This is a genomic window from Streptomyces sp. NPDC042002 (assembly GCF_055588305.1).
In genome coordinates, this window is record NZ_JBVJCT010000030.1 from 54,560 (window position 1) to 102,887 (window position 48,328).

General features: G+C 71.4%; 40 protein-coding genes, 1 pseudogene and 1 riboswitch. Of the genes and pseudogenes, 25 read left to right on the top strand and 16 right to left on the bottom strand.

The annotated features are described in order from the left end of the window. Window positions 1-122 precede the first annotated feature (122 nt). The 3 genes and pseudogenes from ACZ6KY_RS31745 to ACZ6KY_RS31755 form a co-directional block, all read left to right on the top strand. Window positions 123-233 (top strand): annotated as a pseudogene (locus ACZ6KY_RS31745) (cell wall assembly protein Knr4); the annotation flags it as partial. A 7-nt stretch (window positions 234-240) separates the two neighbouring features. After that, entirely contained in the window at window positions 241-3,237 is a 2,997-nt protein-coding gene (locus ACZ6KY_RS31750) for an SUKH-4 family immunity protein (protein ID WP_469313708.1), read from the top strand. 394 nt (window positions 3,238-3,631) lie between these two features. Next, on the top strand, window positions 3,632-4,519 hold the full coding sequence (locus ACZ6KY_RS31755) for a cellulose-binding protein (protein WP_469313709.1): 888 nt from the start codon (window positions 3,632-3,634) through the stop codon (window positions 4,517-4,519). A gap of 93 nt (window positions 4,520-4,612) precedes the next feature. On the opposite strand, the gene ACZ6KY_RS31760 is transcribed toward ACZ6KY_RS31755, so the two are convergent. Continuing rightward, window positions 4,613-6,247, bottom strand: coding sequence for a sodium/solute symporter (locus ACZ6KY_RS31760; protein ID WP_469313710.1), 1,635 nt, complete (start codon window positions 6,245-6,247; stop codon window positions 4,613-4,615). Continuing rightward, complete coding sequence (locus ACZ6KY_RS31765; protein ID WP_469313746.1) at window positions 6,244-6,708, bottom strand: DUF485 domain-containing protein; 465 nt, start codon at window positions 6,706-6,708, stop codon at window positions 6,244-6,246. Before ACZ6KY_RS31765 ends, ACZ6KY_RS31760 begins: the two co-directional genes overlap by 4 nt. Window positions 6,709-7,604: 896 nt before the next feature. Here ACZ6KY_RS31765 and ACZ6KY_RS31770 point away from each other — a divergent pair. From ACZ6KY_RS31770 to mfd, 3 genes are all read left to right on the top strand, one after another. Beyond that, window positions 7,605-8,393 (top strand): ABC transporter ATP-binding protein, encoded by a 789-nt coding sequence (locus tag ACZ6KY_RS31770; RefSeq protein WP_328555109.1) that lies wholly within the window; start codon window positions 7,605-7,607, stop codon window positions 8,391-8,393. After that, window positions 8,390-10,954 carry an ABC transporter permease gene (locus tag ACZ6KY_RS31775; protein ID WP_469313711.1) on the top strand — a complete coding sequence of 855 codons (2,565 nt, stop codon included), beginning with the start codon at window positions 8,390-8,392 and terminating at the stop codon, window positions 10,952-10,954. The genes ACZ6KY_RS31770 and ACZ6KY_RS31775 overlap by 4 nt, the downstream gene beginning before the upstream one ends. Before the next feature lie 281 nt (window positions 10,955-11,235). Then, window positions 11,236-14,787 carry a transcription-repair coupling factor gene (gene mfd / locus ACZ6KY_RS31780; RefSeq protein ID WP_469313712.1) on the top strand — a complete coding sequence of 1,184 codons (3,552 nt, stop codon included), beginning with the start codon at window positions 11,236-11,238 and terminating at the stop codon, window positions 14,785-14,787. Between the two features lie 64 nt (window positions 14,788-14,851). On the opposite strand, the gene ACZ6KY_RS31785 is transcribed toward mfd, so the two are convergent. After that, on the bottom strand, window positions 14,852-15,445 hold the full coding sequence (locus tag ACZ6KY_RS31785) for a TetR/AcrR family transcriptional regulator (RefSeq protein ID WP_469313713.1): 594 nt from the start codon (window positions 15,443-15,445) through the stop codon (window positions 14,852-14,854). 209 nt (window positions 15,446-15,654) lie between these two features. Between ACZ6KY_RS31785 and ACZ6KY_RS31790 the strand changes: the two genes are divergently transcribed. Then, the gene (locus ACZ6KY_RS31790) at window positions 15,655-16,596 is read left to right on the top strand and encodes an SCO6745 family protein (RefSeq protein WP_469313714.1); all 942 of its coding nucleotides are present in this window, start codon (window positions 15,655-15,657) and stop codon (window positions 16,594-16,596) included. Between the two features lie 150 nt (window positions 16,597-16,746). Here the strand turns inward: ACZ6KY_RS31790 and ACZ6KY_RS31795 are convergent, their stop codons facing one another. After that, the gene (locus ACZ6KY_RS31795) at window positions 16,747-16,938 is read right to left on the bottom strand and encodes an antitoxin (protein WP_469313715.1); all 192 of its coding nucleotides are present in this window, start codon (window positions 16,936-16,938) and stop codon (window positions 16,747-16,749) included. Window positions 16,939-17,100: 162 nt separating this feature from the next. Between ACZ6KY_RS31795 and ACZ6KY_RS31800 the strand changes: the two genes are divergently transcribed. Further along, window positions 17,101-17,832, top strand: a complete 732-nt coding sequence (locus tag ACZ6KY_RS31800) for an HNH endonuclease family protein (protein ID WP_469313716.1) — start codon at window positions 17,101-17,103, stop codon at window positions 17,830-17,832. A 124-nt stretch (window positions 17,833-17,956) separates the two neighbouring features. On the opposite strand, the gene ACZ6KY_RS31805 is transcribed toward ACZ6KY_RS31800, so the two are convergent. The 3 genes from ACZ6KY_RS31805 to ACZ6KY_RS31815 form a co-directional block, all read right to left on the bottom strand. Beyond that, on the bottom strand, window positions 17,957-19,285 hold the full coding sequence (locus ACZ6KY_RS31805) for a COG1361 family protein (protein WP_469313717.1): 1,329 nt from the start codon (window positions 19,283-19,285) through the stop codon (window positions 17,957-17,959). A gap of 206 nt (window positions 19,286-19,491) precedes the next feature. Beyond that, entirely contained in the window at window positions 19,492-20,322 is an 831-nt protein-coding gene (locus ACZ6KY_RS31810; protein ID WP_469313747.1) for an SCO6745 family protein, read from the bottom strand. Window positions 20,323-20,404: 82 nt separating this feature from the next. Further along, window positions 20,405-20,938, bottom strand: coding sequence for a YbhB/YbcL family Raf kinase inhibitor-like protein (locus ACZ6KY_RS31815; RefSeq protein WP_469313718.1), 534 nt, complete (start codon window positions 20,936-20,938; stop codon window positions 20,405-20,407). Window positions 20,939-21,089: 151 nt separating this feature from the next. Between ACZ6KY_RS31815 and ACZ6KY_RS31820 the strand changes: the two genes are divergently transcribed. Continuing rightward, window positions 21,090-21,782: a GntR family transcriptional regulator gene (locus ACZ6KY_RS31820; RefSeq protein ID WP_469313719.1), complete on the top strand. Its 693-nt coding sequence runs from the start codon at window positions 21,090-21,092 to the stop codon at window positions 21,780-21,782. 266 nt (window positions 21,783-22,048) lie between these two features. Here the strand turns inward: ACZ6KY_RS31820 and ACZ6KY_RS31825 are convergent, their stop codons facing one another. From ACZ6KY_RS31825 to ACZ6KY_RS31840, 4 genes are all read right to left on the bottom strand, one after another. Then, entirely contained in the window at window positions 22,049-22,858 is an 810-nt protein-coding gene (locus ACZ6KY_RS31825) for a hypothetical protein (RefSeq protein ID WP_469313720.1), read from the bottom strand. A gap of 102 nt (window positions 22,859-22,960) precedes the next feature. Continuing rightward, the gene (locus tag ACZ6KY_RS31830) at window positions 22,961-23,905 is read right to left on the bottom strand and encodes a hypothetical protein (protein ID WP_469313721.1); all 945 of its coding nucleotides are present in this window, start codon (window positions 23,903-23,905) and stop codon (window positions 22,961-22,963) included. A 66-nt stretch (window positions 23,906-23,971) separates the two neighbouring features. Further along, window positions 23,972-24,163, bottom strand: coding sequence for a DUF397 domain-containing protein (locus ACZ6KY_RS31835; RefSeq protein ID WP_469313722.1), 192 nt, complete (start codon window positions 24,161-24,163; stop codon window positions 23,972-23,974). A gap of 3 nt (window positions 24,164-24,166) precedes the next feature. Then, window positions 24,167-25,018, bottom strand: a complete 852-nt coding sequence (locus ACZ6KY_RS31840) for a helix-turn-helix domain-containing protein (protein ID WP_469313723.1) — start codon at window positions 25,016-25,018, stop codon at window positions 24,167-24,169. Between the two features lie 268 nt (window positions 25,019-25,286). Between ACZ6KY_RS31840 and ACZ6KY_RS31845 the strand changes: the two genes are divergently transcribed. Continuing rightward, window positions 25,287-25,772: an ATP-binding protein gene (locus tag ACZ6KY_RS31845; protein WP_469313724.1), complete on the top strand. Its 486-nt coding sequence runs from the start codon at window positions 25,287-25,289 to the stop codon at window positions 25,770-25,772. Here the strand turns inward: ACZ6KY_RS31845 and ACZ6KY_RS31850 are convergent. From ACZ6KY_RS31850 to ACZ6KY_RS31865, 4 genes are all read right to left on the bottom strand, one after another. Beyond that, window positions 25,762-26,205 carry a hypothetical protein gene (locus ACZ6KY_RS31850; protein WP_469313725.1) on the bottom strand — a complete coding sequence of 148 codons (444 nt, stop codon included), beginning with the start codon at window positions 26,203-26,205 and terminating at the stop codon, window positions 25,762-25,764. The two genes, ACZ6KY_RS31845 and ACZ6KY_RS31850, sit on opposite strands and share 11 nt — an antisense overlap. A gap of 80 nt (window positions 26,206-26,285) precedes the next feature. Further along, window positions 26,286-26,648 (bottom strand): hypothetical protein, encoded by a 363-nt coding sequence (locus ACZ6KY_RS31855; protein WP_469313726.1) that lies wholly within the window; start codon window positions 26,646-26,648, stop codon window positions 26,286-26,288. A gap of 85 nt (window positions 26,649-26,733) precedes the next feature. Further along, window positions 26,734-27,453 carry a hypothetical protein gene (locus ACZ6KY_RS31860; protein WP_469313727.1) on the bottom strand — a complete coding sequence of 240 codons (720 nt, stop codon included), beginning with the start codon at window positions 27,451-27,453 and terminating at the stop codon, window positions 26,734-26,736. A gap of 198 nt (window positions 27,454-27,651) precedes the next feature. Next, window positions 27,652-27,855: a hypothetical protein gene (locus tag ACZ6KY_RS31865; protein ID WP_469313728.1), complete on the bottom strand. Its 204-nt coding sequence runs from the start codon at window positions 27,853-27,855 to the stop codon at window positions 27,652-27,654. Between the two features lie 199 nt (window positions 27,856-28,054). On the opposite strand from ACZ6KY_RS31865, the gene ACZ6KY_RS31870 reads away from it, so the two are divergent. From ACZ6KY_RS31870 to ACZ6KY_RS31895, 6 genes are all read left to right on the top strand, one after another. Beyond that, a complete protein-coding gene (locus ACZ6KY_RS31870; RefSeq protein WP_469313729.1) occupies window positions 28,055-30,238 on the top strand; it encodes an N-6 DNA methylase in 2,184 nt (727 codons plus the stop codon). Between the two features lie 172 nt (window positions 30,239-30,410). After that, window positions 30,411-31,064: a hypothetical protein gene (locus ACZ6KY_RS31875; protein WP_469313730.1), complete on the top strand. Its 654-nt coding sequence runs from the start codon at window positions 30,411-30,413 to the stop codon at window positions 31,062-31,064. A 62-nt stretch (window positions 31,065-31,126) separates the two neighbouring features. Beyond that, complete coding sequence (locus ACZ6KY_RS31880; protein WP_469313748.1) at window positions 31,127-32,584, top strand: protein kinase domain-containing protein; 1,458 nt, start codon at window positions 31,127-31,129, stop codon at window positions 32,582-32,584. Between the two features lie 175 nt (window positions 32,585-32,759). After that, window positions 32,760-33,587 carry a glycoside hydrolase domain-containing protein gene (locus ACZ6KY_RS31885; protein ID WP_469313731.1) on the top strand — a complete coding sequence of 276 codons (828 nt, stop codon included), beginning with the start codon at window positions 32,760-32,762 and terminating at the stop codon, window positions 33,585-33,587. A 201-nt stretch (window positions 33,588-33,788) separates the two neighbouring features. Then, on the top strand, window positions 33,789-34,451 hold the full coding sequence (locus ACZ6KY_RS31890; protein WP_469313732.1) for a SurA N-terminal domain-containing protein: 663 nt from the start codon (window positions 33,789-33,791) through the stop codon (window positions 34,449-34,451). 74 nt (window positions 34,452-34,525) lie between these two features. After that, a complete protein-coding gene (locus ACZ6KY_RS31895) occupies window positions 34,526-35,569 on the top strand; it encodes a nucleoside triphosphate pyrophosphohydrolase (RefSeq protein ID WP_469313733.1) in 1,044 nt (347 codons plus the stop codon). Window positions 35,570-35,581: 12 nt separating this feature from the next. On the opposite strand, the gene ACZ6KY_RS31900 is transcribed toward ACZ6KY_RS31895, so the two are convergent. After that, complete coding sequence (locus ACZ6KY_RS31900; protein WP_469313734.1) at window positions 35,582-36,793, bottom strand: globin domain-containing protein; 1,212 nt, start codon at window positions 36,791-36,793, stop codon at window positions 35,582-35,584. A 295-nt stretch (window positions 36,794-37,088) separates the two neighbouring features. Between ACZ6KY_RS31900 and ACZ6KY_RS31905 the strand changes: the two genes are divergently transcribed. From ACZ6KY_RS31905 to ACZ6KY_RS31945, 9 genes are all read left to right on the top strand, one after another. Further along, window positions 37,089-38,360, top strand: a complete 1,272-nt coding sequence (locus tag ACZ6KY_RS31905) for a cytochrome P450 family protein (protein WP_469313735.1) — start codon at window positions 37,089-37,091, stop codon at window positions 38,358-38,360. Window positions 38,361-38,610: 250 nt separating this feature from the next. Next, window positions 38,611-39,567: a transglycosylase family protein gene (locus ACZ6KY_RS31910; RefSeq protein WP_469313736.1), complete on the top strand. Its 957-nt coding sequence runs from the start codon at window positions 38,611-38,613 to the stop codon at window positions 39,565-39,567. A 183-nt stretch (window positions 39,568-39,750) separates the two neighbouring features. Further along, window positions 39,751-39,944: riboswitch (cyclic di-AMP (ydaO/yuaA leader) on the top strand. A 4-nt stretch (window positions 39,945-39,948) separates the two neighbouring features. Further along, entirely contained in the window at window positions 39,949-40,659 is a 711-nt protein-coding gene (locus tag ACZ6KY_RS31915; RefSeq protein ID WP_469313737.1) for a transglycosylase family protein, read from the top strand. Between the two features lie 367 nt (window positions 40,660-41,026). Continuing rightward, window positions 41,027-42,313: a phosphopyruvate hydratase gene (gene eno, locus ACZ6KY_RS31920; RefSeq protein ID WP_261703999.1), complete on the top strand. Its 1,287-nt coding sequence runs from the start codon at window positions 41,027-41,029 to the stop codon at window positions 42,311-42,313. A 118-nt stretch (window positions 42,314-42,431) separates the two neighbouring features. Next, a complete protein-coding gene (locus ACZ6KY_RS31925) occupies window positions 42,432-42,908 on the top strand; it encodes an FtsB family cell division protein (RefSeq protein WP_469313738.1) in 477 nt (158 codons plus the stop codon). 39 nt (window positions 42,909-42,947) lie between these two features. Then, window positions 42,948-43,601: a DUF501 domain-containing protein gene (locus ACZ6KY_RS31930; protein WP_469313739.1), complete on the top strand. Its 654-nt coding sequence runs from the start codon at window positions 42,948-42,950 to the stop codon at window positions 43,599-43,601. Beyond that, entirely contained in the window at window positions 43,598-44,569 is a 972-nt protein-coding gene (locus ACZ6KY_RS31935; protein ID WP_469313740.1) for a Ppx/GppA phosphatase family protein, read from the top strand. Before ACZ6KY_RS31930 ends, ACZ6KY_RS31935 begins: the two co-directional genes overlap by 4 nt. A 587-nt stretch (window positions 44,570-45,156) precedes the next feature. Next, a complete protein-coding gene (locus ACZ6KY_RS31940) occupies window positions 45,157-46,551 on the top strand; it encodes an NAD(P)/FAD-dependent oxidoreductase (protein ID WP_469313741.1) in 1,395 nt (464 codons plus the stop codon). 268 nt (window positions 46,552-46,819) lie between these two features. After that, a complete protein-coding gene (locus ACZ6KY_RS31945; protein WP_469313742.1) occupies window positions 46,820-48,109 on the top strand; it encodes a class I SAM-dependent methyltransferase in 1,290 nt (429 codons plus the stop codon). The last annotated feature ends 219 nt before the right edge of the window (window positions 48,110-48,328 follow it).

Here is a 48,328-nt window from a genome sequence, read left to right on the forward strand (position 1 = left end):
AGGATAGCACCTCTTTTTCCACCCCGCCCCCCCTACCCGACTTCAAACCCCCCCCGCCCCCCCCCCCTCCTCTCCCCCTCCCCCCCCCCCCCCCCCCCTCCCCCCCCCCCCCCCCCCCCCCCCCGCCGGAGCTGGAGACGGTGGCGAACCTGATGGTGGACGGCGGTTTCGCGTACGCCGTGCCCGTCTCCTCGGTGTCTTCGGCTGCTTCGGTGTCTTCGGTGGGGGAGTGAGGTTGCGATGGTGACCTTCGCGCAGGCGCAGGAGCGCGCGGAAGAGTGGATCAACGGGGACGTGCCCGGGTACCAGCACCGCGAGGTGCGGGTACGCGAGTTCGAACTCGGTTTTGTCGTATGGGCGGAGGACCGCGCCGAGGGCCCGCGCTCCGACGGGGGCGCGCAGCGGCTCGTCATCGCGCGGGACAGCGGAGAGGCCACATTGTGGCCCGCGCTGCCGGTGGGTGAGGTCATTCGCCGGTACGAGGAGGAGTACGGGGTACCGGACGCGTCCCCCGAACCGGCGCCGGCGCCCGCGGCCCGGGTCGACCTGAACCAGACGTCGTTCCTGCTGAGTCCCCCGGAGTGGCTGCAGGAGGCCGCGGACAGGATGGGGATTCCGGACCGCCGCGCGGGGTCGGGACCGTCCGCCTCCGACGGGGCGGGGTCGCGTCCGGCCGCCGCCTCTTCGGCGGGTGCCTCCACGAACGGAGCTGTCGCGGGCGGGAGTTCGCTTCCGGGTGTGCCCGGAAACTCCGGGGAGCACGGAATGCCGTCCACGCCGGGAGCGCACGCCGCTTCCTCGGCTGCGGCGGCGTACTCCGGGACTCCCGCGCCGGGCCTGCCGTCGGTTCCCGGTGGGGCCACGCCGTGGCCGGCCGCCGCGACCGACGACGAGGTCCCCGGTCCGTACGACGCAAGGTCGGACGTCCCCGCCGACGCGACCCCGTGGGCGGGGACGGACACGAACGCCGATCCCGGGGACGACCGCTCCGTACCGCTGCCGGCGACCGTGTTCGCGCCGCCGCTGACCGATGTCGACGACTCGCGCACCCCGCCGCCCGCCGCGGCGCACGCCCAGACCGCGATGATGTCCGGGGGCAGCCGACTCCCGCGTACGACGATGTCTCCCGCGGCCGGTGACCCGAACTCCCCCGCGCCGTACGGTTCTTCAACCGGGCACGGCCTGCCCGGCGGCCCGCCGCCCGGTGCGTCTTCGTACGGGTATCCGCAGGGGCCCGGCGCGCAGGGTCCGCCGCCCGGTGCCTCCGCCTACGGCTATCCGCAGGGTCCGGGCACGGGTCCTGGCACGCCGCCGCCCGGCGCGCCCGTTCCGGGTGGCCCGCAGGGGACGCCTCCGCCGGATGCGCCCGCGTACGGCTTCCCCCAGGGTCCGGGCACACCGCCGCCCGGCGCCCCGCCCGTTCCGGGCACCCTCGGCACACCGCCGCCGCCCGCCGCGCCGTCGCGACCGCTGCCTCCGAACGCCGGTGACATAGCCGACGCCGCGACCAGCAAGGCGCAGGCGCCGCCCCGTGGGGCGCGCGCCGGCGGGGCGAGCGCTCCGCATCCGCCGGGCGCCCCCGGGATGCCGGGTGCGCGGCCGGACGGTCCGCCTTCGCCGTCCGGACCGGGCGCCCCGGGTACGCCCGCGGGCGGGTACGTGCCGACGCAGCTTGTTTCGCAGCTCGGGCCGGACGGGCCCGAGGGGGCTCCGGGGGCGCCTGGTGCGCCCCAGCCTCCCGGTGCCATGCCTCCCGGTGCCATGCCTCCGGGCGGTGGAGTCCACCATGCCGCCACGATGCTGGCGGGGCCCGCGGTGGGCGGGCCCGGCGCTCCGCAGCCGCCGGGTGCCCCGGGCGCGCCGTGGCAGCAGCCCGGTCCCGGTGTGCCGAACCCGCCGGGCGCCACGCCTCCGGGGGAAGCGCACCACGCCGCGACGATGTTCGCCGGGCCCCCGGTGGGCGGGCCGGGCGCTCCGCAGCCGCCCGGTGCTCCCGGTGTGTTCAGCGCTCCTGGTGCGCCCCAGCCTCCCGGGGGCACGCCTCCCGGCGGGGTGCACCACGCGGCGACCATGTTCGCCGGGCCTCCCGCCGGAGGCCCGGGTGCGCCGCCGCCTCCGCAGGCCCCCGGTATACCGCCGGGCGCCCCTCAGCCGCTGCCCGGACAGCAGCCGATGCCAGGGCAGCCGCTGCCCGGACAGCCCATGCCCGGCCAGCCCATGCCGGGGCAGCGGCCTCCCGCGTACGGCTATCCGCAGACGGGGCAGCCGACCGTCGGGCCCGGCTATCAGGCCGTGCTGCGGTATCGGGCGCAGGACGGATCGGAGCAGCAGCTGATCCGGCGGTCGGCGCCGGGCACCCCGCATCCGGAGTGGCAGATCCTGCACGAGCTGCGCGCGATGAACGTGCCGCCGCAGCAAGTGCTGGAGTTGCACACGGAGTTGGAGTCCTGTGAGCTGCCGGGCGCGTACTGCGCGCGGATGATCAGGGAGACCTTCCCGCAGGCGCGGATCACGAGCATCGCGCCGTACGGCACGGATCACGCGAGCCGTCAGCAGGGAATGCATCAACTCCTCGCGCATCAGGGCGAGTTGCATCAGGTCGCGGACGGTCCGGCGCGTCCGGCGCCGGTACGGGCGCCGATCCCGCCGGTGCAGCCCGCGCCGCCGATCCCGCCGGAGGCGATCGGGCAGGAGCTGGCGGCCGCGTTCGGGCCGGGGATGTTCCGGTTCGACCAGGCGGCCGTGTCGCGGCAGGGCGTGCCCGACATCGTGGCGCACACCCTGGTCGTGGCCGGGCTGCCGGTCGACATGGGACCGTTCTTCTGGGCACAGGCCCAGCCGGGCCGTCCGGTGCCGACGCTCGCCGAACTGGCGCAGGAGCGCGGGGTGGCGGCGTCTCAGGACGCGGGCTCGTACCTCGTCATGGGCAGCGACTTCGGCAAGGCGATCTGTGTCCAGTACGGCACGGCGAACATCGTCGCCGTGCCGGTCGAGGCCGGTCCCGGGGGCGCTCCGGTGCCGCCGCAGTTCGTGAACACCGGTCTGCCCGAGTTCGCGCGCTGTCTCGCGCTGCTCGGCCGGATGTGGCGGCTGCGGTTCGGCCTCAACCAGGAGCAGGCGGGCCGCTGGACCGTCGACTTCCAGGCGCAGCTCGCCTCGCTCGACCCGGCGGCACTCGCCTCCCCGGAGAGCTGGTGGTCGGTCCTGCTGGAGGAGATGTGGGACGGCCTGCTCTAGCGGCGGCCCGGTAGGGGAACGGCGGGACGACCAGGACGACGGCAGGACGGATGAGGCGCTCGACCCGTGCGACGGGTCGGGCGCCTCGTTCGTTCGTACGGGTGGCACGCCGGCCCCGACGGGCGGTGCGTAGGTCCCGTACACCGGTGGAGGGCGTCGGCGAGAGGAGCCGTACGAGGGTGGAACGGGAGGAGCCGTACGAAGGTGGAACCTCGCCTCTCCGGGCGTTCCGCCGGTGTCGTGTCTCGGGTCGCTGACCTCAAATGACACGGGTATGGCGCGACTCCGGCCGAATGGATGGGCGGAGTGTCGCGTTATGAACACTTCCGTGCGATCCATCAAGATGTGCGCGAAATCGTCTTTTCGTGTGTGTCGGGCGGAGAGGGGTCCAAGGATGAGCAGCACATCGGTGTCGCAGCACGGCTTCGTGGCCGTACGGGGACGTGGCTACCGGCCCGAACAGGTCGACGCGTACGCCGCGGCGCTCTCCCGGGGCCGCGACGCCGCGTGGGAGCGGGCCGCCCGGCTCACCGTGCTGGCGAGGGACATGGAGGCCGAGGCGGAGCGGCTGCGGGAGGCCGTGACGCGGCTCGCCCCGCAGACGTACGACGAGCTCGGCGAGCGGGCGCGGCGGATCTTCCAGCTCGGCGAGGAGGAGGCCGAGGCCCTTCGGGAAGAGGCGCGGCGCGAGGCCAGGTCGGAGGCCGAGGAGGCCGAGGCCGCGGGGCGCGAGGTACGGGAGGCCGCGCAGGCGTACGCCGACGGGGTGGGCGACGAGGCGGAGGAGTGGGCCCTGCAGCGGCTCCTCGACGCGCGCGCCGAGGCCGACGAGGTACGGATCTCCGCGCGGCGGGAGGTCAAGGAGAACCGGGGCGAGGCGCTGACCGCGCTGCGCGAGGTGCGGCGGCGGACGGAGGCCCTGGTCACCGAGCGGGACGCGGAGCACACCGCGCGGTGGGCGGAGGCCGAGCGGGCCGACGCCGAGCGCGAGGCCGCGTCGGAGGCGCGGCATCTCGAACGCGCGGCGCGCGCCGAGGAGTCGCTCGCCCGGGCCGCGAGGGACCTCGCCGAGGCGAAGGAGTCGGACCGGCACCGGCAGGAGGACGCGGCGGCGCGGGCCGCCGGGGTGCTCGCCGAAGCGCGGGTCGTGGAGGAACGGGTCGCCCGGGAGACCGAGCGGGTGCTGCGCGAGCACGGGGAGCGGTGGGATCACGTACGGGCCCACATGGACCACGTACGGAGCAGCCTCACGTCGCTCACGGGGCGGGCCCCGGCGGAGTAGCCCCGCTCCGCGGGGTCTCTTCGCCGCTCCGCGGCGGATTTCCCGGTCACCCGCCCGTCTCGCTCAGTCAAGAGGGCACCCCCTCACACCCCCTCACCGCCCCCTCCGTATCGCCCCCGCCAGAATCCACATCTCCACCGCCTCGTACTGCCTCCGCTGCACCTCCGCCTCGCGGCGCCCCGAGATCACCGTCCCGATCCACCCGTAGGCGAACCCCAGCGGGATCGACACGATGCCGGTCGTGGTGAACGGGAACCAGTTGAAGTCGGCGTCCGGGAACGCGGCGGTGGGGGAGCCGGAGACGAGGTTCGTGCCCGGCATCAGGGCGAGGACCGTGAGGGTGCCGCCGATGAGGGTGGCGAGGAGGCCGGTCCGGGTGTAGCGGCGCCAGAAGAGGCTGTAGACCAGCGCGGGCGCGATCGCGGAGGCGCCGATGCAGAAGGACAGGGTGACCAGCGGCTGCAGGCTGCGGTGCTGGGCGAGGGTGGCGAGCAGGATGGCCGGTGCCCCCACCGCCAGCGCCGAGATGCGGGCGAGCAGCATCTCGCGGCGCGGGGAGAGTTCGTCGTCGTGGCGACGGCCCCGGAAGAGCCGGCTGTGCGCGAACACGTCGTGGGCGAGGGAGTTGGCGCAGGCCAGGATCATCCCGGCGACGGACGCGAGCAGCGTCAGGAAGATCGCTGTCGTCACGGTGGTGAACAGGAGGGTCTCGGCGGTGGAGACGGAGGTGCCGAAGACGGCCCTGGAGCCCAGCAGATAGGCCGTGTTGCCCTGTGGGTCGGCCGTCGCGATCGCGTCGCGGCCGATCATGGCCGTGGCGCCGAAGCCGATGACGCTGACGATCAGCACGAACAGGGCCACGCAGGGCACCGCCCAGGACAGCGACCTGCGCACCTGACGGGCGCTGTCCGCGGTGTACATGCGCATGGTGATGTGGGGGAGGCAGGCGCCGCCGAGGACGACCGTCAGCTCCGAGGTGATCATGTCCAGGCGCGGGCTGGCGCCGCCGGTGAACTGGAGACCGGAGCGCAGGAAGGCGTCGCCCACGCCGCTGTTCCCGGCGGCGGTGGCCAGCAGCGTGCCGGGGTTCCAGTCGAAGCGCCGCAGGACGAGTACGGCGACCACCGCGCCCGAGCCGAGCAGCATCACGATCTTCAGGATCTGGATGAGGGCGGTGCCCTTCATGCCGCCGATCGCCGCGTAACTGATCATCAGCGCGCCGAGGCCGATGACACAGTCGGTCTTGAGGGAGTCGCCGGAGAAGCCGAGGATGAACGCCAGCAGGTCGCCCGCGCCCGCCAGTTGGACCAGCATCAGCGGCAGCAGCGCCACGATGGTCACCGCGCAGGCCGTGTTGCGGACGGCGCGGCCGGGCGTCCGGCGCGCGAGCGCGTCGCCCATGGTGAACCGGCCCGCGTTGCGCAGCGGTTCGGCCAGCAGGAACATCAGCAGCATCAGGGAGAGGGCGGTGCTCAGGGCGAGGACGACCCCGTCGTAGCCGGCCAGCGCGATGACGCCGCCGGTGCCGAGCACGCTCGCCGCGGAGATGTAGTCCCCGGCGATGGCAAGGCCGTTGCGCATCGGCGAGAGGGATCCGTAGCCGGTGTAGAACTCGTCCAGGTCGTCGCGGTCCGGGCCGGTCATCACGCACAGCAGCAGGGTGATCGTGGCGACGGCCGTGAACGCCACGAGCGACATGGCCTGCGCGGAACTGGTGAACCCCGTCATCGTGCCGTCTCCCGTTTCGCGTCCAGTTCGGTCTGCTTGCGGAGCCGGTCCGCGATCGGGTCGACGCGCCGGCGCGCGGAGTGCTCGTACAGCCAGATGGCGAGGCAGGTGACGGGGACCTGGAGCAGGCCGAGCAGCAGGCCGGTCGACAGTCCGCCGGACACGGTGCTCGTCATCAGCGACGGCGCGAAGGCCGACAGGACGAGGAAGAGGGTGAAGTAGCCGAGCGCGGTGAGGGTCGCGACGCGCCGCTGCCAACGGTAGGCGCCCCGCAGGAGTCTGATGTCGCTGTGCTGTCCGAGGGGTTGGTGACGCGGCATCCGCCGTCGCGGGGGCTCGGGGGGCCGGGGCTGTGGTTGCCAGGGGTAGGTGAGCCGGGCGGGAGCGGGGGCCTCGCCGGGCGGCGGGTGACCGGCGTGCCGGGCGGGCTCAGGATGCTCGGGTTGCTCGTCGTACGGCAGGTACGCCGGGTACGGCTGGTACGGCTGCTGGTACGGGGGGTTCCGCGGAGGCTGGGGCGCCGGGTACTGCCGTTGGTGCGGGCGCTGCTGACGTGGCTTTGGGTGCTCGGGGGACGAGAACGCGTCTGGCATCCCGGTTCTCCTTGCGTGGCTCGGGTCCGGTGCGGGACCGCAGGGAGCTGGGGGGGGTGGGCAGCGCACGCTACTCGTAGGTAGCAGGAGCGCGCGACCGTTTCACCGAACTGGGTGGTCGGTATGCGCTTGCTTCGGTGACCTGGGGTGTTACCCGCGTTCACCTGTGGAGTTTCCCTGGAGCTGTCCTGGAGGTCCCTTGGGGTTCACGTGTGGGAAGCGGGTGCTCTTGAGTGACTGATGGGGACGGGTTCTGGTGCCGTGGTCGGTGGTGGGGCGGGCCTTCGTACGCGGGTCCTCGGCGCGCCAGGGGATTCCTTCCCCCTGCATCTATCCGCCGGGCCCTGCTTCCCGCTTGAGCCTGACGCCGGGGGAGGGTGGAGGCTGTGCGGGCCCGGGGGTGGAACCGACCCCGAGGAGTTGTCCACCGAGGGGTGGAGGACCCCTAGGGGGATCTCCGCACCAGGGCTCGGGGAGGGGTCGTCCCGTCGGAGGACGAGACGGGGCGGGGGGCGTCCTTAACCTTGTCCTACGCCGTCGGGGGCGCGCTCCGGTCGTGCGGACCGCACACCCGCGGGGGTGGGGTTTTCCCCAGCAGAAGACGGGGCCGTGCACCAGCGCGTCCGACCCCCTCGCGGCACCAGACTTACGGACGTGGCCGACGTACCGCGTCCGAACGGCGCGGACCTCCGCGGCCGTCGCACCCGCTCAGCGACTTTCGAGGACCAGCGGTTTCCCCCGTTGGCCGACTTAGGAGACATACCGTGACATCGGCTGTAAGCATTCCCAGGCACGAGGGCACTGGAGGGCGTACGGCCGTCGCCGCGCGGGCGCGTCAGGTCGTCAAGGCGTACGGGTCGGGAGAGACCCGCGTCGTCGCCCTCGACCAGGTCGACGTGGACATCGCGCGGGGCCGGTTCACCGCGATCATGGGCCCCTCGGGCTCCGGCAAATCCACCCTGATGCACTGCCTCGCCGGGCTCGACACCGTCACCTCAGGCCAGATCTTCCTCGACGAGACCGAGATCACCGGGCTCAAGGACAAGAAGCTGACGCAACTGCGCCGGGACCGGATCGGCTTCATCTTCCAGGCGTTCAACCTGCTGCCGACACTGAACGCCCTGGAGAACATCACGCTCCCGATGGACATCGCGGGCCGCAAGCCCGACAAGCGCTGGCTGGACCAGGTCGTGGAGACCGTCGGGCTCGCCGACCGGCTCAAGCACCGCCCGAACCAGCTCTCCGGCGGCCAGCAGCAGCGCGTCGCGGTGGCGCGGGCGCTGGCGGCCCGCCCCGAGATCATCTTCGGCGACGAGCCGACCGGAAACCTCGACTCCCGGGCCGGCGCCGAGGTGCTGGGCTTCCTGCGGCGCTCGGTCGACGACCTGGGCCAGACCATAGTGATGGTCACGCACGACCCGGTGGCCGCCTCGTACGCGGACCGCGTGCTGTATCTCGCGGACGGCCGGATCGTCGACGAGATGCACCAGCCGACGGCCGACCAGGTCCTGGACCGTATGAAGGACTTCGACTCCCGCGGGCGGACGTCATGACCGTCCTCAAGACCTCGATGCGCAACTTCTTCGCGCACAAGGGACGCATGGCCCTGTCCGCCGTGGCCGTCCTGCTGTCGGTGGCCTTCGTCTGCGGCACGCTCGTGTTCACCGACACGATGAACACGACGTTCGACAAGCTCTTCGCGGCCACCTCCTCCGACGTGACGGTGCTGCCGAAGGCCGCCAAGAACGACGACACCCCGCAGAACGGCAAGCCCGAGTCGGTGCCGGCCTCCGCGCTGACCCGGACCGAGCAGACGAACGGCGTCAAGTCCGCCGAGGGCGCGGTCAGTTCGCTGAACGTGACCGTCGTCGACAGCCGCAACAAGAACATGGGCTCCACCACCGGAGCCCCGACCATCGCGGGCAACTGGTCGCGCAACGACCTCCGTTCCACGGAGATCACCTCCGGCCGCGCCCCACGCGGACCCACCGAGGTGATGGTCGACGTCGACACCGCCAAGAAGCACCACCTGAAGATGGGCGACGAGCTGCGCACCATCGCGGTCACCGGTGACTTCAAGGCCGAGATCGTCGGGATCGCCACCTTCAAGGTGACCAACCCCGGTGCCGCCGTCGTCTGGTTCGACACCGCCACCGCCCAGCGCGAACTGCTCGGCTCCACCGGCCGGTTCACCCAGATCAACGTCACCGCCGCGCCGGGCGTCTCCGACGCGCGCCTCAAGCGGAACGTCTCCACCGCGCTCCACGGGTCGTACAAGATCCAGACGCAGAAGGAGAACGCCGACGAGAACCGCCAGGGCGTCGGCCAGTTCATGAACGTCATCAAGTACGCCATGCTCGGCTTCGCCGGGATCGCGTTCCTGGTCGGCATCTTCCTGATCATCAACACCTTCTCGATGCTGGTCGCCCAGCGCACCCGCGAGATCGGCCTGATGCGCGCCATCGGCTCCTCCCGCAAGCAGGTCAACCGCTCGGTGCTGGTCGAGGCGCTGCTGCTCGGCTTCGTCGGCTCGGTCCTCGGCGTCGCCGCGGGCGTCGGCCTCGCGGTCGGCCTGATGAAACTCATGGCGTCCATGGGCATGGACCTCTCCACGCGTGACCTGACCGTCAAGGCGGCCACCCCGGTCATCGGCATGATCCTCGGTGTCGTCGTCACCGTCCTGGCCGCCTATCTGCCGGCCCGCCGCGCGGGCAAGGTCTCCCCGATGGCCGCGCTGCGCGACGCCGGCACCCCGGCGGACGGCAAGGCGGGTCTCGTCCGCGGACTGATCGGCCTGGCCCTGACCGGCGCCGGAGCGTTCGCGCTGTACACGGCGGCCACCGCCCACAAGGCGACCGACGGTTCACTGGTCCTCGGCGCGGGCATCGTCCTCACCCTGATCGGCTTCGTGATCGTCGGCCCGCTGCTGGCCGGCGGCGTGGTCCGGGTGATCAGCGCCGTCCTGCTGCGGATGTTCGGCCCCGTGGGCCGGCTCGCCGAACGCAACGCGCTGCGCAACCCGCGCCGCACCGGGGCCACCGGCGCGGCCCTGATGATCGGCCTTGCCCTGGTCGCCTGCCTGTCGGTGGTCGGCTCGTCCATGGTGGCCTCGGCGACCGACGAGCTCGACAAGTCGGTCGGCGCGGACTTCATCGTCCAGGGCCAGCAGCGGATCGTCCCGCAGGCAGAGAAGGCCATGGAGGCGAGCCCGGGCCTGGAGCACGTCACCCGCTACAAGGACATCGCGGCGAAGACGACCTCGCCGGACGGACAGGTCGACGACTCCGGGATCACCGCGGCCGACCCGTCGTACGCCCAGGACCTGCGGCGCAAGACGACCGCCGGTGACCTGGCGGCGGCCTACGGCAAGAACGCCATGTCGGTGGGCTCGAAGTACGCCAAGAAGCACGGCGTGCGGATCGGCGACACCCTGACCGTCGCCTTCAAGGACGGCGCCACGGCGAAGCTCAAGGTCGCGGCCATCACGGACGACGACGTCGCCATCGACCACGAGGTCCGGTACACCAGCATCGAGACGATGAAGAGGTACCTGCCCGCGAACAGGATCCCGCCGAACGAGATCATGTTCGCCAAGGCCAAGCCCGGCCAGGAGAAGCAGGCGTACGCGGCCCTGAAGAAGTCCATGGAGCCGTACCCGCAGTACCAGGTCCGCGACCAGACGGACTACAAGCAGGAACTGAAGGACCAGGTGGGCCAGCTCCTGAACATGGTCTACGGCCTGCTGGGCCTGGCGATCGTGGTGGCGATCCTCGGTGTGGTCAACACCCTGGCGCTGTCGGTCGTCGAGCGCACCCGCGAGATCGGCCTGATGCGCGCCATCGGGCTCTCCCGCCGCCAGCTGCGCCGCATGATCCGCCTGGAGTCGGTCGTCATCGCCCTCTTCGGCGCCCTCCTCGGCCTGGGCCTGGGTATGGCCTGGGGCGCCACCGCCCAGAAACTCCTCGCCCTGGAGGGTCTGAAGGTCCTGGAGATCCCCTGGCCGACCATCATCGGGGTCTTCATCGGTTCGGCCTTCGTGGGTCTGTTCGCCGCCCTGATCCCGGCGTTCCGGGCGGGCCGGATGAACGTACTGAACGCGATCGCCACCGACTAGGACCAGCCCGCTCGGCGGGCGGCCGAACGGCCACCGCGTACGGGGGTCGCGGCGGAACGGACGGGCCCGGTCCGAGGAGAGCGACTCTCCTCGGACCGGGCCCGCAGTGTTCGAGGGGTTCCGGGGCCCGGTCCGGAAGTGCGCGCGAGTGGCCCCCGTTCCGGGAGTACGTGGTCCTCCGGGCCTCGGCCCGGGTGCGCGGAGTCGTAGGCTGGATGCCCCCGGCCCGTCCCACGTGTCGGGCGTCTCGCGTTGCCCACTCCCCGGGATGGAAGCCCTTCATGAGCCTGCACGGTCTGCTCGACGCCGTCGTCAAGGACGCCGCCCTCGCGGAGGCGGTGAAGGCCGCCGGCGACGGCAACCGGATGCACGTCGACCTGGTCGGCCCACCGGCGGCGCGCCCGTTCGCCGTCGCCGCGCTCGCCCGCGAGACCGGCCGTACGGTGCTGGCGGTGACGGCCACGGGCCGCGAGGCCGAGGACCTGGCCGCCGCCCTGCGCACCCTGCTCCCGCCGGACGGCGTGGCCGAGTACCCGTCGTGGGAGACGCTGCCGCACGAGCGGCTCTCGCCCAGGTCGGACACCGTCGGCCGGCGTCTCGCCGTCCTGCGGCGCCTTTCCCACCCGCGCCCCGACGACCCCGAGACCGGCCCGGTGTCCGTCGTCGTCGCTCCCGTTCGCTCGGTCCTCCAGCCGCAGGTCAAGGGCCTGGGCGACCTGGAGCCCGTCGTCCTGCGCACCGGTAGCGCGGCCGACCTGGGCGACACCGTCGCGGCGCTCGCGGCAGCCGCGTACTCGCGCGTCGAACTCGTCGAGAAGCGCGGCGAGTTCGCCGTCCGCGGCGGCATCCTGGACGTCTTCCCGCCCACCGAGGAACACCCGCTGCGGGTGGAGTTCTGGGGCGACGACATCGAGGAGATCCGCTACTTCAAGATCGCGGACCAGCGATCCCTGGAGGTCGCCGAACACGGCCTGTGGGCCCCGCCCTGCCGCGAACTGCTGCTCACGGAGGACGTGCGGGCACGGGCCGCGGCTCTCGCCGAGGCCCACCCGGAGCTCGGCGAACTCCTCGGCAAGATCGCCGAGGGCATCGCCGTCGAAGGCATGGAGTCGCTCGCCCCGGTCCTCGTCGACGACATGGAACTGCTGCTCGACGTGCTGCCCGAGGGCGCGATGACCGTCGTGTGCGATCCGGAGCGGGTACGGACACGGGCCGCGGACCTGGTGGCGACCTCGCAGGAGTTCCTCCAGGCGTCCTGGGCGGCGACGGCCGGGGGCGGCGAGGCGCCCATCGACGTCGGCGCGGCCTCCCTGTGGTCCATCGCGGACGTACGGGACCGGGCGCGCGAGCTGGACATGATGTGGTGGTCGGTGTCGCCGTTCGCCGCCGACGGGGAACTCACGGACGCCTATGCCGGTGGCGTGGGAGACACGCTCAAGCTGGGTATGCACGCCCCCGAGACCTACCGCGGCGACACCGCCCGCGCGCTCGCCGACACCAAGGGCTGGCTGGCCGACGGCTGGCACACGGTCTACGTCACCGAGGCGCACGGCCCGGCGGCCCGCACCGTCGAGGTGCTGGGCGGCGAGGGCATCGCCGCCCGTCTGGACACCGACCTCACCGGGATCGGCCCGTCCGTCGTGCATGTGGCGTGCGGGTCCATCGACTTCGGCTTCGTCGACCCGGCGCTGCGACTCGCCGTCCTGACGGAGACCGACCTCTCCGGCCAGAAGGCGGCGGGCAAGGACGGCGCCCGCATGCCGGCCCGCCGCCGCAAGACGATCGACCCGCTGACCCTGGAGACCGGCGACTACATCGTGCACGAACAGCACGGTGTCGGCCGCTACATCGAGATGGTGCAGCGCACCGTCCAGACCGCGACCCGCGAGTACCTGGTCGTCGAGTACGCCCCCGCCAAGCGCGGCCAGCCCGGCGACCGCCTCTACATCCCCACCGACCAGCTGGAGCAGATCACCAAGTACGTCGGCGGCGAGGCCCCGACGATGCACCGCCTGGGCGGCGCCGACTGGACCAAGACCAAGGCCCGCGCCAAGAAGGCGGTCAAGGAGATCGCCGCCGACCTGATCAAGCTGTACTCGGCGCGGATGGCCGCCCCGGGCCACGCCTTCGGCGCCGACACGCCCTGGCAGCGCGAGCTGGAGGACGCGTTCCCCTACGCGGAGACGCCCGACCAGCTCACGACGATCGCCGAGGTCAAGGAGGACATGGAGAAGACGGTCCCGATGGACCGCCTGATCTGCGGCGACGTCGGCTACGGCAAGACGGAGATCGCGGTCCGCGCCGCGTTCAAGGCGGTGCAGGACGGCAAACAGGTGGCGGTCCTCGTCCCCACGACCCTGCTGGTGCAGCAGCACTTCGGCACGTTCTCCGAGCGTTACTCGCAGTTCCCGGTCAACGTCCGCGCGCTGTCCCGCTTCCAGACGGACACCGAGGCCAAGGCGGTCCTGGAGGGGCTGCGCGAGGGCTCGGTGGACCTCGTCATCGGCACCCACCGGCTGTTCTCCGCGGAGACCAAGTTCAAGGACCTGGGCCTGGTCATCGTCGACGAGGAGCAGCGCTTCGGCGTCGAGCACAAGGAGCAGCTGAAGAAGCTCCGCGCCAACGTCGACGTCCTCACGATGTCCGCCACCCCCATCCCCCGTACGCTCGAAATGGCGGTCACGGGCATCCGCGAGATGTCCACGATCACCACCCCGCCGGAGGAGCGGCACCCGGTGCTGACCTTCGTCGGCCCGTACGAGGAGAAGCAGATCGGCGCGGCGATCCGCCGTGAACTGCTGCGCGAGGGCCAGGTCTTCTACATCCACAACCGGGTCGAGTCCATCGACCGGGCGGCGGCGCGGCTGCGTGAGATCGTCCCGGAGGCGCGTATCGCGACGGCGCACGGCCAGATGGGGGAGCAGGCGCTGGAGCAGGTGGTCGTCGACTTCTGGGAGAAGAGGTTCGACGTCCTGGTCTCCACGACGATCGTCGAGTCGGGCATCGACATCTCGAACGCGAACACGCTGATCGTGGAGCGCGGCGACAACTTCGGCCTGTCGCAGCTCCACCAGCTGCGTGGCCGGGTCGGCCGCGGCCGGGAACGCGGCTACGCCTACTTCCTGTATCCGCCGGAGAAGCCCCTCACGGAGACGGCCCACGAACGGCTCGCGACGATCGCCCAGCACACCGAGATGGGCGCGGGCATGTACGTGGCGATGAAGGACCTGGAGATCCGCGGAGCGGGCAACCTGCTCGGCGGCGAACAGTCGGGCCACATCGCCGGCGTCGGCTTCGACCTGTACGTACGCATGGTGGGCGAGGCCGTCGCGGACTACCGCGCCTCCCTGGAAGGCGGAGTGGAGGAGGAGCCGCCGCTGGAGGTCAAGATCGAGCTTCCGGTCGACGCGCACGTCCCGCACGAGTACGCGCCGGGCGAGCGGCTGCGCCTCGCCGCGTACCGGTCCATCGCCTCCGCGAACACGGAGGAGGACGTCAAGGCCGTACGCGAGGAACTCGTCGACCGCTACGGCAAGTTGCCCGAGCCGGTCGAGAACCTGCTCCTCGTGGCGGGCCTGCGGATGCTCGCGCGCGCCTGCGGGGTCGGCGAGATCGTCCTCCAGGGCAACAACATCCGCTTCGCGCCGGTGGAGTTGAGGGAGTCCCAGGAGCTGCGCCTCCAGCGCCTGTACCCGGGAACCGTCATCAAGCCGACGGCCCACCAGATCCTCGTCCCCCGTCCGAAGACCGCGAAGGTCGGCGGAAAGCCGCTGGTGGGACGGGAGTTGCTCGGCTGGACCGGGGAGTTCCTGGCTTCGATCCTCGGGTCGTAGCGGCTCCTTCCAGTAGGGAGGAACCTGATCGGGGCCGCTGGGGCTTCCGGTGCCGAGGGCCTGATCAGGGTCGCTGGGGACGGAACAGCATTCCCGTCAGGGCGTGGAAGACCTCGTCGGGGTCCTCCACGCCCACCTGGCCGTCCAGGTTGTGGCTGATCAGCAGCGTGGCGAAGCCGTGGGCGAGGGACCAGGCCGCGATGCCGGCGAGGTGGGTGTCGGGGCCGCGGCCCTCCGAGGGGAGCGCGGAGACGGCGGCGCGCAGCCGGACGCCCGCGAGCGTCCGGGCCGTCGTGAGCTCCAGGTCGTCCTCGCGGAGCAGCTCCGGGGCGAACATGACCTGGAAGTGGGCTGGATGCTCCCGCGCGAAACGTACGTAGCGCACGCCCGCGTCGCGCAGGTCGTCGGCGTCGTCGAGCGCGGTCGCCAGGAGCCCGAAGCCCTCCGCCGCGATGGCCGTGAGCAGGCCGATGCGGTCCTTGAAGTGGTGTGCCGGGGCGGCGTGCGAGACGCCCGCGCGGCGGGCCAGGTCGCGCAGGCTCACCGCGGAGGGCCCCTCGACGGCGATGACGTCGAGAGCGGCGCCGAGGATGGCGCGGCGCAGGTCCCCGTGGTGGTAGGGGCGCGCGGCGCCGCCGCTGGTCTTCGCGGGATTCATGACAGAAGCGTACGCCGAATCTAGGCATTGCCAAGTTCGGGCGCCCGGGGCGGCGGGACTGGCGGGGGCCGGTTGAGGTCGGGTGGGGCCCGTCGGGGTCGGCTGGGGTCAGTCGGGAGGAATCTAGTCGTTGACAAGTTCGGTCGGCTCGGGCAATCTTGGCAGTGTCAAGTTGTGGAGCGTGTCGTTACGTGACGAGGGGTGGAGTCATGTCCGAGAACGTGCGTGGGGCGAGTGGGATCGGCGGGGCGGAGGTCGCGGAGGAAGGGGCGCCGGCGGAGGGTGCGGGCGTCGACCTCGGCCGGGTGCGCCAGCTCTGGCATCTGCTGGAGCCCCTGCACGCCGTGCTGTACTACGCGCCGGAGGCCTTCGAGGAGGCGGCGGCGCTCGGATACGGGACCGAGGAGCGCTGGCCCAGCTACTTCCCCTACCGCGCGGCGCCGTTGGGGGCGGTCGGCGGCGGGCGAGTGGCCTCCGCCTTCTACGGTTTCAGCCCGCGCATGGTGGACGAGCACATCAACTCGGCCTGGCGGACGGCCGGTCCGGAGCGGGTGCTGGCGGCGCGGGAGCGAGCTGTCGACCGGGCGTACCGTGCGATACTCGGCGACCGCGTCAGCAGTCCCGAACTCGCCGAAGCCGCCGCGCTGGCCCGCCGGGCCGCCGAGGCCGCGAGCACCGCGGGGCGCCAACTCGCCGCCGCCAACGCCGGGTTGCCCTGGCCCGAGGCCCCGCACCTCCAGCTGTGGCACGCGGCGACGATCCTGCGCGAGCATCGCGGCGACGGCCACCTCGCGGCCCTGCTCGTCGCCGGCCTGGACCCGGCGGAGTCACTGGTCTCCTTCGCGGCGATAGGGGCGGCCTCCGTGGAGCGTTTCGAGAGCCGTGGCTGGAGCCCCGAGGAGTGGACCGCGGCCAGGGACCGTCTGGTCGCCCGGGGGCTTGTGGACAAGGACGGCATCGCCACGGACGCCGGCCGTGAGCTGCGCCGCCAGGTCGAGCACCACACCGACCGCCTCGCCGCCGCCCCCTGGCAGTCCCTCGGCCCGGACGCCGTCACCCGCCTCGCCGACCTGCTCGGCGAGTTCTGGGTCGCGGTGCTGAGCTCGGGACTGCTGCCGTCGGAGACGACGCTGGGCATCGGAAAGGTCTGACACCCGCGGCAAGGGCCGCCCCGACCGAACACTGCGAGGGCGGGGGAGCCGCGAGGTACGAGGGTTGGGGCGCACCTCGACGACCCCTGCCCCACCCGGCGGGATGCCGCGATGGGGCTGGAGGGGGAAGCGGTTCTCGAATCGCTCCGGCTACGACTGTTCCGGCCGGTCGCGGTTACGGTCCATCCCCATCGCGCCTTCGGCCTTCTGCTGCGCGTCGTCGACCTTGTCCGTGTACTTGTCGCCGGTCTTCTTGTTGACCTGCTTCTCGGCGGCATCGGACATCTGGCCTGCCTTGTCCTGTGCCGCGTGGCTGCTCTTGAACCTGTCGAAGATGCCCATCCAGAGCTCCTTCCCGAGGTGACTCACGACCGACGATACGCCCGGCGTGCGCCTATTGCCCATTGATGCCTGGTATGGCCGAGGAATGGTGGCCGTTACCTTGGGCAGACGGGAATCACGTCCGATCTGGACGGACCCGGGGAGGCGAAGGGGAGGGACGCTGTGCTGCGTCTGAGGGGTGGGGCGGCGACTGCCGCAGTGGTGGTGTTCGTCATCGGCGCCGGAGTCAGCGGCTGCAAGAAGGGTGACCTGGGGTCGCCGGCACCGCAGGAGACGGCGGCGGGCAGCGGTGGCGCCGCTTACGCCGCCGTGGACTCGCTGGCCGTCAAGGGGCGCGCGCCCAAGACCGGATACAGCAGGGAGCGGTTCGGCACGGCCTGGGCCGACACCGACGCGAATTCGTGCGACACCCGTGACGACATCCTCAAGCGGGACCTGAAAGAGGTGAAGTTCAGCGACGGCAAGTGCAGGGTGTCCCGCGGAGTCCTCGAACCCGATCCGTACGGCGGCAAGGACGTCACCTACGTCCGCGGGCGCAGCCTGGTCGACATCGACCACCTCGTCGCGCTCTCGGACGCCTGGCAGACGGGCGCCAAGTACTGGGACGCGAGCAAGCGGATAGCGCTGGCCAACGACCCGCTCAACCTCCGTGCCGTCGGCGCGAGCGCCAACCGCAGCAAGGGCGACGGCGACACCGCGACCTGGCTCCCGCCCGACAAGGCGTACCGCTGCACGTATGTCGCCGCACAGGTGGCGGTGAAGAAGAAGTACGGACTCTGGGTCACCAGCGCCGAGAAGGCGGCCATGAAGAAGGTGCTGAGCGGCTGCTCCGGCCAGAAACTGCCGTCGGGCGGCAATCCGACGGAGGCGCCGAAGAGGTTCCACGCGAATTGACGCGGGTCGCGCCCCGGGAGGGGCGCTGTCAGTCACAGGCCGTACATGCCGGTGCCCCCGTCGTGGCGCGGGAACGGAAGAGGGGGCGGAGCCACGGGCTCGCCCCCTCACTCCCTCACCGCTGTCAGGCGGACGGGTTGACGATCACCTCGGCCGAGTTGTTCGTGCTGTCCGGGTCGAAGTCGAGGGACGCGCCGCCGGAGTAGGGCCGGGCGACGACTCGACCCGTCGCGTCGGGGACGACCCGGTCGATGCGCAGCTCGAACGGGAAGCTGACGTCCAGGTCGGGCGTGGTCCACGTCGGCAGGGTGCAGGCGTAGTGGACGACGTCCGGGGCGTCGCCCGGTGTCCTGGTGGTTCGGCAGGTGCGGGGCACGGACGTGGCGGTGGTGCCTTCCGGGAGATAGAAGTCGATCGCGACGAGCGGGTCGCCGGAGGTGACGTCACCGACCCAGGCCGGGCCGTTGTTGACGAAGCGGAAGGCGGTGGTGACGGTGTCGCCGACCGCGCCGCTCACCTGGGTGCCCTTCACGGTGAAGTCGGCGGTGTTGTCGGCGTTGATGTGCCACGAGCGGCTGTTGTCCGAGCTGTCGAGGTCGGTGGCGTCGTCGGCGAGGGCGACGTTGTAGTCGAACCGCTCGTGCAGCGCGTGGCCGGTGACGGCGAGCCGCAGCGGCTCCGGCAGCTCCACGGTGGTGCCGGGCGGGACGTCGGTGTCGAAGGAGCAGGCTACGTACCTGAACCCGCTGTTGTCCGGTCCGGTGTAGGTGCACTGCGGGTATCGGGTGGAGACATCCAGACCGTACGTCGCCCACATCGACACCTTGAAGCCGTGCGCGGTCTCGTTGCCGGTGTTGGTGACGGAGAACGGCACGAGCAGGCTGCTGCCGGGCGCGACGCCGGTGACGTCCTGCGGGGCGCTGATACCGAGGTCCTGACCGGAGCCGACGGTGACGACGGTCTCCGCGCCCTGCCAGGCGGCGAGCGTGCCGTCGGGGCCGCCGGTGGCCTCGGCGGAGTACTCGATCGCACCTTGCGCACCCACGGCGGCGTCGGCGGTGGCCCGCACCTTCAGACGCACCGTCGGGTTGTAGCGGTTCGGCACGTCGCCGGTGTCGCACACGGCGACGGTGCCGGCGTCGTCCGGCGTGCAGTTGTCCGGCCAGGCCACTTCGGCGACCCCGGCGAGCCCCGAGACGTCGACGGTGAGCCGCCCTTCGAGCACGGTGGTGTCGCCGTGGGTCAGACCGATGGCCAGTGATCGGTACTGCGCCGCACCGCCGTCCGGAGCGACGGTGACCGTCGATTCCTCCGGTGCCTGGATCTCCAGGTAATCGCTCTGCGCGGCGCCGGCGAAGGCGACCCCACTCCCGAGACCGGCGAGGATCAACGCCCCCACGGCTCCGGCACATACCCCGCGGCGCAGCACGCGCCCGACGGAGACAGAAGTCATCGCATCCCCCAGATAGGACAGAAGAGACCCCGGCGAAGTAGCCATCGCCGGACGGGAGTTCGACTCTTTGTCGGGGCGGAAGGTTGCGGGTGAGGGGTGTGCGGTGTGTGGTTCGGTTTTTGAGAACGGATCGGGGCGCGGGCGGGGTCCGGCAGCCGGTTGTCGATCTTGATCGTGCAAAGGACCGTCCATGCGGGATCCTGCCGTCACCGCACGGCCCGGAACGTCCCCGCCGCGGTGAACGCGCCGGCGATCGGCGCGATGAGCGAGGCGAAGCGGCGGGCACCCGTATCGCCGATCGGTACCCACAGCGCGGCGCAGTGCTCGTCCGTTTCCACCTCGATCCGCTCCCGCGCCGCGCGGCCGGTGTCGGTGACCGTGCCGTCGGGGTCGAGCCAACCGCGGGCGGTGAGACGTGCCGTCGCCGCGTTCCACTCCTCGTCGTCCCACTTCCGGGTCGCTCGCGCGAGAGCTGTCGGGAGGCGGCCCGTCGCGGTGTGCAGGACGAGGCAGTCGCATGGCCCGAGGCCGTTGCCGGCGAGCACGACGAGATGGGCGTCACCGCGCCACTCCCGCACCACCGTGATCTGCTGCCAGAGAGCGACGAGAGGATCGGGTGGAAACCCGACCGAGGCGTTCGCGGCGGCCAGCACCTTGCCGGCGTAGTCGGCACCGGCGACGACCGGGTCGATCAGCGAGCGTGCCTCGGCGAGCTGGTCGTCCGTGAGGCGCACGTCGACGCGCCGCATCGCCCGTCCGGCGGCCGCGAAGCGGGCGGCCTGCCACCGCTCGGGCGGCGCGGTGTCCCACACGCCCGCCATGGCCCGCACTGCCCGCGGGCTGAAGTTGTAGAAGGCCGCGAGCGTGACCTGCCACGGGACCGCGCCCATCGCGGCCGACCGGAACGCCAGATACGCCCGCCCGCGGTCACTCACGCCGAGCTCGGCCGCCTCCTGGGCGCTCTCGGGGGCGAGATAGATGAACAGGTGGGCGGCGCTGACGGCGCGGCTGACGTCGCGGACGGTGTTCAGGTCCATCGGGCCGCCGCCGGGGCGGGCGGAGCCGGGAAGGTCGTCGAGGTGCGTCACGGTTGTCTCTCCGGGAAGTCGGGCGGCACTGTCAGGCGGACGTTTCGGCAGTGGCGACCAGTACCGCGCGTCCGAGGGTGTGATGGGCCATGGTGAAGCCGAGGACGGCCGGGGTGGCGTCGGCCGGGACGCTTATGGACGTGACGTCGAGGGCGTGCACCACGACGAAGTAGCGGTGCGGGCCGTGTCCGGCCGGCGGAGCGGCGCCGATGTAGCGGGCTGCGCGGGCGTCGTTGGGTAACTGGTAGGCGCCTTCGGGCAGGTGTGAGCCGGTGTCGTCGCCGGCGCCCTCGGGCAGTTCGGTGCAGGTGACGGGGATGTCGGCGACCGCCCAGTGCCAGAACCCGGACCCGGTGGGGGCGTCAGGGTCGTAGACGGTGACGGCGTAGCTCTTGGTGCCGTCCGGGGCACCACTCCAGGACAACTGTGGGGACATGTCCTTGCCGCCGGGCAGGCCGGAGGCGTGCTGCCTGGGCGGCCACGCGGCGCCGTCGGTGACGGTGGTGCTGGTGATGGTGAAGGACACCGCCTCGGGGAGGCGGGCGAAGGGGTTGTGGGCGTTCACGGTGATGCTCCTCATCAGGGCTGGGGGCGGCGGCGCGGCCATGGGGCCGCAGGGGCGACGGAACGGCACCGCCCTCGATGGCGCTCCCTCTCCAGTAAATCGACAGTAGCATGAATAATCGATTTTCTTGGGGATCGTCTATGCTGTCGTCATGACAGGCACGCCTCACGACTCCGCTTCCGCCGGGAAGCAGATGCTTTCCGAGCAGGTCTACGCACACCTGCAGCGCGCGATCATGCGCGGGGACTACGCCCCTGGTGACGCCCTCAAACCGCAGGATCTCGCCAGGGAACAGGGCGTGAGCCTGGCCGTCACGCGTGAGGCGCTCGTGCGGCTGGTCGGCGAGGGGCTCGCCGACCGGCTGCCCAACCGCGGGTTCGTCGTCCCGTCCTTCTCCGACCACCGCTGGCAGGAGATCGCGGAAGCCCGCCGGACCATCGAACCGGTCATACTGCGCATGTCCATCGAGCGCGGCGACATTGACTGGGAGGCCCGTGTGCGGGCCGCCCACCACCGCCTGGTCCGCACTCCGGCGTACGTGCCGGAGGAGGGCGAGTACTACACCGGCGCTTGGGCCGAGGCTCACAGGGTCTTCCACCGCACGTTGCTGGAGGGGTGCGGCAACCGCGCACTGCTGGAGACCTTCGACCGGTTGTGGACCGCGAGCGAGCTGGCCCGCCGCTGGTCGGCGCACCGCAATCCCGACCGGGACGGCCTCGAGGAACACCGCAGGCTGGAGGAGGTGGCGCTGGCCCGCGACGCCGACACCGCAGCTGCGGTCCTCGTTCAGCACCTCAGCCTGACCGCGGCTGCTCTGACCGACGATTCAGGTCAGGCCGCCTAGGCCCGTGCCACTGCGGCGAGGTCGAGGTGGGAATTCATGTCCAGCTCGAACCGGCCGTAGGGGGTCACGCGGCCTCCGGCTCCCATTTCTGCCGCATCCCGGGCTCCTTCCGGTCGTCATGACCGAACCGATCTCGCCGAGCGTGACGCTCGATGAGCCCGGAAGACCCCAAACCCTGACAAGCAGACCCCGGATCCGCTGCGGAGAGCTCCGAGTGTCCCGGAATGGGTCAGGAGTGTCAGTGGCTGTTCCGGCTTGGCGGGGTGTCAGCCGATCGTGAGCAACAACCTGGACAGCGTGCGGAGTTCGTCGTCCGGGTGGTCCTGGCCTGACAAGGGGGAGTCGGTGATGAGGCGCTTGGGGGAGGAGACGAAGGAGCGAAGGGTGTCGCGGAGCTCCTCCGGGACCCGGCCGATGGCGGCGAGGGCCTTGAGGGCGCCGAGGCCGACCGGGGTGGTTCCGACCAGGTCGGCGAGGACGGGGACGGCGCGGTCCGGGGATCCGGTGATCCAGTGGTGGGCCTTGGCGGCGGCCTCGCGCGTCCAGTCGCCGCGGGCCTCCAGCAGGGGCTCGATGCGAGGGAGCAGCGGAGCCGCGGTGCTGCCCATCGGCTCCAGTCCGCTCAGGTACCAACTGGTCTGGCCCCCGGACGACAGCAGCGCCTCGTAGGTGCGAAGCGCCGTGTCGGGGCCACCTGTCACCTGGTAGTGGGCCACGGCCGCCGACGCCCTCAGCGAGGAGTCGCTGCTCTGCGTGGCGTCTCGCAGCAGGTCGGTGAGCTCCGGCGTACGGATGCCGTTGGAGCCGAGTTGGCGGGCGGCGACGATGGCCGCTCGACGGGTTCTGAGGCAGTCGACCAGTTCGGGCCCGGCCGCGCGGGCCGCGGTGCCGAACGGGGCCAGGGCCTGCACCAGGGCGATCCCGTCGTTCCCGGTCGCGCCTGCGGCCAGCTCGCGGCGGATCAGAGGTATCAGCTGGTCGGCCGCTTCCGGGAAGCGTCGCGCCGCCGCTGTCAGCAGCCGGGCGGTGGGGCGCTTGAGTACCAGTTCCAGCGCGCGGGGATCGCGGGAGTGCACCAGAGCGAGCAGCGCGGGTTCGGCGGCCTCGCCGTCGCCACGGGCGTACCGGTGGAGTCCGTCCCGGAGGGATGCGTCCGGCTCGGGCAGGCCCTCGATCCATTAGCCGATCGTACGGAACAGGGCCGTGGGTCTTCTCTGGTGGGGCAGCGCGGCCAGCAGCAGGTCCAGGACTTCGCGCTCGCGGTCGCGCCAGGTCTCGGCGATTTCCTGGGCCAGCCAGGAACCGCGTGAGCCGATGTCCCCGGCCGCGATCCAGCGGGCGGCCACGGTGAGACCGGCGTCCGGGTCCTGGGTGAGCAGGCGGGTGAGCTGTTCTTCCTGGGTGGTGGTGTCCGACCAGGGGAAGTCGTCCTCCCCGGGGTCGGGTTCGGCGCCGTCCTCGGCGAAGACCTCCACGAGTTCGGGCGCGTACGGCGGCCCGGACCGTTCGGCGGCCAGCTGGGCCGCGGCGAGCCTCACCTCGGGCAGCGGGCTGTCGAGGGGTTCCAGCACCCGGCCGAACCGGTTCAGGACGACCAGCGCGTCCGCCCGTACGGCCGGGACGGGTTCGCCGGCGTAGAGCGCGTCGACCTGCTCGACTGCCAGGACCCATGTCTTGTACGGGAGCAGGTCGGCCACGGCCGCGACCACCCGGAGCGCCGCCCGGCGTACCCCGCGCTCGGGGTCCCCGAGGCACGGCAGCAGATCCGGGAGCACGTCGCGGAGTTCCGCGCAGACCGCGGCGGCATCGCTGCCGGGCCAGTGCGGCGATTCGACGGCGGCGGGGTCGTGGTCGGCGAGGACGGCGAGCAGCATCAGCAGTTCGTCGCGCTTGCCCGGCGCGTGCAGCACGGCGTGGGCGAGGAAGGGGACGGAGGGTGCCGAGGCCGCGTAGATCGTGCCCTGGTGGTGGATGTTGCCGTAGAGCTCGTAGACCGCCTCGTCGGCCGCTTCCGCGTCGTCCTCGTAGAGCGCCCGGATCAGCCCGGGTACGTCCTCGGCGGGGCCGTAGGCGTGGGTCAGGTCGGACCACCGGACGTCGTCCAGCTCGGCCGGAGATCTCATGCCCGCGCTCCTCTACTGATCAGGTGCGCCGACCATATCGACCGCCTCCGACAACGGTCCGAGCCGCTAGCCGTGCGTCGGCCGCAAGGCGGCTATCAGGGCGCCGAGTTGGCGCGGCCCGGTGGCGAGGACCGTTTTCGGGGCGTCGCTCTCGCGGAGGAGGATCGTTCCGGTGGGGGTGGTGGCGACGTAGACGCAGTCGGAGCCGTCCGGGCTGAACGAGGACTTCTGCCAGGTGTACGGGGTTATGGCGGGCACCGATCACAGGCTCCGGATGATGTTGTTGACCAGGTCGCGTGTGGGTGCGGGCTTGAGAGCGACGGTTTCCATGCGGTCGAGGATAGTTCGGTACTTCGTCAACTGGGCTTGTGCGTCAAGGAAGTCACAGCCGTGGTGGGTGTCGAGCTGCACGGTGTCGAGGTGCGGGTCGGTGCCGTGTACGTAGTTGATCGACTGTCCGTTTCCGGGGAAGCCGCCACAGGTGTAGGGGATCACTCGGAGCGTGATGTGGTCCTCTTCGCTCAGGGTGAGCAGGTGGGACAGCTGGTCACGGGCGGTGTCCGGTCCGCCGTACTGGATGTGCAGGGCCGACTCGTGGAGCAGCGCGGTGTACGGCGGTGGACTGGTGCGGTGCAGGACGGTCTGGCGCTTGATGCGGTGGGAGAGCCGGTGCTCGATCTCGTAGGCGCGGAAGGCGGGAACGGCCTCCCGCAGCATGGCCCGGGTGTGGTCCGGAGTCTGTAGCAGGGCCGGAATGTGGATGGCCAGGGAGACCCTCAACTCCGATGAGTGGTGCTCAAGTTCGGCGAGGTCGACGAGGTCGGGGGGCAGGTGGTCCCGGTACTCGTCCCACCACCCTCGGGTGCGTCGCCCTGTCATGGCAGTCAGGGCGTCGAGCAGCGACTCGTCCGCGCAGTCGTAGGTGCGTGCGATGGCGCGTACACGGTCCGCGCTCACTGGATAGCGGCCGGCTTCGATCATGCTGAGCCGCGCCTGCTGCAAGCCCAGACTGCCTGCCGCGTCGGTCGAGGTGAGCCCGGCGTGCTCGCGGAGCTTGCGCAGTTCGATGCCGAGACGTCGTTGCCGCAGGGTGGGGTTGTTGGTGGGCGGCACTGCCGTTCCCCTCGTCGGACGACGGATCGGCTGCGGTCCCTCACATGAGTGAATCCGCAGGGATTATCACGTTGAAGGTAGCAGGGCTATCACTTTTAGCCCTACGGTCGTGGTGTTCAAGCCGCTCAACTCGCCCCGCCCATAAGCCGGAAGCGCATCGCGCTGCCCCGCTACACCCACGTGTGTGCGGGTACGTACCCCCGCGACATGCCACCGCCCCGCCGGACCAGTAGAGCGAACCCGAATACCCCCACCGCAGGAGGCGTTCATGGTCACCGTATCCCCGGAGAAGTCCGATGCGTCCCCGTCTTGGGCGTACGCCCTTCAGTTGCCGCACGATCCGCTCGCGCCGCGCGTCGCCCGGGTGACGCTCAGGGCCGTGCTGAACGGCCACGGAATGGCTCGCATCGCCGATACGGCGGAGTTGCTGGCCTCGGAGCTCGTCACGAACGCCTACCGGCACTCCGCCGGGCCCGCGATGCTGCGGCTCCGGGCTCTTGGGGGCGGCCGTCTTCGGGTCGGCGTCTGGGATGCCGACCCGCACATCCCGCCCCCGTTCGACAAGCGGCACGGCACGCCGCATCCCGTGCCGGCCGAGGCGGACGGCGGGCGGGGGCTGTTCCTCGTATGCCATTACGCCGACGCCTGGGGCGGATACGCGCTCTGCGACGACCTGTTCGGCAGGAGCGGGAAGTTGCTGTGGTGCGAGGTGGGGCCGCCGTGGGAGGCGGCCCCGGAGTGTGTCAGCGCGTGACCGGCAGGGCCCCGGCGAACACATGGCCGTCGGCGCGGGTCTGGACCGGGAAGTCGACCTTGAGGGAGCCCTCCTGGCCCTCGATGGTCAGGTGGGTGACCACCTTCAGGCCGAGGAAGGCCTTCCTGGCCGCGGTCGCGGTGACGTACGGGCGCGCGATGTTCATCAGCAGCTTGCCCGGCTTTCCGCCCCGGTTGCCGTCGAAGAACAGGATCCGCTGGTTCGTCAGGACGACGTAGACCGCGCGCGGCCTGACCGTCGCCATCACCATGCCCAGGGTGAGCACCGCGACCACGATCGTGGTGAGGGCCTGCTTGCGCACCGAGACCGTACCGACGCTGGCCAGGCTGGTGAGTTCGACCTGCTCGCCCGGGATCAGCAAGGGGGCCGACGCTTCCAGCAGTTGTCTGGTGCGGCGGGCGTTCATGGCCATGGGAAAGGGACTCCTGGTGACGAGGTGGGGACGGGCGTGGACGGTGAGGATCGTCCGGCGCGTGTACGGGTTGCCGGGTGTCAGCGCATGTACGGGTTGCCGGCTGCCTGGGCGGGCCAGGGGGCAGGGCCGGCGCCGGTCATGGCGTTCCTCGGAGCGGGTTTGTCGAACAGCGGGCCTGTCAGCAGCCACACGGCCACGGCCAGAGTGGAGAGGGCGACCAGGCCCAAGGCCGTATTTCCCTTGTCCGCCGGGATGTTCGCCAACGACAGTGACCCCACCTCGTACAGCGCGAACGAGGCGAAGGCGCCCCAGTCGGACCCTCGCCCCCGGCGGATCGCCACGTACAGGAAAGGTACCCACACCAGCAGGCCGCACGACCCGACCGCCAGAACCGACCACGCCAGTCGCTGGAACCAGCTGGCTTCCAAGCGCTTGTCCATCACACCCCCGAAGACCCTGTGCCCCCGAGAAGGCTCCCGGGCCCCCGAGAAACCTCTCGGGGGCGTCATGCTCCCATCCGAGGGGTCACGCGTGCGCGTGTTCCCCCTTCAGGGACGTCACGATCCGGTCCGCCAGCTTCTTCGCCGTGGCCGCGCCGTTGTCCTTGCCGTCGGTGGACATCACCGTGACGACGTCCGTTCCGGAGCGCACGGCGATGAGGGTCGAGCCGTTCTGCCAGGCGCTGTCGGTCAGGGTGATCGTGTACGCGGCGTCGCCGAGACCGGAGGTGTCGGAGCCCGTGACCTTCACCTTGGTGTGGGTGTCCGAGTCGGTGTAGGACGCGCAACCGGCGACGACCTTCTTCAGGTCGGCCATCACGGTCGCCGCTGTCGTGCCGCGGTAGGTGTCGACCTCCTGCGCGATGTCCTCGGACGTGTTCTTGCTGACGTAGTCGTTCTGGGCGAAGGAGACGCCCGAGTCGCCGGTGATCGCTATCCAGCCGGTGCCGCCGAGAAGGGCGCAGTCGGGCTTCGGCGCGGGGGAGGAACTAGGCGCGGTGTACGTGGTGCCGGAGTCCCGTGCGGCGCTGGGGTCGACCGCGAAACCGGTGGCGAAGAAGGACGCGGGCGCCAGCGCCTTCTTGAGCCGCGCGCCCGTCAGCAGACCGGCGTTGGGGTCCTTGGCCGGCTTGGCCGCCGTGGCGGACGAGGACGAGGTGCCGGTCGCGGAGGAACAGGCCGTCAGGGCGAGCGGGAGCACGGCGGCGGCGAGCAGCGCCTTGGCGGCACGGGAGGGATGACGCATCGGGATCTGTCCTTCGAAGGTGAGGTCGGAACGGGCCGAGTGCCCGTCGGGCAGGGCTTCGGTTGCGGGACTCTGAACGCACGCAGGCCGGGCAGAGTCGAAGCGGTGCGGGTGCGGGTGCGGGTGCGGGTGCGGTGCGATGTGCTGCGGCGCGTGTGGCGCCGGGACGGTGTGACGTGCGGGGCGTACGGCGGCCGGTCAGCGAGCCTTCTCTTCCTTTTCGGCCGCGTCGGCCGAACCGGTGTGCCGCCGGGCGCCGGGCTGTGGAGTCGTGGATACCGAGCCCCTGCCGACGCCGCCGCCTGTGCGGTCGGGTTTGCGGCTGTGGTCGCCGGCGTTCGCCGAGACGACACCGATGACGACGAGGCCCACGGCGGCACTCAGCGCGGCCCTGCCCTTCATGCCCACGACTGTTCCCTTCCCCCGGCGGGCGCCTCGACGGCGGCCGCTCGTTCGCTGGGTCAATAAGACCAGAGCCTGTGAATCGAGTCAACACGATTCCCTCAGTCTCTTGTGTGCACAGTGTGAACGGGTAGATCTCGCCTCCGTCGGTATGCTCGACACCACACAGGGACGAGTCGGGACGAGAGGAGCGGAGCGAGTGCAGGACAACGCGACCGAGGTGACCGCCGCCGGAATCGCGCGACTGGCCGGTGTCGGCCGCGCGGCCGTGAGCAACTGGCGCCGTCGCCACACCGACTTCCCCAAGCCCGTCGGCGGTACGGAGACCAGCCCGTCGTTCGCGCTCGCCGAAGTCGAGGCCTGGCTGCGTGACCAGGGCAAACTCGCCGAAGTGCCACTGCGGGAACGCGTGTGGCAGCAACTCGCCGGCCACCCCCAGGGCCCGGCCACCGCACTCGCCCACGCCGGCTGCGTGCTGCTGCTCATCCATGAACGGCCGACGGTCTGGCTGGAGGTGAGCGCCGGTTCCGACGAGCGCCTCGCCGCGCTGCTGCCGGCCGCGCTGGAGCAGGCGGCCGTCCTGCGGTTCGGCGGGGTGCGAGCTGAACGTGGTGTTCACGCCGGGACGGGCGCGGACCAGCTGTCGACTGTGAATCGACCGGTAACTGTGAACACTCAAACTGTGAACACTCCGGAAGTCGCTTCAGGAGGATCGGCGGCCCCGCACGCTTCAGCCGTCCCTGCCACCCCCGCCGCCCTCGCGGTGCCTCTCCCCACCGGCCCCCAGCTGCTCCCCTCCATCCCCCTCCTGCGCGGCGTGGCCGAGCTCGCCGCCGAGCTGGGCGCCCGCCAGACCTTCGAGTTCCTGCTCGGGCGGCACCTCGACGCCAACCCGCGCCAGTTCACGACCACCCCCACCGAACTCGCCCGCCTCATGGCCGACCTCGCCGGCCCCGCCCGCACCGTCCTCGACCCGGCCTGTGGCACCGGCGCCCTGTTGTGCGCTCTCGACGCCCGCCCCGGCCAGGAGCTCCACGCCCAGGACAGCGCCCCCGAACTCGCCGTGCTCACCGCTCTCCGGCTCGCCCTCCACGGGCGGGCCACGGTGCGAGCGGCCGTCGGCGACAGCCTGCGCGCCGACGCGTTTCCGCGGCTGCGCGCCGACACGGTCCTGTGCCACCCCCCGTTCAACGAACGCAACTGGGGTCACGACGAACTGGCCTACGACCCCCGTTGGGAGTACGGCTTCCCGGCCCGCGCCGAGTCCGAGCTGGCCTGGGTGCAGCACGCGCTGGCCCGGCTGCGGGACGGCGGCACCGCCGTCCTGCTCATGCCGCCCGCCACCGCTTCCCGCCGTTCCGGGCGCCGTATCCGCGCCGACCTGCTGCGCCGCGGCGCGCTGCGGGCCGTCGTCGCCCTGCCGGTCGGCGCGGCACCCCCGTACAACATCCCCCTGCACCTGTGGGTGCTGCGCCGGCCCGAGAAGGCGCCCAGCCGGCCCGAGGTGCTGCTCGCCGACGCCGGGCAGTTCGCCGGCGAGGGGCGTGGCGGCCCCGACTGGCAGGCCGTCAGAGACGTCGTGCTCGACACCTGGTGGGCCCACGACCGGGACGGCACGCTCCCGGAGCGGCCCGGTCTGGCGCGTTCCGTGCCCGTCATCGAACTCCTCGACGACGACGTCGACCTCGCCCCGGCCCGTCATCTCCCGCCCCCGGCGGCGGCCGACGGCGCCGAACAGCTCGCGGCCGTGCGCGAGTGCCTCGACGAGACGCTGCGCCTGACCACCGGTCTCACCCCGCCCCCCGCCGTGACGGCCCGGCCCGCCCGCTGGCCGCTCACCACCGTCGGCGAACTCGCCCGCGGGAGTGCCCTGGTGATGCGTACGGGCGGAAACGGCGGTCACGCGCGGGTACCCGTCCTCACCGACCACGACGTGCTCGCCGGCACCGGCCCCTCGGGGACGCTGCCCGAGACCGACGAGGAAGCCGTGCTGACGGAGGCGGGCGACGTCGTCGTGCCGGTGCTCGGCGGCGGCTCGGTGGTCCGCGTCGTCGACGGCACGACCGCGGGCGCCGTCCTGGGGCGCAACCTCGTGCTCCTGCACCCCGATCCCGCGGCGCTCGACCCGTGGTTCCTCGCCGGGTTCCTGCGGGGCACCGCCAACAACCGCCAGGCCAGCAGCTACGCGTCCACCGCCACCCGGCTCGACGTGCGCCGGTTGCAGTTGCCCCGCCTCCCACTGGACGAACAGCGGCGCTACGGCGCCCGGTTCCGCGCGCTCGACGAGTTCGAGCGGGTGCTCAGGCACGCGGGCAGGCTGGGGGACCAGCTCGTACGCGGCATGTACGACGGGCTGACGGACGGGACGGTGCCCCCGGGCTGAGCCCCGCGCGCTCCGCCCCCGCCCCGGGCCACCGCGCGCCCGCCACCCGACGTCACCTGCGGTGTCGTACGAGGTGATCAGCATGACAACGGTTCCGTACAACCCGGGACCGGTCGTCGGTGTCGGCCTATACGCTCGAACTCCGACATCGAACCCAGGCCCGGGAGCAGTCATGTACGGCCACGACGGGGCGCCACCCACCCGCAGTGCGGGAACCGTCATCACCTTGCGCGTGCTGTTCGCCGCCGCCGTGGTCCTGTCGTGCGGTCTGCTCGCCGCTGTTCCGCTGTTCCGGGTCGCGCTCCAGCGCGGGCGGTGGTTCGACTGGGCGGCGGCCTGGCTGTCGCTGCCGGTGACCATCGGCGCGCTCATGATCGTCGGTACGGTGCCGGAGAGCGACACCAGAGGCGATGTCGCACTGACCGTCGCACTGACCGTCGGCGCCGTCAGCGTCGCGTACTACCTGGTCAGCGACATCCGTTTCCACAACGCGGGGCAGCGGTTCACGGGCTACGGGCCGCCCCATATACAGACCGCCCGCGAGCCGTACGGCTATCCGCCGCCCGCGCCGCCGTACCCGGGCATGCCCGTATCGCAGCCGCAGCCGCAGCCGCAGCCGCAGCCGCAGCCTCCCGTACCGCAGGCGTACCTGCCGAACACGCCGATGCCCCAGTCCCCGATGCCCCAGTCCTCCATGCCCCAGCCCCCGTCACGGCGAGCCACACCCGCCCGTATCGACCAGGTGCGCGCCGAGCTCGACGAACTCAGCGACTATCTGCGCAAGCACGAGGACCCGCGGTACGGCGGACACGAGGGCGGACGGTGACGGCGGCCGGTCGCGTCGTCGCCGGCCGGTACGAACTGGCCACGCTCATCGGGCAGGGAGGCATGGGCCAGGTCTGGACGGCCTACGACCGACGGCTCGACCGGCGCGTCGCGGTGAAGCTGCTGCGCCCCGACAAGATCGTCGGCCAGGAGGCGGACGAACTGCGCCGCCGCTTCGCGCGCGAGTGCCGGGTGACCGCCCAGGTCGACCACCCCGGCCTGGTCACCGTGCACGACGCGGGCAGCGAGGGCGAGGAGCTGTTCCTCGTCATGCAGTACGTCGACGGCGCCGACCTCTCCGATCACCTCGCCGAACACGACCCCTACCCGTGGCAGTGGGCGGTCGCGGTCGCCGCGCAACTGTGCGCGGTGTTGAGCGCCGTGCACGCCGTGCCGATCGTCCACCGTGACCTCAAGCCGCGCAATGTGATGGTGAAGCAGGACGGCACCGTGACCGTCCTCGACCTCGGCGTCGCCTCCGTCATGGACACCGACACCACCCGCCTCACGCACACCGGCTCCCCCATCGGCTCGCCCGCCTACATGGCGCCCGAACAGGCGATGGGCGGCGCGGTCGGCCCGTACACCGACCTGTACGCGCTCGGTGTGCTGATACACGAACTCCTCAGCGGCGACGTGCCGTTCACGGGCTCGACGGCGCTCGGGGTGCTGCACCGGCATCTGTACGAGCCGCCGCCGCCCGTACGCGGGCTGCGCCCCGAGGTCCCGGAGGCGCTGGAGAACCTGGTTCTGCGGCTGCTCGCGAAGGACCCGCAGCACCGGCCCGCCTCCGCGCAGGAGGTGTACGAGCATCTGGCGCCGCTCCTGCCCACGCGCGGAACCCCCACCGGGGCACCGCTCGACCCCACGCGCCCCTTCCTGCGCCCGCACGCCCCTTGGCCGGACCGCGCGCGCACGCCCGCACCCCGGCCCGCCCCCGTCGCGCGGGACGCCGACAAGCCCGATGTCGCCGGCGCCGTCGACGAGGTGAAGCGCCTTCTGGGCGAGGGCCGCGTCACCCAGGCCGTCGACGTCCTCGGCGCGATCCTGCCCACCGCCGCACAGCAGCACGGCGAGCACTCCCCGGTCGTCCGCACTCTGCGCAAGCAGTACGCGGCCACGCTCATGGACGACGGCCAGTACCGGCGCGCGCTGCCCGAACTGCGCCGCCTCGCCGACGAACGCGCCGCCGAGTCCGGCATGGCCGACCCCCAGTCCCTGCGCTATCGCTACGAATCCGCCCAATGTCTGGAGCAGTTGGGCGACCCGGCGGCGGCGCTCGCCGAGTACCGCGCGCTGCTGCCGTACTACGAGAACCAGTACGCGGTCGGCGACCCGGAACTCGCCTTCGACGTCCGCCGCCGCATCGGGCACCTGCTGCTGGCGCTCGGAGACCAGGCCGCCGCCGGCGACACACTGGCCCGGCTGCTGAACGACGTGGAGCGGCTGCACGGCCCCGGACACCCGCTCGCGGCCGAGATCCGGGGGGCATTGCAATGGCTGGGGCAGGTGCGCGGCTAGATTTTGCCGTGCCCTGAGAGGATCTTGTGACTTTCCAGGGGCTTTCTTTCCCGAACGGGCATGCGCGTCCAGTTAAGTTGCGCTCTGTTTCGTGCCGTGGGCGCCTCCTTGCGCGCCGCGTGCGCTGTCGTCGCGCAACCGGCCGGCACCACCGGAACAACCAGGGGTAGGGGACATGTCCGATCATCGCCAGTCGAGGAAGCGCAGATACATCACGTGGGGGGTGGCCGGGGCCGCCGTCGTCGCCGGCGCCGGTATCGCCGCGCAGACCTCCATGGCGGCCACGACCTGGCCCGCCCAGAGGACCTTCACGGGCCGCGCGTTCGACACCTGCGCCGCGCCCTCGCTGACCGCGATGAAGGCCTGGCACACCGGCTTCTACGGAGCGGCGGCCGTGTACATCGGCGGCAAGAACCGCGGATGCGGCCAGCCCAACCTCACCGCGTCCTGGGTGAAGTCGGTCAGCACGCTGGGCTGGAAGCTCATCCCGCTCTACGTCGGCGCCCAGCCGTCCTGCCAGACCGGGAGCAGCCCCGAGAAGCTCACCGCCTCGACCGCCGCGTCCATGGGCGCGACCGACGGCGCGGACGCGGTCGCCAAGGCCACCGCCCTCGGGATGAAGGCCGGCAGCCCGGTCTACCTCGACATGGAGTCGTACGACACCACCGACAAGGCCTGCAACGACGCCGTGCTGACGTACGTGCGCGCCTTCGACAAGACCCTGCACGCCAAGACCTTCCGCACCGGGTACTACGGCTTCACCAGCTCCAGCGCCAAGGCCATCGCGACCGCGACCGACAAGACGGATCTGCCGGGCAACCTCTGGTACGCGCTGTGGGACAAGGTGAACACCACGACCACCGACTGGCCTTGGGGCGCCACCCAGTTCACCGGCCACAGCCGCGCCCACCAGTACATGGTCAACAGCAAGGAGACCATCGGCGGCACCACGATCACCGTGGACCGCGACGCCTGGGACGCGCCGGTCGCCATCACCGGCTGACGGACTCGCCCCGGGTGATCGACCCGTCGTGGTCACTCGTACGGGCGGACCGTGGGCGTCCCGTGAGGCGGGGGAGCCGCGACGGTGCCTGAAGTCGTGGTGAATCGTTGGTCGAATGGCTGGCCGAGAGGCGGGCCACTGCCTACCATCGATCACCGCAAGACTTTGTGCACCGTCGCACAATCTCCTCGGGAGGCTTCCTTGCACCGCCGCCGTCGCACCGCGCTCGTCCTCTCCGCCGCGATCGTCGCCGCGGCCCCTCTGCTCACCGGCTGTGGCAGCGACGCCCATCCGGGTGCAGCGGCGGTCGTCGACGGCCGGCGGATCACCGTCGCGCAACTGGAGGGCCGGGTGAACGAGGTGCGCTCGGCGCAGCGGGCCGCCAGCAAGGACGACGCCCAGTACGAGCAGGTCATCGCCAACACCGGCACCCTCACCCGTGACACCCTGCACGGCATGGTCCTGGACCGGGTGCTGGACCGGGCGGCTAAGAACGCCGGCGTGACCGTCACCCGCAAGGACTCCCAGCAGATGCGGGCGGCCCTCGAACAACAGGCGGGCGGCCCGAAGGCGCTGGAGACGGCCTGGCTGTCGAACTACGGTGTGGCGCCCAAGCGCCTCGACGAAAGCCTGCGCACCGAGATCGAGGCCCGGAAACTCGCCGCCGCACTGGGTGTCGACATGAACACCACCGACGGCAAGGCCACCTTCTGGAAGGCGATGTCCACCGCCTCCAAGCAGCTCCACGTCGACCTGAACCCGCGCTACGGCGCCTGGGACGTCCAGAAGAGCAGCCGCGTCGACGCGAAGACGCCGTGGCTGCGGGACGTCTCGTCGGCGGGGACCCAGCAGCAGCCCGCTTAGCCGTCGATCGACGGCGTCCCCCGGGCCCTGTGGACAACTCGGGGGGTGTCCGTGGCGTGGGTTACGTTCGAGGGGTGAACGCAACCAGTGAACCGACGGGGGCCGCTCCGGGCAGTGAGCGGACCGCTGCCGACGCGACCGCCGCCGGCCCCGGCCGCATCGTCCTGCTCACCACCAGCCACCGTGTCGCGCCCGGTCTGTTGTCCTGGCCGGCCTGGCAGGCGCTGCACGGCGCCGACCAGGTGCTGTGCGCGGACCCCGCGCACCCGCAGGTGCCGTATCTGCGCGAGGCCGGCATCAGAGTCGACGAGGAGTCCCCGACCGCGCGGGAACTGGTCGACGCGTGCGCCGGCGGCCGCTCGCTGGTCGTCGTCGCCGGCGGGGAGGGCGAACCCCGGCTCACCGACGGGCTGGCCCGGCTCGCGGGCTCCGGCCGCATACGGATGCCCGATCTGGAGCTGCTCCCCGCCTCGTACGACCTGCCGGGCGCCCGGCTGCTCGACCTTGTCCAGGTGATGGACCGCATCCGCGTCGAGTGCCCCTGGTCGTCCCAGCAGACGCACCAGGGCCTGGCGAAGTACGGCATCGAGGAGGCGTACGAGCTCGTCGAGGCCATCGAGGAAGGCGACCGGGACGAACTGCGCGAAGAACTCGGCGACGTCCTGCTCCAGGTCGTGTTCCACTCCCGGATCGCCGAGGAGCACGAGGAGGCCCCGTTCTCGATCGACGACGTGGCAGGCGGCATCGTCGCCAAGCTGATCCACCGGCACCCCCATGTCTTCGGCGACGAGACGGCCACGACGCCCGAGGAGGTCAAGGAGCACTGGCTGCGTACCAAGGCCGAGGAGAAGCGGCGCACCTCTGTCACCGAGGGTGTCCCGCTCGGCCAGCCGGGTCTTGCCCTGTCGGCGAAGTTGTCGTCCCGGGTGCGTACGGCGGGACTTGACGTCCCGCTGCCCGAAGGGGAGGGCGTGGGGTACGAGCTGCTGGCGATGGCCGTGCGCGCCGAGGCCGCGGGCGTGGACCCGGAGGCGGCGCTGCGAGCGGCGGCACGCACGTACCGGGACGCGATCCGCGCGGCGGAGGGCTTCGTGGAGACCGGCGGCGAGGACGCCTGACAGGGGTCCGAGTCACGCCCCCGGGGTGCGGCCCCTCGGGTTGTGCCAGGTCGGTGGAGGGCGGTCGAGCAGCCACTCCGCCGCTCCCACCGGGCGGGGACGGTTCTCTCCGGTCGGCGGGAGCGGATCGTGGAAGACGCGGTCGGCCGGTGTGCCGAGGGAGGGAAGGGTCTCGCCGACCTCCTCTACGAGATCGGGCGGACCGGCGACATAGACGTCGTGCCGGGTCCAGCCGGCCCGGTTGCCCAGCGCGGTGAGCAGCCGTTCGGTCGCCTGGGCCTTGGGGCGGCCGGGCGCGGGGGTGATGTAGGTGACGGCGAGATGGGGGAGCCTGGCCCGCAGGCGTTCGACGGCGGGCTGGTCGTAGAGGTACGCGATGTCGCGGGCGACGAGGAACAGCCGGGCCTCGTGGGCGGGTTCGAGCTGTTCCAGCAGGGCCTTCACCGGAGCCCAGCCCGTGCCGGCCGCGATGAGGGTGAGGGGCCGGTCGGCGGGCGTCCGCAGGGTGAGGCCGCCGCCGGGTGCGCCCAGCCGCAGGATGTCGCCCACGCGGGTCCGCCGGACGAGGGCGGTGGAGAGCACGCCGTCCTCGACGCGGCTGATGTGCAGGTCGACGGTGCGGTCGGCGCGGGGCGCGTTGGCGAGGGAGTAAGGACGCCAGACGCACGGCAGATGGGGCACGCTGACGCTGACGTACTGACCGGGGGAGTAGGTGAGCCGTTGCCGTGGCCGCAGGGTGAGGACGACGAGGTCGTCGCCGTGCCGGGTACGGGAGACGACCTCCGCGTCCCACCAGGGGGGCTCGCCTTGGTGCTGGGCCTCCCAGGCGCCCTCCAGCATGAGCTGGGCGATCGACCCGTACGCGTCGCCCCACGCCTTCTCGGCCTCGGCGCTCCAGGCCGAGCCCGCGACGACCGCGAACGCGGCGATCAGGCTCGCGCCCACGGACGCGTAGTGCTCCGGCTGGGTCAGGTACTTCCGGTGGTCGCGCCCGAGATCCCGTAGATAGCGTGGCAGGTCCGGATCGTCCAGTCCGTCCATGACGAACGTGAGCGCCGCGAAGAGCCGGTCCCGCTGCCGTTCCATGTCCTGCGGGAGGTCCGCCGGAAACAGCGCGCGGAGCTCCGGGTTGTGGCGGAAGAGGTGCGAGTAGAAGTACTTGACCGCGAACTCGGCCCGTCTTTCCACGACCGCGAAGCTGGATCTGAGTATTTCGGGGTCCACTGCGTGAATGTAGGGAGGTGTCGAGAGGCGGAGTCAAACAGTCGGCCATGTCAGGACAGCCTGGGGCGAAGTGGGCGGGGGAGGCCTCCGTCGCTACCGTGCACTCCTGACCGCGCGTCCCAGGCGCCGCCGAACGCCAGGCGAACGCCGCTTGATCGTCGCCTGATCGGCCGCTGCCTGAACGCCGGCCGGCCGCTGCCCGATCTCCGCCCGCTCGGCGTCCGATCACCGGCCGTGCGCCGCCCGATCACCGGTCGGCCCGGAGTCCCCGGCCTCCTGCGGATACGGTCGAGGAGTGACCGAGCACGAAGCCTCCGCCAGCGCCGCCCCCGAACTCTTCACCTGGGAGTTCGCCACCGATCCCTACCCGGCCTACGCCTGGCTCAGGGAGCACGCGCCCGTGCACCGCACCCGGCTGCCCAGCGGGGTGGAGGCCTGGCTCGTCACGCGGTACGCCGACGCCAAGCAGACGCTCGCCGACCAGCGGCTGTCGAAGAATCCCGCGCATCACGACGAGCCCGCGCACGCGAAGGGCAGGACCGGGATTCCCGGGGAGCGCAAGGCCGAGCTGATGACGCACCTGCTGAACATCGATCCGCCGGACCACACCCGGCTGCGGCGGCTCGTCAGCAAGGCGTTCACTCCCCGGCGCGTCGCCGAATTCGCCCCACGGGTGCAGGAGTTGACGGACCGGCTCATCGACGACTTCGCGGCCAGGGGCTCGGCCGACCTCATCCACGAGTTCGCCTTCCCGCTCCCCATCTACGCCATCTGCGACCTGCTCGGCGTCCCGCGTGAGGACCAGGACGACTTCCGGGACTGGGCGGGGATGATGATCCGGCACGGCGGCGGGCCGAGGGGCGGGGTCGCCCGGTCCGTCAAGAAGATGCGCGGGTACCTCGCCGAGCTCATCCACCGCAAGCGCGAGGCGCTGACCGCGGAGCCCGCACCGGGCGAGGACCTCATCTCCGGGCTCATCCGCGCCTCCGACCAAGGCGAGCACCTCACCGAGAACGAGGCCGCCGCCATGGCCTTCATCCTGCTGTTCGCCGGGTTCGAGACCACGGTCAATCTCATCGGGAACGGGATGCACGCCCTCCTCACCCATCCCGGGCAGCGGGCGCGTCTCCAGGACTCTCTCGCGGCCGGGGAGAGCGGGCTGCTGGAGACGGGCGTCGAGGAACTCCTGCGCTACGACGGGCCCGTGGAACTGGCCACCTGGCGGTTCGCGACCGAGGACGTGCGGATCGGGGGGCAGGACATCGCGGCCGGCGACCCCGTGCTCGTGGTCCTCGCCGCCGCCGACCGTGACCCCGAACGCTTCGAGCGGCCGGACACGCTCGACCTCGCGCGGCGTGACCTTCAGCACTTGGGCTACGGCCACGGCATCCACTACTGCCTGGGCGCCCCGCTGGCCCGTCTGGAGGGGCAGACCGCGCTCGGCACGCTCCTCAACCGCCTTCCCGACCTGCAACTCGCTGGAGAATCAGCCGATTTGCGCTGGCGTGGTGGGCTCATTATGCGCGGATTGCGCACGCTTCCTGTGGAGTTCACCCCGGTCAAATAGTGCTTGATCGGTTCATCGGCGACCCTTCGGAACCCCCGTCGAGGGAGTTCTTCCGAATACCGGAAAGGGCACCCTTCCGGCTACCGGAACATGACGCTCCATCAAATCTGTGATCTTCACGTGATCTGTACTGCATCGACTTGTGACAAGTGATCGAGTGCGGCTACCTTCACCCATCAACGCGGCGGCTCCGCTTCAGCACTTCGCAGGAGCCGCGGTGGTCCCCCGCTGTCACGCGAAAGGCTTCCGCATGCTCTCCGGGAACGGCCGTCACCGTCGCCCTCGTCAGGCCCCAGCCCTCGTCGTCGCCGCGGGGGTGACCGGATCGGCCATCGTCATCCCGTTGCTCGCCGCGTCGGGTGCGAGCGCGGCCGACGGGACCACCTGGGACCGGGTGGCGCAGTGCGAGAGTGGCGGCGCGTGGAGCGCCGACCAGGGCAACGGGTACTACGGCGGGCTCCAGCTCGACCAGGCGGACTGGGAGGCGTACGGCGGTCTCGAGTACGCCCCGAGGGCCGACCAGGCCAGCCGCTCGCAGCAGATAGCCGTCGCCGAGAAGCTGCTCGACGACCGGGGCCTCGCGGCCTGGCCGACCTGCGGACCGCTCTCCGGGCTCAGTGAGGGTTCGGCCGGGGTCCAGGTCGACACGGGCGTGGCCGACGGCTCGTCGAGCGCCGGGAGTGACGCTGGTTCGTACAGCTCATCCGGTTTGTCTACTTCGCCCAGCTCATCCCCTTTGTCGAACCTGGCCGGTTCGAGCGATTCGGCCGACTCCTCGGGCGCGACCGACAGCACCGCGAAGCCTGACGCCTCGCCGAGCCCCAGCGCTTCGAGCCGAGCGACCGACAAGAGTGACGAGTCGGGCAAGTCCGGACAGAAGGGCGCCTCTTCGAACGCCTCCGACACCGCGAGTGCGGGCACCGGCCGCCATCGTGGCGGAGACGCCACGGGGAGCGCGACCGGCAGCCCTGCCGACAGCGCCACGGGGCGGCACGCGTCGAGCACCCCGGGCCCCTCGGTGACCCCGAGCGACAGCGTCGACAACTCGTACGTCAGCACGAACCTCTGGAACGTTTCCGACGTCCTCGGCCTCGAAGGCGGATGGGGTGGCCAGTCCGCCGCGGACAGCGGGGCGACCGACGCCGGTCCCGGCCTCATCGTCCCCGGTCGGAGCATTGCCGTCACCGCCGAAACGGTGCAGAACTAGCGGGAGTTCACGTCACGGTTCGCTGTGGAATGTCCGGTTTGGTGCAACTGAGAGATGGGTCTCAGAAGCCCTGATCGTCTTTGATATTCCGCCGATCGACTGCTTACGGTCGTGACCGCTCGCCACAGCGGGCCCCGACGGTCACAACGCCGAATCCTGCCAGCGGCCGTACGGGAACAGTCGTCGCGTCATGCGCCGTAGGCAGGAGCGGGGGACCCAAGGTAGGCGCCGGGACCGGGAGTTGAGAGACACCCGGGAACGGCTTGGGGTTAAGTCGCGTGTCGGACGTCCTGGAGACGGGACCGACGGCACGCGGCCGGGCAACTCAACCGGCCCGAACCCGACAGCTCACCTCGCAGGCGTCGGTGAGGGGATCACTCCATGCTGTTTTCCAGCAAGGGCAAGCACCGTCGTCCGAACAAGGCCACCCGCGTCGCCGCGCTCGCCGGTGTCACCGGTGTCGCCATCGCCGCCCCGCTGATGGTGGCCGGCAACGCCTCCGCCGCCACCGCCTCCGAGTGGGACGCCGTCGCCCAGTGCGAGGCCGGCGGCAACTGGTCGATCAACACCGGCAACGGCTACTACGGCGGCCTGCAGTTCTCCGCCTCCACCTGGGCCGCGTACGGCGGCACCGCCTACGCCTCCACCGCCGACCAGGCCTCGAAGTCGCAGCAGATCACCATCGGTGAGAAGGTCCTCGCCGCGCAGGGCAAGGGCGCCTGGCCGACCTGCGGCACCGGCCTGTCGAGCGCCGCGTACAGCGGTGGCACCTCGACCCCGTCGACCCCGTCGACCTCCTCCGGATCCTCCTCGTCGAGCGGCTCGCAGAGCGCCACCACCACCCGTACGACGGATCAGGCCGCCTCGCGTTCCGCGGAGCGCCCCGCCGCCCAGAAGACCGTCACCACCCCGACCGGCAAGAAGGTCAAGAAGGGTGACGGCGAGTACAAGGTCGTCAAGGGCGACACCCTCAGCTCGATCGCTGAGAAGAAGCACGTCAAGGGCGGCTGGCAGAAGCTGTTCAAGCTGAACAAGGACATCGTCGCCGACGCCGACTTCATCTACCCGGGCCAGCAGCTGCACCTCGGCTGAGCGCGGCCGCACGCCGGCCCGACGGGGTCGCCTTCGGCGGAGGGCGACCGTGGTCCCGGCCGTGCGCGGCATCGCCCCAGATGCCCCGGCTGAATGACAGCTCATGATGGCTCCCTCGCAGGCCGGGCCTCCACTCCGGAGGCCCGCCGAGGGCCCCCGTCCCCACGGGCTCCCCGCTCCGGTGCGTGTTCCCCCGCACGCACCGGAGCGGGGTTTTTCATTTCTTTTTTTGTTCCGTTCAGGAACAATATGTACTCTCACTTCTGCTCAAGGGGTGGTCGATCGGCTGGCCGATCCCCTCGGGCCGGATAGGCTCATCCCGCGGGGCTGCCAAGCCCCGCATACCCGCGTCACATCCCAGAAGGAGATGCTCGTGCCGTCCATCGACGTCGTCGTAGCCCGGGAAATCCTGGACTCCCGAGGCAACCCCACGGTCGAGGTCGAGGTCGGCCTCGACGACGGCAGCACGGGTCGTGCCGCCGTTCCGTCCGGCGCCTCCACCGGAGCGTTCGAGGCCATCGAGCTTCGCGACGGCGACCCCAACCGCTACCAGGGCAAGGGTGTCGAGAAGGCCGTCCTCGCCGTCATCGAGCAGATCGGCCCGGAGCTCGTCGGCTACGACGCCACCGAGCAGCGCCTGATCGACCAGGCGATGTTCGACCTGGACGCCACCGACAACAAGGGCTCGCTCGGCGCCAACGCCATCCTCGGCGTCTCGCTCGCCGTCGCGCACGCCGCTTCCGAGGCGTCCGACCTGCCGCTCTTCCGCTACCTGGGCGGCCCGAACGCGCACCTGCTGCCCGTTCCGATGATGAACATCCTGAACGGCGGGTCGCACGCCGACTCGAACGTGGACATCCAGGAGTTCATGATCGCCCCGATCGGCGCGGAGTCCTTCTCCGAGGCCCTGCGCTGGGGCACCGAGGTCTACCACACCCTCAAGTCCGTCCTGAAGTCCAAGGGCCTGTCCACCGGCCTCGGCGACGAGGGCGGCTTCGCCCCGAACCTGGACTCCAACCGCGCCGCGCTCGACCTCATCCTCGAGGCCATCAAGCAGGCCGGTTACGTCCCCGGCGAGCAGGTCGCGCTCGCGCTCGACGTCGCCGCGTCCGAGTTCTACAAGGACGGCAAGTACGAGTTCGAGGGCAAGTCCCGCTCGGCCGCCGAGATGACCGAGTACTACGAGGAGCTCGTGGCGGCCTACCCGCTCGTCTCCATCGAGGACCCGCTCTTCGAGGACGACTGGGCCGGCTGGAAGGTCCTCACCGACCGCCTCGGCGACAAGGTCCAGATCGTCGGCGACGACCTGTTCGTCACCAACCCGGAGCGGCTGGCCCGTGGCATCGAGGAGGGCACCGCCAACGCGCTGCTCGTCAAGGTGAACCAGATCGGTTCGCTGACCGAGACCCTCGACGCCGTCGAGCTGGCCCAGCGCAGCGGTTACAAGTGCATGATGTCCCACCGCTCCGGCGAGACCGAGGACGTCACCATCGCCGACCTGGCCGTCGCCACCAACTGCGGCCAGATCAAGACCGGTGCCCCGGCCCGCTCCGAGCGCGTCGCCAAGTACAACCAGCTGCTGCGCATCGAGGAGATCCTCGACGACGCCGCGGTGTACGCCGGCCGCTCGGCGTTCCCCCGCTTCAAGGACTGACCCTCACCGGCTCAGGAAGCGTCCTCCGTACGTCCCCGCACCCGGTCCCGTACCGTGTGCGGGGACGTACGCGTGTGACGGGCCCGTACGACGGGCCAGTACTGGGGAGGCGGGACTCATGGCCGTGAAGGACCGGGACCGGTTCTCCACCTCGACCAGGCTGAAGCTGCTCGGCGAGCAGACGGCGGCCCGGGTCTACCGCTCCCAGACCAAGCGGCAGGCGCGCCGCTCCCGGCTGACCGGCCGGGCCGCGCTGCTCGCCCTGGTCCTGTGCTCCCTGATCGTCGCCCTCGCGTACCCGATGCGGCAGTACGTCTCCCAGCGCGCCCAGGTCGCCGACCTGGAGCGGCAGCAGGAGCAGGCCGGGCAGCGGGTCGAGCAGCTGCGCGACCTCAAGGCACGCTGGCAGGACGACGCGTACGCGAAGCAGCAGATCCGGCAGCGGCTGCACTATGTGATGCCGGGCGAGACCGGCTACGTCGTGATCGACCCGGACGCGGCGAAGCAGGCCCGCGCCGAACGGGGCACCGCCGACCGCCCCTGGTACACCAATGTCTGGGACGGCGTGGACAAGTCCGACGCCGCCGACCAGTGACGACCCATGAACTGACCAGAAAGACACGTGACTCACGGCATGGAAACGCCTCCGCCGACCACCCCGCGCACCGAGCCCACCGACGCCGACGTCGAGGCCTTCAAGCAGCAGCTCGGCCGGCCGCCGCGCGGCCTGCGCGCGATCGTGCACCGCTGCCCCTGCGGTCAGCCGGACGTCGTGGAGACGGCGCCCCGCCTCCCCGACGGGACGCCGTTCCCGACCACGTACTACCTGACGTGCCCGCGGGCCGCGTCCGCGATCGGGACGCTGGAGGCCAACGGGGTCATGAAGGAGATGACCGACCGGCTGGCCACCGACCCCGAACTGGCCGCGGCCTACCGCGCCGCCCACGAGGACTACATCGCGCGCCGTGACGCCATCGAGGTCCTGGCGGGCTTCCCGAGCGCGGGCGGTATGCCGGACCGGGTGAAGTGCCTGCACGTCCTGGTCGCGCACTCGCTGGCCGCCGGGCCGGGCGTCAACCCGCTCGGCGACGAGGCCATCGCGATGCTGCCCGAGTGGTGGCGCAAGGGTGCGTGCGTCACCCCGGCCGGACCGCCCTCCGGCGACGGGTGGCAGGTGTCGACGTCCGGAGAGGGCGCCGACGCCGGCTGGTTCGCCTTCAGGCCCGTCGAGTCCGGCGAGTCCACCGAGTCCACCGAGTCCGGCGAGTCCGGCGAGGACGGCCGGTGACCCGCGTCGCCGCCGTCGACTGCGGTACGAACTCCATCCGGCTCCTGGTGGCCGACGCCGACCCGGCGACGGGCGAACTCGTCGACCTGGACCGGCGGATGACCATCGTGAGGCTGGGCCAGGGCGTCGACCGCACCGGCCGGCTCGCCCCCGAGGCGCTGGAGCGGACCTTCGCCGCCTGCCGCGCGTACGCGGAAGCCATCAAGGAGCACGGCGCCGAGCGGCTCCGCTTCGTCGCCACCTCCGCCTCCCGGGACGCCGAGAACCGGGACGAGTTCGTACGCGGGGTGCTGGACGTCCTCGGCGTCGAGCCGGAGGTCATCACCGGGGACCAGGAGGCGGAGTTCTCCTTCACCGGCGCGACCAGGGAACTGGCCGGGCGCGACGACCTCGCCACGCCCTACCTGGTGGTGGACATCGGCGGCGGTTCGACCGAGTTCGTCGTCGGGGCCGAGCGGGTGCGCGCGGCACGCTCCGTGGACATCGGCTGCGTACGGATGACGGAACGTCACCTCGTGCGCGACGGTGCCGTGACCGACCCGCCCACCGCCGAGCAGGTCGCGGCCATGCGCGCCGACATCGAGGCCGCCCTCGACCTCGCCGAGGAGACGGTCCCGCTGCGCGAGGCGCGCACCCTGGTGGGGCTGGCCGGCTCGGTCACCACGGTCGCGGCGATCGCGCTGGACCTCGCCGAGTACGACTCCGGGCGGATCCACCACTCGCGGGTCTCCCTCGCGCGCGTCCGGGAGATCACCGAGTGGCTGCTGCGCTCCACGCACGCCGAGCGCGCGGCGATCCCCTCGATGCACCCGGGCCGGGTGGACGTGATCGGCGCGGGTGCCCTCGTGCTGCTCTCGATCATGGAGCGGACCGGGGCCGAGGAGGTCGTGGTCAGCGAGCACGACATCCTCGACGGGATCGCCTTCAAGGTGGCGGAAGACGCCGAAGCGGGCAGGCAGGGCGACTGACAGACGCTGACGCGTCGAGAACGGACGTGGGGCGGCCCCGGTACCTCTTTCCCGAGGGACCGGGGCCCGTCGTCCTTCCGGGACGCACGGGGGCCGTGGGGAGCTCCGGACGCGGTGTCCGGCGATGTTTCGGCAGCGTCGCGGGGGCGTGGTTCCGGTCTCGTTCGCTACCGATCAGTAGCCTCGGCTGAGCGCGTCGGATAACGTATGAGCGTGTCCGAGGGGGTGTGGAACCCCTCAGGGAAGGCCCCGTCGAGAAACTTCGTGAAGTTCTTCACAAGGAAAAAAGCCCTGCTGGGCGAGGAAGGGGCCACTTGGGCCCTTCCGTAGGCCTCAGGCGGTGCGGCAGCATGCTCGAAGGAGCGTTGCGGCCGTGTTTCCGGGTGGTGAAACAGGGGTGTGGTCCGCTGGGCTGAACGGGTTGGACCGCAGCTCACGCGGTGTTGACAACGGTACGAACCGTACGGTGGTTTCCCCCGGCTGCCATGACCTCGATCAGGTGGGCGGCGGAGTGTAGCAGAGCCCCTGCTCATGCTTGTGAAGGGGCGCACGAGCGACCCCCCTGAAGCGGGTGGATACTCGATGGCATGAGCACCACGGAGCGTCCCAGGATCCTCGTAGTAGGCGGTGGGTACGTAGGCCTGTACGCAGCTCGGCGCATCCTCAAGCAGATGCGCTACGGAGAGGCGACCGTCACGGTCGTCGATCCCCGGTCGTACATGACCTACCAGCCCTTCCTCCCCGAAGCCGCCGCCGGCAGCATCTCCCCGCGGCACGTCGTCGTCCCGCTGCGGCGTGTACTTCCCAAGGCGGAGGTCCTCACCGGCCGGGTCACCACCATCGACCAGGACCGCAAGGTCGCCACGATCGCCCCCCTCGTGGGCGAGGCGTACGAGCTGCCCTTCGACTACCTCGTCATCGCGATGGGCGCGGTCTCCCGCACCTTCCCGATCCCCGGCCTCGCCGAACAGGGCATCGGCATGAAGGGCATCGAGGAGGCCATCGGCCTGCGCAACCACGTCCTCGAGCAGCTCGACAAGGCCGACTCCACCACGGACGAGGACGTCCGCCGCAAGGCGCTGACCTTCGTCTTCGTGGGTGGCGGCTTCGCCGGCGCCGAGACCATCGGTGAAGTCGAGGACATGGCCCGCGACGCGGCCAAGTACTACAGCAGCGTGTCCCGCGAGGACATGCGCTTCGTCCTCGTCGACGCCGCGGACAAGATCCTCCCCGAGGTCGGCCCCAAGCTCGGCCAGTACGGCAAGGAGCACCTGGAGAGCCGCGGTGTGGAGATCTACCTCTCCACCTCGATGGACTCCTGCGTCGACGGTCACGTGGTGCTGAAGAACGGCCTCGAGGTCGACTCCAACACGATCGTCTGGACGGCCGGCGTCAAGCCGAACCCCGTTCTCTCCCGCTTCGGTCTGCCGCTCGGCCCGCGTGGCCACGTGGACACCCAGACCACCCTCCAGGTGCAGGGCACGGACTACATCTGGGCCGCGGGCGACAACGCCCAGGTGCCGGACGTCGCCGCCCGCAAGGCCGGTGTCGAGAACGCCTGGTGCCCGCCGAACGCCCAGCACGCGCTGCGTCAGGCCAAGATCCTCGGTGACAACGTGATCTCCGGTATGCGGGGCTTCCCGCAGAAGGAGTACGCGCACGCCAACAAGGGCGCGGTCGCCGGTCTCGGCCTCCACAAGGGCGTCGCGATGATCGTCCTGGGCAAGACGAAGATCAAGCTCAAGGGCCGTCTCGCCTGGTACATGCACCGTGGCTACCACGGTCTGGCCATGCCGACCTGGAACCGCAAGATCCGCGTCTTCGCGGACTGGACGCTCGCGATGTTCCTCAAGCGCGAGGTCGTCTCCCTCGGCGCCATGGAATCTCCTCGCGAGGAGTTCTACGAGGCCGCCAAGCCGGCTCCGGCCGCGGCTGCCCCGGCGCCCGCCGCCAAGACCGAGGAGAAGGCCAAGGCCTCCTGACCTCCGGTCACCGAACGCCCCGAAGGGGCCGCCCGCCATCCGTGGTGCGGGCGGCCCCTTCGGCGTTTCCCGGAACACGCGGTACGGCGCCGTGACGCGTGGCGCGTGAAGGGGGTGCGTGAAGCGGGGTGCGCAAAACCCGGACGTGAAGCATGGCGCGTACATGTATTTTGCGAATCTGTAACGCGGAAGGGGGACTGCGCGCTGAGCGGGTAGATGTTTACGTGGTGTCGGAGCGTTCGGGAGTGTTGTCTCGGAGGTGTACGCGATGCAGGACGCCGCGCCGCGGCTCAACAGCCTTGTCGAACAGTTGCTGGGAGCCCCGCTCCCGTTGCGCATCCGCGCCTGGGACGGTTCGGAAGCGGGCCCGCCCGGGGCTCCGGCGCTCGTCGTCCGCAACCGGCGGGCCCTGCGCCGTCTGCTGTGGAAACCGGGCGAGTTGGGGCTTGCCCGCGCCTGGGTCTCCGGCGACCTGGGTGTCGAGGGCGACCTGTACACCGCCCTGAACCTGATCTCCGGGCTCGTCTGGGAGCGCGGCGAGGACACGCGCGGACTCGGGGAGGCGCTGCGCGACCCCGAGGTGCGCGCCGCCGTGCGCGGGCTGGTGAGGATGGCCGGGCTGCCGCTGCCGCCCGCCCCGCCCGCCGAGGAGGTGCGCAGACGTCACCACCTGCACACCAAGCGCAGCGACCGACGAGCCATCAGCCACCACTACGACGTCGGCAACGACTTCTACGAGATCGTCCTCGGCCCGTCCATGGTCTACTCGTGCGCCTACTGGGAAGAGGGCGGCACTCTGGAGGAGGCCCAGCGCGACAAGCTCGAACTCGTCGCCGGGAAGCTGGGTCTGACGTCCGGTCAGCGGCTCCTCGACGTCGGCTGCGGCTGGGGCTCGATGGCCATCCACGCCGCCCGCGAGCACGGCGCGACCGTGGTCGGGGTGACGCTGTCACAGGAACAGGCCGCGTACGCCCGTAAGCGGGTCGCCGACGAGGGTCTGACCGACAAGGTGGAGATCCGGGTGCAGGACTACCGGGACGTCACCGACGGGCCCTACGACGCGATCTCCTCCATCGGTATGGCCGAACACGTCGGCGCCGAGCGCTACCTGGAGTACGCCGAGGTGCTGAACCGTCTCCTCAAGCCCGGCGGGCGGCTGCTCAACCACCAGATCGCGCGGCGGCCGCAGCGCGACGAGTCGACGTACTCCGTCGACGAGTTCATCGACGCCTACGTCTTCCCCGACGGCGAACTCGCGCCCCTGGGGACGACCGTGACACAGCTCGAACGGGCCGGGTTCGAGGTGCGCGACGTCGAGGTCATCCGCGAGCACTACGCGCTCACCCTGCGCCGCTGGGTCGCCAATCTGGAGGCCGGGTGGTCCCGTGCCGTCCGGCTCACCAGCGTCGGCCGGGCCCGCGTCTGGCGCCTGTACATGGCGGCCAGCGCGGTCGCCTTCGAGCGCAACCAGATCGGCGTCAACCAGGTACTGGCGATCAAGACCCCGGACGCGACCGGCTCGTCCGGGATGCCGCTGCGGGCCAGGACCTGGAACTGAGGCGGGGCGAAGCGAAGCGGAGCAGAGGCGGAAGGCAGGGGGAGGGGGGGGGGGGGGGGGGGGGGGGGGGGAGACCCCCCCCCCCCCCCCCCCCCCCCCCCCCCCCCCCCCTCTCCCCCCCCCCCGGCACTGTTCGCCAGCGGTCCGAGCCCGCGCCGCTCCTGGACGGAAGCTTTCACAACACTGGTGGGACAGCAATACTGTTGCACCGCGCCGTCA

Coding starts and splice junctions, on each gene's coding strand:
- ACZ6KY_RS31860 (WP_469313727.1), bottom strand. CDS start 27,453: ATGCGTCATCCCTCCCGTGCCGCCAAGGCGCTGCTCGCCGCCGCCGTG.
- mfd (WP_469313712.1), top strand. CDS start 11,236: ATGAGCCTGCACGGTCTGCTCGACGCCGTCGTCAAGGACGCCGCCCTC.
- ACZ6KY_RS31775 (WP_469313711.1), top strand. CDS start 8,390: ATGACCGTCCTCAAGACCTCGATGCGCAACTTCTTCGCGCACAAGGGA.
- ACZ6KY_RS31810 (WP_469313747.1), bottom strand. CDS start 20,322: ATGGACCTGAACACCGTCCGCGACGTCAGCCGCGCCGTCAGCGCCGCC.
- ACZ6KY_RS31755 (WP_469313709.1), top strand. CDS start 3,632: ATGAGCAGCACATCGGTGTCGCAGCACGGCTTCGTGGCCGTACGGGGA.
- ACZ6KY_RS31760 (WP_469313710.1), bottom strand. CDS start 6,247: ATGACGGGGTTCACCAGTTCCGCGCAGGCCATGTCGCTCGTGGCGTTC.
- eno (WP_261703999.1), top strand. CDS start 41,027: ATGCTCGTGCCGTCCATCGACGTCGTCGTAGCCCGGGAAATCCTGGAC.
- ACZ6KY_RS31850 (WP_469313725.1), bottom strand. CDS start 26,205: ATGGCCATGAACGCCCGCCGCACCAGACAACTGCTGGAAGCGTCGGCC.
- ACZ6KY_RS31880 (WP_469313748.1), top strand. CDS start 31,127: ATGGGCCAGGTCTGGACGGCCTACGACCGACGGCTCGACCGGCGCGTC.
- ACZ6KY_RS31885 (WP_469313731.1), top strand. CDS start 32,760: ATGTCCGATCATCGCCAGTCGAGGAAGCGCAGATACATCACGTGGGGG.
- ACZ6KY_RS31790 (WP_469313714.1), top strand. CDS start 15,655: ATGTCCGAGAACGTGCGTGGGGCGAGTGGGATCGGCGGGGCGGAGGTC.
- ACZ6KY_RS31855 (WP_469313726.1), bottom strand. CDS start 26,648: ATGGACAAGCGCTTGGAAGCCAGCTGGTTCCAGCGACTGGCGTGGTCG.
- ACZ6KY_RS31910 (WP_469313736.1), top strand. CDS start 38,611: ATGCTCTCCGGGAACGGCCGTCACCGTCGCCCTCGTCAGGCCCCAGCC.
- ACZ6KY_RS31785 (WP_469313713.1), bottom strand. CDS start 15,445: ATGAATCCCGCGAAGACCAGCGGCGGCGCCGCGCGCCCCTACCACCAC.
- ACZ6KY_RS31875 (WP_469313730.1), top strand. CDS start 30,411: ATGTACGGCCACGACGGGGCGCCACCCACCCGCAGTGCGGGAACCGTC.
- ACZ6KY_RS31865 (WP_469313728.1), bottom strand. CDS start 27,855: ATGAAGGGCAGGGCCGCGCTGAGTGCCGCCGTGGGCCTCGTCGTCATC.
- ACZ6KY_RS31845 (WP_469313724.1), top strand. CDS start 25,287: ATGGTCACCGTATCCCCGGAGAAGTCCGATGCGTCCCCGTCTTGGGCG.
- ACZ6KY_RS31915 (WP_469313737.1), top strand. CDS start 39,949: ATGCTGTTTTCCAGCAAGGGCAAGCACCGTCGTCCGAACAAGGCCACC.
- ACZ6KY_RS31940 (WP_469313741.1), top strand. CDS start 45,157: ATGAGCACCACGGAGCGTCCCAGGATCCTCGTAGTAGGCGGTGGGTAC.
- ACZ6KY_RS31805 (WP_469313717.1), bottom strand. CDS start 19,285: ATGACTTCTGTCTCCGTCGGGCGCGTGCTGCGCCGCGGGGTATGTGCC.
- ACZ6KY_RS31930 (WP_469313739.1), top strand. CDS start 42,948: ATGGAAACGCCTCCGCCGACCACCCCGCGCACCGAGCCCACCGACGCC.
- ACZ6KY_RS31820 (WP_469313719.1), top strand. CDS start 21,090: ATGACAGGCACGCCTCACGACTCCGCTTCCGCCGGGAAGCAGATGCTT.
- ACZ6KY_RS31830 (WP_469313721.1), bottom strand. CDS start 23,905: ATGAGATCTCCGGCCGAGCTGGACGACGTCCGGTGGTCCGACCTGACC.
- ACZ6KY_RS31795 (WP_469313715.1), bottom strand. CDS start 16,938: ATGGGCATCTTCGACAGGTTCAAGAGCAGCCACGCGGCACAGGACAAG.
- ACZ6KY_RS31750 (WP_469313708.1), top strand. CDS start 241: ATGGTGACCTTCGCGCAGGCGCAGGAGCGCGCGGAAGAGTGGATCAAC.
- ACZ6KY_RS31945 (WP_469313742.1), top strand. CDS start 46,820: ATGCAGGACGCCGCGCCGCGGCTCAACAGCCTTGTCGAACAGTTGCTG.
- ACZ6KY_RS31925 (WP_469313738.1), top strand. CDS start 42,432: ATGGCCGTGAAGGACCGGGACCGGTTCTCCACCTCGACCAGGCTGAAG.